We start from the raw sequence: 57,671 nt of genomic DNA on the forward strand, positions 1-57,671 counted from the left end.
ACGCGTGCAAATAAATACGAAGAGAGGTCTAAACATGTCGGGGTTTGTTCGGAGGAAAAAGGAACGTCCTTGTGGGGGGGGTCGATAACCAGCTTTACACTCAGACCACCGCCGCTACCATGGGTTCGCCATGTCGACATTAGATGAAGAAGATCGCCGCGAATACTACCGTATCGAGGACACGATCGCACTGGAAATTCAGCCCCTGTCTGCTCCCGAAGCCGCAGGCCAGGAAGTGTTGCAGGATGCTTCCCCTCTATTCAACCTGCTCAGCGAACTGCACCTCAGCGAATTCGAATCGCAACACCTGTTGCGACAGATCAGCGAACGCGACCGGACCATCGCCGCATTCCTGAAATCCCAGAACAAACGCATCGATCTGCTGAGCCAGGTAGTCGCCCTGACCGTGCTCGGGCAGATCGGCGAACCGCAGCCAGTGACCCTATCCGAGGGAGGCATCGACTTTCAGCATCCGACGCCCATCGCCACCGGCGCGCATCTGTCGATCAAACTGGTGCTGATGCCGCAAGCCCTTGGCCTGCTGCTGCGTGCCCGCGTCACCCATTGCGACCGCAAGGGCGAAGGCTACGATGTCGGCACCGAGTTCGAATACTTGTCCGATGCCCAGCGACAATTGCTGGCCCGTTATATCTTGCAGCGACAGGCACAAGAACGACGCCTGGCTCGTGAACAAAACGAATCAGGCATTTAATTTAAGGAAAAACCGTGACCCTTATCTACGGCCATCGCGGCGCCAAGGGCGAAGCACCGGAAAACACCCTGACCAGCTTTCAGCAATGCCTCAAGCACGGCGTGCGCCGTTGTGAGCTGGACTTGCATCTGTCCAAGGACGGCGAGTTGATGGTGATCCACGACCCGACCCTCAAACGCACCACCGAGCGCCGCGGCAAAGTAGTCGAGCATACCGCCGCGGAACTGGTGACTTACGACGCACGCAAGGGCGGCCCGGGCTGGATCAAACCTTGCCCGATCCCAAAGCTGGAAGAACTGTTCGGGAAATGCGACTTCGAGCACTGGCAACTGGAAGTCAAAAGCGCATCACGCACCCGTGCCGCGACCACCGTGCTGGCGATTCGCGAAATGGCGCAGCGTTTCGGCATCCTGGACAAGGTCACGATTACCTCGAGTTCACGCGAAGTATTGAAAGCCGCGCTGGACCTGGTGCCGGACATCTCTCGCGGCCTGGTGGCCGAATACGCCTGGCTCGACCCGTTGAAGGTCGCGCAAAACTATGGCTGTGAGATTCTGGCGCTGAACTGGACCCTGTGTACGCCGGAACGCCTGCAGAAGGCGCAGCGCCAGGGGCTGCATGTGTCGGTGTGGACAGTCAACGAGCCTGCGCTGATGCGCAGACTCGCCGACTTCGGCGTTGACAGCCTGATTACAGACTTTCCCGGTTTGGCCACTGCCACGCTCGAGAATTGCTGAAATCGGTCTCCCCGGCCGGCTCAGGCCACCGGCCGGAGCCGCTCAAAAAAGCCGGTTGAGGCCATCGTACGCCGCTACCCGATAGGCTTCAGCCATGGTCGGGTAGTTGAACGTCGTGTTGACGAAGTACTTCAGGGTGTTCAGCTCACCCGGCTGACTCATGATCGCCTGGCCGATGTGCACGATCTCCGACGCCTGATAACCGAAGCAGTGTACGCCCAGCACTTCCAGGGTATCGCGGTGGAACAGGATCTTCAGCATGCCTTGCGGCTCGCCGGCAATCTGCGCACGCGCCATCCCCTTGAAGAACGCCTTGCCCACTTCGTACGGCACCTTGGCCTGAGTCAGCTCCTGCTCGTTCTTGCCGATCGAGCTGATCTCCGGAATGGTGTAGATGCCGGTGGGCACATCGTTGACGAAGCGCCAGCTGCCATTGTCGACGATGCTGCCAGCGGCCGAACGGCCCTGGTCGTGGGCGGCACTGGCCAGGCTCGGCCAACCGATCACGTCACCGGCGCCATAAATATTCGGCACGCAGGTGCGGTAGTTTTCGTCGACTTCGATCTGGCCACGGCTGTTGACCTTCACGCCGATATTTTCCAGCCCCAACTGATCGGTGTTGCCGGTACGGCCGTTGCACCAGAGCAAGGCATCGGCCTTGATCTTTTTGCCGGACTTCAGGTGCAGGATCACGCCGTTGTCCACGCCTTCGACGCGGTCGTAGTCTTCGTTGTGACGGACTGTGATGTTGTTGTTGCTGAAGTGATAGCTCAGCGCCTGGGAAATTTCCGAGTCGAGGAAGCTCAGCAACTGACCCCGGTTGTCCACCAGCTCGACCAGCACACCCAGGCCACTGAAGATCGAGGCGTATTCGCAACCGATCACGCCAGCGCCGTAAACGATGAGTTTGCGCGGGGTATGGCCGAGGCTGAGGATGGTGTCGCTATCGTAGATACGCGGGTGATGGAAATCGATGTCGGCCGGGCGATACGGGCGCGAACCGGTGGCGATGATGATGTGCTTGGCCACCAGTTTTTCGACCACGCCATTGGCGCAGACCACTTCGATGGTTTGCTCGTCAGCGAAGCTGCCGGTACCGAAGAACACGTCGACACGGTTACGGGCGTAGTAACCGGTGCGCGAGGCGACTTGTTTGGAGATGACTTTTTCGGCGCTTTTCAAAACGTCCGGGAACGAGAACCAGCGCGGCTCACCAATGGCCCGGAACATCGGGTTGGTGTTGAACTGCATGATCTGCCGGACCGAGTGACGCAAGGCCTTGGACGGGATGGTGCCCAGGTGGGTGCAGTTGCCGCCGACCTGGCGACGGCTATCGACCATCGCCACCTTGCGTCCTGCTTTGGCGGCATTCATTGCCGCGCCTTCTCCGGCCGGGCCGGAACCCAACACCACCACGTCGTAGTTGTAGACAGCCATGCATACTCCTCAGAACAGGCCGCGGCACCCTCGGCACCTGCGGCTAAATCACGCCGATCTGCGGCGTGAAGGAACAATTTGGGGCCAGTGCAGAACCCGGACACAGTCTATAGAAGCGTCAACGCCGGGCACATTACCCCTTGGTCGCGTCGTAGGCTAGTTTTGCCTGCACTACAACGTCATCAAAAACGCTTTTGATGCCGCAATCACTTGGTTTTCTCACCCGCCAGGCGCTCAAATGCCTGATTGGTGCGCGTGACGAAACCTGTATCGGCACGAATCACAAAAAATGCACCAACATCATGGGTTTCGGCATAGTCCCAACCCCGTTCAGGACCGAGAATCATCAACAGCGTCGATAGGCCATCGGCCATTAATGCTGAAGGATGAATGACCGTGACTGACGCCAGGGTATGCAGGACGGGTGCACCACTGCGGGCATCGAAGGTGTGGGAATAGCGCCGTCCGTTCTGCTCGAAATAATGACGGTAGTCACCGGAGGTCGACACGCCGTAGCCGTCGATAGTGATGACTTTTTGTGCGACCTGCTGATCGTCGCGGGGCTCTTCCAACGCAATGTGCCACGCTGAGCCGTCGAGTTTTTTGCCCGCGGCCTTGAGTTCACCAGTGACCTCCGCCAGGTAATTGTGGATGCCCTGCTCTTCAAGCTTTGCGGCAATCGTATCGACCGCGTAACCGGCCGCGATGCTGTTGAAGTCGACTTCGACTGCCACGTCCTTGCACAACTGATCACCGTCGATGCGCAAGTGGCTGTGGCCCACGCGTTGCCGCACCTGGGCGAGCGCTTCGGCACTCGGCACTTTTTCTTCTCGCGCTTGCGGCCCGAACCCCCAAAGGTTGAGCAGCGGCTCCACCGTCAGGTCGAAGGAGCCTTCGCTTAGCGAAGACAGTCGCTCGCCGACGCGGACCAGTTCGAGGATTGGCGCGGGCATTGTCTGGCAGCGGTTAGCGGGCAAATTATTGAAGCGTTCAATGTCGGAGTCGCTGCGATAGGTCGACATTTGCTGATCGATTTCAGCGAGGATTTTTTCGACCTGGATGCGGACTTCTGCCGGAGCGGGAAGATGGGCATAGCGCACGTACTTGATCGAATAGCTGCTGCCCATGGTCGGGCCGCCGAAACTTTCCATCGAATCGCCATCGCCGCAGCCGGTTAAGGTACTTATCAGGACAACAACACTGCACCATCGCCATTTCAACAAACCCTGCCCCTCCCTGAAACCACGCCAAGACCGGCCATTATGCACCCCTCGCTCCTGCGCGATCACCCAAACAAAAACGCCCCGATCAAAGTCGGGGCGTTTTCATGTGCGGCTAAGGCTTAGCGCGGGAATGCTGGCGGGTTTACACCGGCCATGTCTTCCATCACGCGAACGACCTGGCAGCTGTAACCGAACTCGTTGTCGTACCAGACGTACAGAACAACGCGGTTGTCCTGAACGATGGTCGCTTCGGCGTCCACCACGCCTGCGTGGCGCGAGCCAACGAAGTCGGTGGAAACCACTTCCTGCGAATTGACGTAGTCGATTTGCTTGTGCAGATCGGAGTGCAGCGCCATGTAGCGCAGGTACTCGTTCATCTCTTCACGGGTAGCGGCTTTCTCAAGGTTCAGGTTGAGAATGGCCATCGACACGTTCGGCGTCGGAACACGGATCGCGTTACCGGTCAGTTTGCCGGCCAGTTCAGGCAGCGCCTTGGCGGCGGCGGTGGCAGCACCAGTCTCGGTGATGACCATGTTCAACGCGGCGCTACGGCCACGGCGATCACCCTTGTGGAAGTTGTCGATCAGGTTCTGGTCGTTGGTGTACGAGTGAACGGTTTCGACGTGACCGTTGATGATGCCGAACTTGTCATTCACAGCCTTCAGCACCGGCACGATGGCGTTGGTGGTGCAGGAAGCGGCGGACACGATCTTGTCGTCAGCGGTGATTTCACCGTGGTTGATGCCGTGAACGATGTTCTTCAGCTTGCCTTTACCCGGCGCGGTCAGAACAACACGATCGATACCCGGGCAGGCCAGGTGCTGGCCCAGGCCGTCGGCGTCACGCCATACACCCGTGTTGTCCACCAGCAGCGCATCTTTGATGCCGTACTGTGTGTAGTCCACTTCGGTCGGGTTCTTCGCGTAGATAACCTGGATCAGGTTGCCGTTGGCGGTGATGGTGTTATTGGCTTCATCAATGGTGATGGTGCCATTGAACGAACCATGTACCGAATCGCGGCGCAGCAGGCTGGCGCGTTTGACCAGATCGTTCTCGGCGCCCTTGCGGACAACGATGGCACGCAGACGCAAGCCGTCGCCACCACCGGTTTTCTCGATCAGGATGCGCGCCAGCAGACGACCGATACGACCGAAGCCGTACAGGACAACGTCGGTGCCGGTGCGACCGGAACCATTCTGCTTGCCGACCACATCGGCCAGCTCGTCACGGACGAACGCTTCGGCGCTACGGCCATTACCTTCGGTTTTGAATTTGACAGCCAGCTTGCCCAGGTCTACCGAAGCAGCGCCGAGCTTGAGCTCGCTCATTGCCTTGAGCAGCGGGAATGTTTCGTGGACGGACAATTCGCTGTCATCGGACTGGCGATGGCGAGCAAAGCGGTGAGCTTTGAGAATCGCGATGACAGACTGGTTGATCAGACTGCGGCCATAGATCGAGCTCACCACGTTGTTATTGCGGTAGAGCTGACCGATAAGCGGAATCATCGCTTCTGCGAGTGCTTCACGGTCGATCCATTCACCAAGACACTGGTCGGGCTTCTGAGTCACGGTAACCTTCCACATGTAGGGGCAGAAAAAAGGGGCTACATTATGCCGCCGAGTGTCTCCGGTAGCAATGCGCGCCTGTCGCACAGGCGTCAACAAAATACTGTTCAAAAAAATCACGCCCCGCGCCAGCCCAGTAAAACCGGGGCTTTCAGCGCTGTCAATTTTTCGACGATACTATTCCCGTGTCCGTAACCCTCCGTAACACACAGTGGTTTTGGCACTACATTTTCCGTATCAAAGCGCCAGTTTTTGTCATTACCACTACATTTCACCCAACCTGAGCATATAGACACAGTCTGCAACTGACAGCCGGCACCTGAGGCCGTTACAATTGTCGACTTTGTCGCAACGCTGGAGCTCAACCTTCCGTGCCCGTTCTGCGTCTACCGCTTCTCCCTGCCGCGGCAGGTAAACAGCATTGGGGCAACCTGCCCGGTGCCGCCCTGAGCCTGGCCATCGCCGAGGCTGCCAGCGCTGCCAAGCGCTTTACCCTGCTACTGACCGCCGACAGCCAGAGTGCCGAACGGCTGGAACAGGAGCTGAGTTTCTTCGCCCCGGATTTGCCTGTACTGCACTTCCCCGACTGGGAAACCCTGCCCTACGACCTGTTCTCGCCACATCAGGACATCATCTCTCAGCGCATTTCCAGCCTGTATCGGTTGCCGGAACTGGCGCATGGCGTGCTGGTCGTGCCGATCACCACGGCCCTGCACCGTTTGGCGCCGACCAGATTCCTGCTTGGCAGCAGCCTGGTACTGGATGTCGGCCAGAAACTCGATGTCGAGCAAATGCGCACCCGGCTTGAGGCCAGCGGTTATCGTTACGTCGATACAGTTTATGAGCATGGCGAGTTCGCCGTGCGCGGCTCGCTGATCGACCTGTTCCCGATGGGCAGCAAACTGCCCTTCCGCATCGATCTGTTCGACGACGAAATCGAAACCCTGCGTACCTTCGATCCGGAAAACCAGCGCTCCATCGACAAGGTGGACACCGTTCGCCTGCTGCCGGCGCGAGAGTTCCCGCTGCAAAAGGACGCGGTCACCCGCTTCAAGGCGCGCTTTCGCGAACGTTTCGATGTCGACTTCCGTCGCTGCCCGATCTTTCAGGATTTGAGCAGCGGGATTACACCGGCGGGTATCGAGTACTACTTGCCGCTGTTCTTCGACGAAACCTCCACCCTTTTCGACTATCTGCCCCAGGACACGCAAGTGTTTTCTTTGCCTGGCATCGAACAGGCGGCGGAGAATTTCTGGAACGACGTGCGCAATCGTTACGAAGAGCGCCGCGTCGACCCATCCCGACCTTTGCTGCCACCGGCCGAGCTGTTTTTGCCCGTGGAAGATTGCTTTGCCCGTCTGAAGAGCTGGCCCCGGGTGGTTGCCAGTCAACAGGACGTAGAACCCGGTGTCGGTCGCGAGCGCTTCCCGGCTCAACCACTGCCGAACCTGGCCATCGAAGCCAAGGCCACTCAGCCATTGGCGGCGCTGGCCGGTTTCCTCGACGAGTTCCCTGGCCGCGTGCTGTTTACCGCCGAGTCTGCGGGCCGTCGTGAAGTGCTGCTGGAACTGCTGGAACGCCTGAAGCTGCGGCCGAAAACCGTCGAGAGCTGGCCAGACTTTGTTGCGAGCAAGGAGCGCTTGGCGATCACCATCGCACCGCTCGACGAAGGTCTGTTGCTGGACGATCCAGCCCTGGCCCTGGTCGCTGAAAGCCCGTTATTCGGTCAGCGCGTGATGCAGCGTCGCCGTCGCGAGAAACGCGCTGACGCCAACAACGATGCAGTGATCAAAAACCTCACCGAACTGCGCGAAGGCGCGCCGGTGGTGCACATCGATCATGGTGTTGGCCGTTATCTGGGGCTGACGATCCTGGAAATCGACCATCAAGCCGCCGAATTCCTGACCCTTGAATATGCCGAGAACGCCAAGCTGTACGTCCCGGTAGCCAACCTGCATCTGATCGCCCGTTACACTGGCAGCGACGATGCCCTGGCGCCGCTGCACCGCCTTGGCTCCGAGACCTGGCAGAAAGCCAAGCGCAAAGCCGCCGAACAGGTGCGCGACGTGGCCGCCGAGTTGCTCGATATCTATGCCCGCCGCGCCGCTCGCGAAGGTTATGCCTTCGCCGACCCGAAAGCCGATTACGCGACCTTCAGCGCCGGCTTCCCGTTCGAAGAAACCCCGGACCAGCAAACCACTATCGAAGCGGTGCGCGCCGACATGCTCGCGCCGAAGCCGATGGATCGCCTGGTCTGCGGCGACGTCGGTTTCGGCAAGACCGAAGTGGCGATGCGCGCAGCGTTCATCGCCGTGCATGGCGGTCGTCAGGTGGCGATTCTGGTGCCGACCACCCTGCTCGCCCAGCAACACTACAACAGCTTCCGCGACCGCTTCGCCGACTGGCCGGTGAGCGTGGAAGTGATGAGCCGCTTCAAATCGGCCAAGGAAGTCAACGCCGCCGTCGCGGACTTGGCCGAAGGCAAGATCGACATCGTCATCGGCACACACAAGCTGCTGCAGGACGACGTCAAAATCAAAAACCTCGGCCTGGTGATCATCGACGAAGAGCACCGTTTCGGTGTCCGTCAGAAAGAACAGCTCAAAGCGCTGCGCAGCGAAGTCGATATCCTGACGCTGACCGCCACGCCGATTCCACGCACGCTGAACATGGCGGTGTCGGGCATGCGCGACCTGTCGATCATCGCCACGCCACCGGCCCGTCGCCTGTCGGTACGCACGTTCGTCATGGAGCAGAACAAGAGCACGGTAAAAGAAGCCCTGCTGCGTGAGCTGCTGCGTGGCGGTCAGGTTTACTACCTGCACAACGACGTGAAAACCATCGAGAAATGCGCCGCCGACCTCGCCGAACTGGTGCCGGAAGCACGGATCGGCATCGGCCACGGGCAGATGCGTGAACGCGATCTAGAACAAGTGATGAGCGACTTCTACCACAAGCGCTTCAACGTGCTGATCGCCTCGACTATCATCGAGACCGGCATTGACGTGCCGAGCGCCAACACCATTATCATCGAGCGCGCCGACAAGTTCGGCCTGGCGCAGCTGCACCAATTGCGCGGCCGGGTCGGTCGCAGCCACCACCAGGCGTATGCTTATCTGCTGACACCGCCGCGCCAGCAAATCACTCCCGACGCGGAAAAGCGCCTGGAAGCGATCGCCAACACCCAGGATCTCGGCGCGGGCTTCGTGCTCGCGACCAACGACCTGGAGATCCGTGGTGCCGGCGAACTGTTGGGCGATGGTCAGAGCGGGCAGATCCAGGCCGTCGGTTTCACGCTGTACATGGAAATGCTCGAGCGCGCCGTGAAGTCGATCCGCAAGGGCGAACAGCCGAACCTCGATCAACCGCTGGGTGGCGGTCCGGAAGTCAATCTGCGTGTACCGGCGCTGATTCCCGAGGATTACCTGCCGGATGTTCACGCGCGACTGATCCTCTACAAACGCATCGCCTCGGCCACCGATGAGGAAGGCCTCAAGGATCTGCAAGTGGAGATGATCGACCGTTTCGGCCTGCTGCCGGAACCGACCAAGAACCTGGTGCGGATCACGGCGTTGAAATTGCAGGCTGAACAGCTGGGCATCAAGAAAGTCGACGGCGGCCCGCAAGGCGGCCGTATCGAGTTCGCGGCGCAGACTCCGGTCGACCCGCTGACGCTGATCAAACTGATCCAGAGCCAGCCCAAACGCTACAGATTCGAAGGCGCCACGATGTTCAAATTCCAGGTCCCGATGGAGCGCCCGGAAGAACGTTTTAACACTGTAGAGGCGCTATTCGAGCGCCTCATTCCGACCACTGCTTGAAGGACGCCGCATGCGCCTGTTTCGCTCACTGACCTTGTTGATGTCGTTGTTTTCGCCGTTCGCCTCGACGGCGTTTGCCGATGATCTGTATCAGGTTGAAATGATTCTGGTGCGGCAAAACGCCGTGCCCGCCATCGTCAGCCACGCCGCGCCGGAAGACTGGGCTGCCGGCGCTCAACGCATCAGCCCCGACAGCTTTCGCACACCCAGCCTGAACGCCGAAGTGGAAAAACTCAGCGCCAGCAACAACTACACGGTGTTGCTGCACAAGGCCTGGCAACAGCACTTGGGCGAAGAAGCCAGCAAAGTGGCGATCAGCGAGGGCAAGGAACAGTTCGGCCAGTTCCCGATCGAGGGCACGTTGAACCTGAAACTGGGGCGCTTCACTGACGTCGACGCCGACTTCTGGGTCAATCAGATTGATGCCAACGGCCTGGTCACCGCCAGCGAACGCCTGAAGCAGGAAAGCCACACCAAAAACGGCCAGCTGAACTTCCTCGACAACGGCCACCTGGGCCTGCTGATCAAGATCACCTCGCTGACAGCCCCTGCGCCTCGGCCAGTCCCCGATGTAATTCCGGACTGATATGCCCCCGCCCCTGAGCAAACCCCTGGCAACATCCTGGGTCAGCCGATTCAAGGAACAAAGCCTGGAACGTGGCCGCCGCTACGCGCTGGAAAACCGCGTCAGGATCGTCCAGGTCGGCGATGCCACCATCACCGCCAGTTGCGAAGGCTCTGGCGGTAACGTTTACCGTCAGATCATTCGCCTGCGCGAGTCGGCCAAAGGCACGTTGCTGATGATCGACGCCACCTGCACCTGTCCGGTCCACAACAACTGCAAACATTGCGCGGCGGTGTTGCTGCAAGTGCAGGAAACCCTTGCGTACCCGGCGGCGGCGAAAGACGCCGAATTGCTGGAAAAACTTCAGGCTGTACTGGAAAACCGTAGCCCGAAAGCGCCGCCGCAAGTGTTGGTGGACAACGTGCAACCGGTACCGCGCCTGTGGCTGGCGAGCATCGAATTCAGCGCCTTTGAACCGCGCAACGGCAAAATGCAGCGTTACATCCAGCATCGTGCGGCGCTGTCTTTCAGTTATCTGGACGAATACGTCAGCGGACAGAAAAACACTGACATTCTGATTCGTCAGGAGACGCAGACGCTGCGGATAAAACGTCACCCGGAAGTCGAACAAGCCTACAGGGAACAGCTGCGAATTCTCGGCTTCAAGGTCGCCACCCGACAAAGCAAGGCTTTGCCGGAAAGTGCCGGCGAACTCTACGAGATGGTCAACGACAGCGCCTGGCTGACTTTCACCCTCAACGAGCTGCCCAAGCTGCGCACCCAAGGGTGGGAGCTGCAGATCGACGAAGATTTCGGCTTCGACCTGACCGCCGTGGATGACTGGTATGCCACCGTCGAGGAGGCTCCGGAGCGTGACTGGTTTGATCTGGAACTGGGGATCATCGTCAACGGCGAACGGCTGAGCCTGTTACCGATCCTGTTGAACCTGATGCGCTCCCATACCGAGCTTCTCAACCCGGAACGCCTCGCCCGACGCCGCGACGACGAATTGATTCTGGTGAACATCCCGCAGCGTCGCAGCACCGACCAAGGCCCACTGCAGGTCGCCCTGCCCTTCGGCCGCCTAAAACCGGTGCTGGCGACACTCGGCGAGTTTTATCTGCAAGAGCCCGGCGACACCACGCTACGCCTGAGCAAGGCCGACGCCACGCGCCTGAACCCGCTGGAAGGCATGCCGTTACTTTGGGAAGGTGGCGAACAAATCCGCACCTTTGCCCAGCGCCTGCGTGACATCAAGGACCACACCGCAGTGGCGCCCGAAGGGTTGAATGCCACTTTGCGCCCGTATCAGCTGGAAGGTCTGAGCTGGATGCAGTCGTTAAGGCAACTGGAAGTCGGCGGGATTCTCGCGGACGACATGGGCCTGGGCAAAACCCTACAGACCTTGGCGCATATTCTGAGCGAAAAGAATGCCGGGCGCCTCGATCGACCGTGCATGGTAGTCATGCCCACCAGCCTGATTCCCAACTGGCTCGACGAAGCCGCGCACTTCACGCCTCAGCTCAAAGTACTGGCGCTGTACGGCGCCAATCGCAAGAAGCATTTCGGCGATCTGGCCGACTATGATCTGATTCTGACCACTTATGCACTGCTGCCCAAGGACGTCGAACGCCTCGCCGCACAGCCGTTGCACGTCTTGGTGCTCGATGAAGCGCAGTACATCAAGAACCCCAACAGCAAGGCTGCCCATGCGGCTCGCGAGCTGAATGCTCGCCAGCGCCTGTGCCTGAGTGGCACGCCGCTGGAAAATCATCTGGGCGAGCTGTGGTCGCTGTTTCACTTCTTGCTGCCCGGCTGGCTCGGTGACGTGAAAAGCTTCAACCGCGATTACCGCGTACCGATAGAAAAGCGTGCCAGCGAGGTAAGACTTCAGCACCTCAATGGTCGGATAAAACCATTCCTGTTGCGCAGAACCAAGGAACAGGTGGCCACCGAACTGCCGCCGAAAACCGAGATCGTCCATTGGGTCGAGCTCAACGAAGCCCAGCGCGACGTGTACGAAACCATGCGCCTGGCCATGGACAAGAAAGTCCGCGACGAAATCACCCGCAAGGGCGTGGCGCGCAGCCAGATCATCATTCTTGAGGCATTGCTGAAGCTGCGTCAGGTGTGCTGCGATTTACGCCTGGTCAACGATGCCGCCCTGCCCGCGCGCGGCAGTACTTCCGGCAAGCTTGATAGCCTGATGGAAATGCTTGAGGAATTGTTCGAGGAGGGGCGACGGATTCTGCTGTTTTCACAGTTCACCTCCATGCTGTCGCTGATCGAGGATGAGCTGAAAAGACGTGACGTAGGGTATGCGATCCTGACCGGCCAGACCCGCGACCGACGCACGCCAGTGAAGGAATTCCAGAGCGGCAAGCGTCAGATCTTTCTGATCAGCTTGAAGGCCGGCGGTGTGGGGTTGAACCTGACCGAAGCCGATACGGTGATCCACTACGATCCCTGGTGGAACCCGGCGACGGAAAACCAGGCGACGGATCGTGCGTATCGCATTGGTCAGGAGAAACCTGTCTTCGTTTACAAGATGATCGCCAGGGGCACGGTGGAAGAGAAGATTCAGCATCTGCAGAAAGAAAAATCCGATCTGGCCGCAGGTGTACTGGATGGGCGCAAAACCGGCGACTGGAAGTTGCAGAGCGATGATATCGAGGCGCTGTTTGCGCCGTTGCCGGAGAAAATTGATAAGTAGCGGTGATCGGTAGATTGCCTTTGCGGGCAAGCCTCGCTCCTACAGGAAATTACGGTATCCGTAGGAGATCAGGCTTACCCGCGAAGGTAAACCGTCACGACGAAAAGCCCTTAATCAATCAATTGAGCTTCTTTGAGCGCGCCGATGGCCGCCAGCCAGCGTGGGTCTTGACGGTATTCGGTGCTGGCATACGCCCGCCCGCGCATCCGCGCAATACGCGCCGACGGTTTCACCTTCAAGCGCTGGGCGGCGCTCAAGGCCAGCTCGGCAGCGGCGCGATCGTTGCACACCAGGCCCATGTCGCAACCGGCAGTCAGCGCCGCTTCGATGCGACTGGCGGCATCGCCGACCACGTGGGCGCCGGCCATCGACAGGTCGTCACTGAAGATCACGCCATCGAACTGCAACTCGCCACGCAGGATGTCCTGCAACCAGCGACGGGAGAAACCTGCAGGCTGGGAATCGACTTGTGGATAAATAACGTGGGCCGGCATGACGGCGGCCAGTTGCTTGCTCAATCGCGCGAACGGCACCAGGTCGTTGGCGCGGATTTCCTCGAGGCTGCGCTCGTCGCTGGGAATCGCGACATGGGAATCGGCTTCGGCCCAGCCATGCCCAGGGAAATGCTTGCCCGTGGCGGCCATTCCAGCGCTGTTCATGCCGCGGATAAATGCACCGGCGAGCAAAGCAGCGCGCTCGGGATTGCCTTCGAACGAACGGGTGCCGACCACTGCACTGCGCTGGTAATCCAGGTCCAGGACCGGGGCAAAACTCAAATCGAGACCGACCGCCAGCACTTCGGTGGCCATGATCCAGCCGCACTGCTCGGCCAGGTCTTCGGCATTCGGGTTATCGGCAATTGCACGCATGGCTGGCAACCGCACGAAGCCCTGACGCAGCCGCTGAACCCGACCGCCTTCTTGATCCACCGCCAGCAAAAGATCAGGGCGAATGGCGCGGATCGAAGCGCTCAACTCGCGCACCTGGCGCGGGTGTTCGATGTTGCGGGCGAAAATGATCAGGCCACCCACTTCGGGTTGGCGCAACAATTGGCGATCTTCAGCCGTCAGCCAGGTACCGGCGACGTCCACCATCAACGAGCCTTGCAGGCCAGCAGTCATAGAGATTCCTTGATTACGATAAACCCGGCTCCACGCATTCGCCGCCATGGGCTGCGCCCGGCAGGTCGGCGATATCAATGAGGAGCGGGTTCAGAACGAGAGTCGTCATGGGCGGCTAGCTTAGCGGATGTCAGCTGCCGCGCCCACCCGTGTGCGGTTAAACCTTGGCGGCGGCCGGAGTCGATTTGCTGCGTGGACGCAACTGCGCGGTGGCCATGGCAATGTCGGTGACGCCGGTTTCAGCCCGCATGCCAGCGGCCAGGAACGGCACCATCAGACGCATGACTTGTTCGATGGAAGTGTTGACGCCGAAATCGGTCTCGGCAATCGCACGCAAAGCCTTGATCCCCGACATGCTGAACGCCGCGGCACCCAGCATGAAGTGCACGCGCCAGAACAGCTCGATCGGGGGAATGCGTGGCGCTGCCTCATTGACCAGCATCATGTAGCGGCGGAACACTTTGCCGTACATGTCTTCCAGATAACGACGCAAGTGCCCTTGGCTCTGGCTGAAAGCCAGCCCCAGCAAACGCATGAAGATAGACAGGTCGTTGCCGCTGCGTGGCTGGACCACCAGCGCTTGCTCGACAAGAATCTCCAGCAACTCTTCAAGGGACGGCTTGTTCTCTGGCTTGGCCTGACGGCGCTCCAGCTCTTTATCGAGACTGAGGCAGAATGGCCCGAGAAAACGCGAGAAGACGGCCTGAATCAGCGCTTTCTTCGATCCGAAGTGATAGTTCACCGCCGCCAGATTGACACCGGCCTTGCTGGTGATCAGACGCAACGAGGTTTCAGCAAAACCTTTTTCCGCGAACAACTGCTCGGCAGCATCGAGAATGCGTTCAACGGTTTCCGACTGGGCCATGGCTACTCCGCCTGACAAACACTTGTTTGAAACATACGTTTCAGCCCTGGCCTTGTCAAGTATGGCGGTTCGTTTTGGGAATGGTCGGTCAGGTATTTAACCATACAACAGCGCCGCTTCAATCAGCGAGCGAAATGACCGTCCAGCGGCCGACAAAAAAAGGGGCATTGCCAAGACCGGTTCACTGTATATAATCCCAGTCACTGTATAAAAAGACAGAGCGATCAATATGCTAAAGCTGACGCCACGCCAAGCAGAGATTCTGGCCTTCATCAAACGTTGCCTCGAAGACAACGGCTACCCGCCGACCCGCGCGGAAATCGCTCAGGAACTGGGTTTCAAGTCGCCCAATGCGGCAGAAGAACACCTCAAGGCGCTGGCCCGTAAGGGGGCGATCGAGATGACTCCGGGCGCCTCCCGCGGCATCCGCATTCCCGGCTTCGAAGCCAAGGCCGACGAGTCCAGCTTGCCGATTATCGGCCGGGTGGCTGCCGGTGCGCCGATCCTCGCCCAGCAGCACATCGAGGAATCCTGCAACATCAACCCCTCGTTCTTCCATCCCCGCGCTGACTATCTGCTACGGGTCAATGGCATGAGCATGAAGGACATCGGCATTTTCGACGGTGACCTGCTGGCCGTCCATACCACTCGCGAAGCCCGCAACGGCCAGATCGTTGTGGCGCGAATCGGTGACGAAGTGACCGTCAAGCGCTTCAAGCGAGACGGCAGCAAGGTCTGGTTGATTGCCGAAAACCCTGAATTCGCCCCTATCGAAGTCAACCTGAAAGATCAGGAACTGGTCATCGAAGGCTTGAGTGTCGGCGTGATTCGCCGCTAAAGGAGGCTTTATGCAGTTCCCACATACTTCACAGCAAGCCCAACTGCCGTTGTTCGAGGCGTTCATGGCGCAGCCATTGGCGCCGATCCTGAAAGACGTGGTCGAATCGCCCTGGAGTGCCGAGCCTGAAGTTTTCAGCGAGCTGTCACTGCGCGGCGCGGCCGGGAACTGCCTGAACCTTCTGGCGCCCATTCTCCGGGAACTGAGCCAGGATCAGGATGCACGCTGGCTGACACTGATTGCCCCACCCGCCAGTCTTACACAAGCCTGGTTACGAGACGCCGGCCTGAACCGTGAGCGCATATTGCTCCTGCAACCGCGTGGCACGCAGAGCGCTCAGCAACTGACCTGTGAAGCCTTGCGACTTGGACGCAGCCATACAGTCGTCAGCTGGCTTAACCTGCTGAACACAACGTCGCGACAACAGTTGATCAACGCTGCCCGCATCGGAGATGCGCAAAGTCTGAATATTCGATTGGGTTAACTGACAAACACGATGCGCTGAACAACGCGGGGCTTCTCCAGGGATAGAGAAGCCGATCTATAGAAGTATTCGAAGAATCCGACGGGCGGGATCAATGGAGAACCCGTGGCCCCTCTTCTTTATCAAATTCGCCTTCAACCAGGCGACCTGCCATCTGAACACCGACACTCAACATCGCCTTGGCGACTTCAACATGCTGGCCTTGCAGGAAAACCTTGGCATCCTCGGAGAAATCCAAAGTAACCAGAGAACCTTCGTCCTCGGCCCTGCGCAGCTCGATTCGGCCGTCTGGTAACTCGACAATTTCTAGAAAGGACGTTGGCATAAAGGTCTGTTCTCCACGAAAGGCGGGGATTATATAGGCATCAGCCAAGCTTCGCTCGGGATCTTGACCAAATGCCATCATGAAGAGAAATTTCTGACATCACTCTTCCTTGAGCAGACTCATCCTTGAACACTCACTCTTTCAGCACTCGTTCAACCCTTCGCGAAACCGAATCGCCAGACCTTTAAGGTTCTGACGCCAGCTCTCCAACTCTTCCCGACTCAACTCTTGCGGCGCCTCTTCTTCATCCAGGTTAACGGCCAGAATAAGTGGCTGGGTTACATCGCCCTTGGGCTTATGCGGCGCGCGAGGCGGCTGAAACAGTGCAGCATGTGCCGACAGGAGCTTCGCCAACCAGGTTTCCGGGTTTTGCGCCAGTTCGACCATCTCGGCCATTTCCGGTATAGCGATGGTTTCGAGCACTTCGCGAGTCAGCAGCATCTCTGCCCGCGGCGCATTGGCCTGGGGCAGGCGATAGAAACCGGCGATTTCATGGCACAACCCCAACAGCGCGCCGTACAAGTGAAACAACGCCGATTCGCGCCCGGCCTGAATCAGCGCAAGGGAATTCATCGCCCGCCCCTCTTCGGCTTTGGCCAGCGCTTCGAGCGATAAGCCGGCAAAATAAATCTTCTGGTTGGTACGGGTATAGAGTTCGTGGGCCATGACGGCAGCCTCCACAACGAAATAATTGCTTCACGCAGGTCAGACAGTGTCGTGGATCACCTGAGCTTCCCGCAAGCCCAAAACAAAAGGCCGCATGAAAACCCGAGGGTTGTCATGCGGCCTTTTGCGTACAGGCTTTTAAGCTTTGGCTGATGGACGCTTGTCTTCAACCGTCCACTTGCCGCCGTCGTAATACGCCTTCCAGCCCGTCGGTTTTCCGTCGACCTCAGTCTGCACGTACTGTTCTTTGGTCTTGCGGCTGTAACGAATGACCGAAGGGAGGCCATCCGGGTCTTTCTTCGGCGCTTCGCAGAGGAAGTGGTACTTCGGATCGATCTCATCCTTGTGCGGCACGATCTCCATCACCAACGGGGCACGGGTCTCGCGGTTTTTCGGGAACTGGCTGGCCGCCAGGAACAAACCGGAAGCACCGTCGCGCAGGATATAGGTGTCGTTGACCTTCTCGCACTTGAGTTCAGGCATCTTCACCGGATCCATCTTCGGCGGTGCCGCGTCGCCGCTTTTCAGCAGCTTGCGGGTGTTCTTGCAGGTGGCGTTGGTGCAACCGAAGAACTTGCCGAAGCGACCGGTCTTGAGCTGCATCTCGCTACCGCACTTGTCGCACTCCAGGCTTGGCCCTTCGTAGCCTTTGATGCGATAGGTGCCCTCTTCGATTTCATAGCCAGAGCAATCCGGGTTGTTACCGCAGATGTGCAGCTTGCGCTTTTCGTCGAGCAGGTAAGCGTCCATGGCCGTGCTGCAGATCGGGCAGCGATGCTTGCCACGCAGGACCAGCGATTCGGACTCACCCTCGTCGTCCGCGGCGATTTCATCGCCCGGCACCAGATTGACGGTGGCCTTGCAGCGCTCTTTCGGCGGCAGGCTATAGCCCGAGCAACCGAGGAACACGCCCGTCGAAGCAGTACGAATCTGCATCGGACGACCGCACAACACGCATGGAATGTCAGTCATCACCGGCTGGTTGGCGCGCATGCCGCCTTCGGCACTTTCGGCTACTTCGAGTTTCTTCTTGAAGTCGCCGTAGAACTCGTCGAGCACGTTTTTCCAGTCGCGCTCGCCCTGAGCCACGTCATCGAGGTTCTCTTCCATGCCGGCGGTGAAGCCGTAGTCCATGAGATTGGAGAAGCTCTCGGCCAGACGCTCAGTGACGATGTCGCCCATCTTTTCCGAATAGAAACGACGGTTGTGCAGCGCCACGTAACCGCGGTCCTGGATGGTCGAAATGATCGCCGCATAGGTCGAAGGACGACCGATGCCGCGCTTTTCCATTTCTTTAACCAGGCTCGCTTCCGAGTAACGCGCCGGCGGCTTGGTGAAGTGCTGGGTCGGATCAAGCTTGATCAGCTTCATCGCGTCGCCTTGGGCCATGTCCGGCAGCACATCATCATCGCCTGGTTTGGCAATTTGCGGCATGACGCGGGTGTAACCGTCGAACTTCAGGATGCGGCCCTTGGCGCGCAGCTCGAAGTCGCCGGCACCAACGGTAACCGTGGTCGACAGGTATTGTGCCGGCAGCATTTGGCAAGCGAGGAACTGGCGCCAGATCAGCTCGTAGAGCCGCTCAGCATCACGCTCCATGCCCGACAGCTTGCTTGGCTCGGTATTGGCGTCGGACGGACGAATCGCTTCGTGAGCCTCTTGTGCGCCTTCCTTGCTGCTGTAGACGTTCGGGTTCTCCGGCAGGTACTTCTTGCCGAATTCGCCTTCAATATAAGTACGCGCCATCGTCACGGCATCGGCCGAGAGGTTGGTGGAGTCGGTACGCATATACGTGATGTAGCCGGCTTCGTACAAACGCTGGGCCATCATCATGGTTTTCTTCACACCGAAGCCCAGGCGATTGCTCGCCGCCTGTTGCAGGGTGGAGGTGATGAACGGTGCCGACGGCTTGCTGCTGGTCGGTTTGTCTTCGCGCTTGACGATGCTGAAGCTGGAAGCCTTGAGCTTTTCCAGTGCGGCCATGGCCTGGGCTTCGTTGAGCGGCTTGAAGGCTTCGCCTTTCTCACGAGCCACATCGAAACGCACGGTCGCGCCCTTGGCGGTGCCGAGGTCAGCATGGACTTCCCAGTACTCTTCCGGGTTGAACGCGCGGATTTCACGCTCACGCTCGACCACCAGTTTAACGGCAACCGATTGCACGCGACCGGCAGACAAGCCACGGGCGACCTTGGCCCACAGCAGCGGCGAAACCATGTAACCCACCACGCGGTCGAGGAAGCGACGCGCCTGTTGGGCGTTTACTCGATCGATGTCCAGCTCGCCCGGTTCGGAAAAGGCTTCCTGGATCGCTTTTTTGGTGATTTCGTTGAACACCACGCGCTTGTAGCGGCTGTCATCACCACCGATGGCTTCGCGCAGGTGCCAGGCAATGGCTTCCCCCTCGCGATCCAAGTCGGTTGCGAGATAGATGGTGTCAGCATCTTTGGCGAGCCGGCGCAGCTCTTCGATGACCTTTTCCTTGCCCGGGAGGATCTCGTACTTGGCTTTCCAGCCATGATCGGGATCGACGCCCATGCGCGAGACCAGCTGCTTGCGCGCTTTCTCTTTCGGCGTGAGCACCGGACCTTCACCTGCGGCGGCCTTGCCGCGCTTGGCGGCAGGCTCTTTGCTGGCGCTAGCCGAACCGCTGGTGGGCAGGTCTCGGATATGGCCGATACTCGACTTCACCACGTATTGGTTACCCAGATACTTGTTGATGGTCTTGGCCTTAGCCGGGGATTCCACAATGACCAGCGATTTGCCCATGGATCAGAAAATTCCTGAATTCTAGAAGTGAAAGGCGGTTGGCGCCTGACGCGGCACCGCTATATATAGTGGCTACAAGGTGAGGTCAAGCGCAGGGTTCTGCGCGCACGCTCCTTATGGCTGCGGAAAAACGCTCGGTTCGGCTTGCACCAAAGCAAAGCGTGGCACCTGTTCGCCGTCAACCTCGACCGACTCCAGGAACATGCTCAAGGGGCGCACCCAAAAGCCATAATCGCCATACAGGGCTTGGTAGAAGACCACTTCCTCTTCGGTCTCCGAATGCCGCGCAACACCGAATACGCGGTACTGCGGGCCTTTGTAATGTTCGTAGAGCCCAGGTTGTATCGGCATGTTTTGGCCCTCACTGAAATTTTTTCAAAATAAAAACAAAATAAATCCGGAAAAACAAAAACCGGGGCACTTGGCCCCGGCTTCCATCAGCGAAACGCTTAGACGCGTTCGAAGACGGTGGAGATGCCTTGGCCGAGACCAATGCACATGGTAGCCACCCCGAAGGTGCCGCCATTCTGCTTCATTACGTTCAGCAAGGTGCCAGAGATACGGGCACCGGAGCAACCGAACGGGTGACCCAGGGCGATCGCGCCGCCGTGCAGGTTAACCTTCTCGTTCATCTTGTCGAGCACTTTCAAATCTTTCAGCACTGGTAGCGCCTGTGCGGCGAAAGCTTCGTTGAGCTCGAAGAAGTCGATATCGTTGATACCAAGACCCGCGCGCTTCAGTGCTTTTTGCGTTGCCGGTACTGGACCATAGCCCATGATCGCCGGATCCACACCTGCCACTGCCATCGAACGAATCACTGCCATCGGCTGGATACCCAGGTCTTGGGCACGCTGCGCCGACATGACGATCATGCACGAAGCACCGTCGGTGATCTGCGACGAAGTACCCGCTGTCACGGTGCCGCCCTTCGGATTAAACGCTGGCTTCAGCGCTGCCAGGCTTTCCAGGGTGGTTTCCGGACGAATGGTTTCGTCGTAGTCGAACAGTTTCAGGAAACCGTTCTCGTCGTAGCCCTGCATCGGGATGATTTCGTCCTTGAACTTGCCTTCCAGAGTCGCCTTGTGGGCGAGCTGGTGAGAGCGCACGCCAAAGACGTCCTGTTGTTCGCGGGTAATGCCGTGCATTTTGCCCAGCATTTCTGCGGTCAGGCCCATCATGCCCGAGGCTTTCGCCGCGTACAGTGACATATGCGGGTTAGGATCGACACCGTGCATCATGCTCACATGGCCCATATGCTCGACGCCACCCACCACGAACACGTCACCATTACCGGTCATGATCGCTTGTGCAGCGGTGTGCAGAGCACTCATGGACGAGCCACACAGACGGCTGACGGTCTGGCCGGCGGCGGTGTGCGGGATCTGCGTCATCAGGGACGCCATGCGGGCGATGTTCCAGCCCTGCTCCAGGGTCTGGTTCACACAGCCCCAGATCACGTCTTCAACTTCGCTCGGGTCGACCTTGACGTTGCGTTCCAGCAATTTGCTGATCAGGTGCGCCGACATGTCTTCGGCGCGGGTGTTGCGGTGCATGCCGCCCTTGGAGCGGCCCATCGGCGTACGACCGAAGTCGACAATCACGACGTCTCTAGGATTCAAGCTCATATACGTTCACTCTCGCTCTAGTGTGGGCGCTTAACCGAAGAAGCTCTGACCGTTTTTGGCCATTTCACGCAGCTTCGCGGTCGGGTGGTACAGCGCGCCCAAATCAGCGTACTGGTCAGCCAGGGCAACGAACTCTGCAACACCGATCGAGTCGATGTAGCGCAGCGCACCGCCACGGAATGGAGGGAAACCAATACCGTAGACCAGACCCATGTCGGCTTCGGCGGCAGTTTCGACGATGCCGTCTTCCAGGCAACGCACGGTTTCCAGGCACAGCGGAATCATCATCCAGTTGATGATGTCTTCGTCAGTGACCTCGCGCTGTTCGAACACGATTGGCTTGAGCACTTCCAGCACCGAAGGATCGGCGACTTTCTTTTGCTTGCCGCGCTTGTCGGTCTCGTAGGCGTAGAAACCCTTGCCATTCTTCTGGCCCAGGCGCTTGGCTTCATAGAGCACGTCGACGGCCGAACGGCGATCGTCCTTCATGCGATCCGGGAAGCCTTCCGCCATGACGTCGCGACCGTGGTGACCGGTGTCGATGCCGACCACGTCCATCAGGTAGGCCGGGCCCATCGGCCAGCCGAATTTTTCCATGATCTTGTCGATGCGCACGAAGTCCACGCCGGCGCTGACCAGCTTGGCGAAACCGCCGAAATAGGGGAACAGCACGCGGTTGACCAGGAAGCCTGGGCAGTCATTGACGACGATCGGGTTCTTGCCCATTTTCTTGGCGTAGGCAACGGTAGTGGCAACGGCCGCTTCGCTGGACTTCTCGCCACGGATCACTTCAACCAGCGGCATCATGTGCACCGGGTTGAAGAAGTGCATGCCAACGAAGTTTTCCGGACGCTTGAGGGCTTTGGCCAGCAAGGTGATGGAAATGGTCGAGGTGTTGGACGCCAGGATGGTGTCCTCTTTGACCTTGTCTTCAACTTCGGCCAGAACGGCTTGCTTGACCTTCGGGTTCTCGACAACGGCTTCGACGACCAGGTCGACGTGGCCGAAATCGCCGTAGGACAAGGTCGGACGAATGCCATTGAGCACTTCGGCCATTTTCGCCGGTGTCATGCGACCTTTATCAACGCGCCCCACCAGCAGCTTGGCGGCTTCGGCCAAACCTTGCTCGATGCCATGCTCGTTGATGTCTTTCATCAGGATCGGCGTACCTTTGGAGGCCGACTGATAAGCGATACCGCCCCCCATGATGCCGGCGCCCAATACGGCGGCCTGCTTCACGTCCTTAGCGATTTCGTCGTAGGCCTTGGCCTTTTTCTTCAGCTCCTGATCGTTCAGGAACAGACCGATCAAGCTCTGCGCGGCAGAAGTCTTGGCCAGTTTGACGAAACCGGCGGCTTCGACTTCCAGCGCCTTGTCGCGACCGAAGTTCGCGGCTTTCTGAATGGTCTTGATCGCTTCGACCGGTGCCGGGTAGTTCGGGCCTGCCTGACCGGCCACGAAACCTTTGGCGGTTTCGAACGACATCATCTGTTCGATGGCGTTGAGCTTGAGTTTTTCGAGTTTCGGCTGACGCTTGGCCTTGTAGTCAAATTCGCCACAGATGGCGCCCTTGAGCAGGTTCAGAGCCGCTTCCTGCAATTTTTCCGGGGCGACCACGGCGTCGACGGCACCGACTTTCAACGCGTCTTCAGCGCGGTTTTCCTTGCCGGCGGCAATCCACTCGATAGCGTTGTCGGCACCGATAATGCGCGGCAAACGCACAGTACCGCCGAAGCCTGGGTAGATGCCCAGCTTGACTTCCGGCAGACCGATTTTGGCGGTATCGGCCATGACACGGAAATCTGCCGCCAGGCACATCTCCAGACCGCCGCCCAGTGCGATGCCATTGATCGCGGCAACCGTCGGGACGTTGAGGTCTTCGAAATCGCTGAAAATCTTGTTGGCTTCGAGGTTACCAGCAACAAGCTCTGCATCCGGCAGCTTGAAGTTGTCGACGAATTCGGTGATGTCGGCGCCGACGATGAATACGTCCTTGCCACTGCTGACGATCACACCCTTGATCGAAGCATCTGCCTTGATGGTGTCTACAGCCTGACGCAGTTCGTTCAGGGTAAGACGGTTGAACTTGTTGACGGACTCACCCTTGAGATCGAATTTCAATTCGACGATGCCACTTTCAAGAGCCTTAACCGTGATGGCTTTACCTTCGTAAATCATCAACTGATCTCCACGATATGGAAGCTGAACAGTACACGTCGGACGCAGGCGACTGGCTCGGCAAGGACGCTTATCGTCGATGCTAACGCCAACTCACCCGGCACACCCGCCAACGCGATAGTCGGGATTCTGTAGGAGCGCTCTGTAATACAAACGCTCAATTCATACGCCCGTTTGATTTGGGTGTGTCACCTTCACGGAATTTCCGGCAATTGTCAATCGCCCAAAATACTGGTTGAAACGCGACTTTCCGGTCACTTCCGTACCACGAAGCCCTGCAACACGCTTACGCATGTGAGGCCATTCATAGAATCAATCGTTAGAAAATTCGCCCTAATTAGCGCAGCCTGTGTTTAACAAGCTACGCTGGCGGGGTCCTGAAGAAAAAAATTTGAACGCTTTGGACGAATGCCCAGCGTAAGATCAGTTCACAAAGAATTACCGGCCTGCCTGGCCAACCTCAGCCCGATGATGATGTCGGGCTTTTTATTGCCTCCGTAGCAGCTGTCGAGCTTGCGAGACTGCGTTCGGCGACGAAGTCGTCGTAAACCCTGAGCGCACGATCAGCCTGATGGACCCACGGTGCCCGATTGACGACTGCTTCGCAGACGGACGCAGCCTCGCAGGCTCGACAGCTGCTACGGATCGAGTTTCAGGCGAGAGCTTTGAGCGTGGTATCAATCTGTTGCAGAATTTCGGCTTCGCCCTTCTCGCCCCAATACAGGGCAATCATTTGCTTGTCCGCTTCGATCTTGTAGACATTGGCAGGCAATTTTTCGAAATGATTCAGCAGCCTTCCATCCTCACAGACTTCTTGCCACTGATTGACCCACACGCCCGGCGCCTTCTGCCAATAACTCCAGCACGCCGGTCGCGTGCCACGGCGCGGCCGATGGTATTGGGCGCAAGGGCTCGGCGGCTCCTCGCTCAGCCAGTGAGGCCATTGCTGGGGCGCCAGCTGCATGGACAGGCCAATACGCCGCGCCTCCATGCGCAGGGCCATGCGCCCGCTCTGAGCACGAGAGGGTCGCAACCAGACCAGCGGACTCAGCACCACCAGCAGGATTGACACCACTATCCAGACCGTCATATGTGTACTCCCGATTCTTGATGAGCCCATTGAGTCACTTTGAAACCAATGCGCTTGAAACCAGCCATACTTACCAATATTGCAATCCTCAGGAGGAGCACCTCATGCCCTACCACCATATTCTGGTCGCTGTAGACCTGACCGAAGAGTGCGATCCTGTCATCCATCGAGCCCGCGAGCTCTCGGTGAGCAATGGCGCCAAGCTGTCGCTGGTGCATATTGTCGAACCGATGGCGATGGCCTTTGGCGGCGACGTGCCGATGGACCTTTCCCAGTTGCAACAGCAACAGTTCGATCAGGCCAAGGAGCGTCTTGATCGGCTGATCGTGAAATACCCGGAACTCTCCAAGGAATACAGCCACTTGACCTACGGCCAGCCGCGCCAGGAGATTCACCACCTCGCCAAGGAGCAAGCGTGCGACCTGATCGTGGTGGGCAGTCATGGCCGACACGGTCTGGCGCTGTTGCTCGGCTCCACCGCCAATGACGTACTGCATGGCGCGCCTTGCGATGTGCTGGCGGTGCGCCTGATCAAAAGCTGATAACACAACACCCCTGTAGGAGCTGCTTCGGCAGCTCCTACGAAAAGCCCGGCGTTCATCACTGAACGCCGGGCTTTTTTAACACCGGATCAATCAGGCATCCAGCTCGGCCCAGCGCTCGACCATCGCGTCGAGTTCAGCCTGCAACTGCTCCAGTTGAGCGATCACCGCCGCAGTCTCGGCAGCAGGACGCAGGTAGAAGCCGGCATCCGCCATCTGCGCTTCAACCACCACGATCTGCTGTTCCATGGCTTCGATCTGACTCGGCAACATTTCCAGCTCACGCTGCAACTTGTAGCTGAGCTTCTTCTTTGCCACCGGCGCCTCTACTGCCGCAGCGACAGGCACTGGTTCAGCAGTGACGACAGCCGAGTTCAGGTCGGCCTTGCCGGATTTGCTCTCGGTCACGCCCAGCAGGCGCGGCGAACCGCCCTGACGCAGCCAGTCCTGATAACCACCGACGTACTCGCGAACCTTACCCTCGCCTTCGAAGACCAGGGTGCTGGTGACCACATTGTCGAGGAATGCCCGGTCGTGGCTGACCATCAGCACGGTGCCGTTGAAGGTCAACAAGACCTCCTCCAGCAATTCGAGGGTTTCCACGTCCAGGTCATTGGTCGGTTCGTCGAGGACCAGCAGGTTCGCCGGTTTGCTGAACAGTTTGGCCAGCAACAGACGGGCACGCTCACCACCGGACAACGCCTTGACTGGCGTGCGGGCACGCTGGGGGCTGAACAGGAAGTCGCCGAGATAACTCAGCACATGGCGGCTCTGACCATCGATATCGATGAAATCGCGACCTTCGGCCACGTTGTCGATCACGGTCTTTTCCAGATCCAGCTGATGGCGCAACTGGTCGAAGTAGGCCACGTCGATGCGGGTTCCCTCTTCCACCGTGCCGCTGGTCGGCTGCAGACCGCTGAGCATCAGTTTCAGCAATGTGGTCTTGCCGGTACCGTTGGCGCCGAGCAGACCGATACGGTCGCCGCGCTGCAGCACCATCGAGAAATCCTTGATCAGGAACGGACCGCCCGGGTGAGCGAAACTCACGTTCTCGAGGACCATGACCTGCTTGCCGGATTTTTCGGCGGTATCCAGCTGAATGTTGGCCTTGCCGGTGCGTTCACGACGTTCGCTACGTTCAACGCGCAAGGCTTTCAGGGCGCGGACACGGCCTTCGTTACGGGTACGGCGAGCCTTGATGCCTTGGCGGATCCAGACTTCTTCCTGGGCCAGCTTCTTGTCGAACAGCGCGTTGGCGGTTTCTTCAGCGGCCAGGGTCGCCTCTTTGTGCACGAGGAAACTGGCGTAGTCGCCGTTCCAGTCGATCAGGCCACCGCGATCAAGTTCCAGAATGCGGGTTGCCAGGTTCTGCAGGAATGAACGGTCGTGCGTGATGAACAACACGGCGCCCTGGAAATCCTTCAGCGCTTCTTCGAGCCAGGCGATCGCACCGATGTCCAGGTGGTTGGTCGGTTCGTCGAGCAGCAGCAGATCCGGCTCGGAAACCAGAGCCTGAGCCAGCAGAACGCGGCGACGCCAGCCGCCGGACAGTTCGGCGAGGGTCTTGTCGGCCGGCAATTGCAAGCGGCTCAGGGTGCTGTCGACCAATTGCTGCAAACGCCAGCCGTCGCGGGCTTCGAGGTCATGCTGGACGTGCATCAGTTTGTCCAGGTCGGCGTCGGTGACGATGTTCTGGCTCAGGTGGTGATATTGGGCGAGCAACTCGCCGACGCCGTCCAGGCCCTCGGCAACCACGTCGAACACGGTCCGCTCGTCGGCTACCGGCAATTCTTGCGGCAATTCGCCAATTTTCAGGCCAGGTGCGCGCCAAACAGAGCCGTCATCGGGCCTCTGGTCGCCCTTGACGAGCTTCATCATGCTGGACTTTCCAGTGCCGTTGCGGCCAATGATGCACACCCGCTCACCACGGGCGATCTGCCAGGACACCTTGTCCAACAACGGCGTAGCGCCGAAAGCAAGGGACACATCGCTGAATTTGAGCAGGGTCATGAGCTTCTCCAAAAACCGGGCGCGCATTCTACCTGACTTGAGAGCGCAGAAGGCCGGCAATTTCGATGTCGAAGCACTCTGCACAACAATTGTTGCGAACTTGCACCGACAGCTCGGCAAAGCTTTCACCCCTTGCTGGCAAAAGGCTAAGCTAGAGATTATTAGTGCAGAAATTTACCTGCACTTGTCATGATTTCTCTGCCCGGACGTCACATGCGCAGTCGCCTTTTCAGTTTTTTTTCATGTTTGCTTCTTACAGCCGCTGCCGTTCAATCCGCTCAGGCGGTGGACTTGTCTACCCAACGCCAGTATTACGATGAAGCCAAGCGCGCCTTGGCCAAAGGCGATTCCAGTCCTTATTTCCGTTACAGACAGGCCCTGAGCGATTATCCGCTGGAGCCCTATCTGGCTTATGACGAACTGACCGCGCGGCTGAAAACCGCAAGCAATGCTGAAATCGAGAAGTTCCTCGCCGAACACGGCGACCTGCCCCAGGCCAACTGGATGAAATTACGCTGGTTGCGCTGGCTGGCCGAACGCGGCGATTGGGCGACTTTCGTCAAGTATTACGATCCCAAGCTCAATTTCACCGAGCTGGACTGCCTTAACGCGCAGTATCAGATCAGCCATAACCGCAAGGTCGAAGGCTATGCCAACGCCGAAAAGCTCTGGCTGAGCGGCAAAACCCAGCCCGAAGCTTGCGACAGTTTGTTCGGCATGTGGGCCGCCGAGGGTCAACTGACCGAACAGAAACGCTGGGAACGCGCCAAGCTCGCCGCCCAGGCGCGCAATTATGCGCTGGCCAACAGACTGATCAATGGCCTGACGACCCTCGCCCCACGCGGTCGCCTGCTGGTGGATGTGGCGCAGAAACCCGAGCTGCTCAATCAGCCGTCGCGCTTCACCCCAGCCGATGAACCGATGTCCGACATCGTCAGCCTCGGCCTGCGCCGCCTGGCTCGTCAGGATCCGGACAAGGCCATGGCGCTGCTCGACGGTTACGCCAACAGCATGCATTTTTCCCGTGACGAAAAAGTCGCGATTGCGCGGGAAATCGGCCTGACTCTGGCTCGGCGTTTCGACAGCCGCGCACTGGATGTAATGACCAAATACGACCCGGAACTGCGCGACAACACTGTTTCCGAATGGCGCTTGCGCCTGCTATTGCGCCTGGCCCGTTGGGACGATGCGTATGAGTTGACCCGCCGTTTACCTCAAGACCTGGCCACCACCAACCGCTGGCGTTACTGGCAGGCTCGCAGTCTGGAACTGGCCCAGCCACAGAATCCGGAAGTACAGACGCTTTACAAGAACCTGGCTCGCGAGCGCGATTTCTACGGTTTCCTGGCAGCCGATCGCTCGCAATCATCCTATACGCTGAATAACAAACCGCTGGTACTCAGCCAAGCGCTGATCAACAAGGTGCGCAATACTCCCGGCATACGACGCGCCCTGGAATTCCATGCCCGCGGGCAGATCGTCGACGGTCGTCGCGAGTGGTATCACGTCAGCCGGCACTTCAGCCGTGACGAAATGGTCGCCCAGGCGAAACTGGCTTATGACCTGAAATGGTATTTCCCGGCGATCCGCACCATCAGTCAGGCGAAATACTGGGACGACCTGGATATTCGCTTCCCGATGGCCCACCGCGAAACCCTGGTCCGTGAAGCCAAGGTCCGTGGCCTGCACTCGAGCTGGGTATTCGCCATCACTCGCCAGGAAAGCGCCTTCATGGCCGACGCGCGCTCCGGCGTCGGTGCCAGCGGTCTGATGCAACTGATGCCCGGCACCGCCAAGGAAACCGCACGCAAGTTCAGCATTCCCCTCGCATCGCCGCAGCAAGTGTTCGATCCAGACAAGAACATCCAGCTCGGCGCCGCTTACCTGAGCCAGGTCCACAGCCAGTTCAACGGCAACCGCGTCCTCGCTTCCGCCGCCTACAACGCCGGTCCCGGCCGCGTACGACAATGGTTGCGTGGTGCCGATCACCTGAGCTTCGATGTATGGGTGGAAAGCATCCCCTTCGACGAAACCCGCCAGTATGTGCAAAACGTGCTGTCGTACTCGGTGATCTATGGCCAGAAGCTCAACTCACCGCAACCACTGGTGGATTGGCATGAGCGGTATTTCGACGATCAATAAGCGGTAATGCCGGATATGCCGGATATGTAGGAGCTAGCTCCTACACAGATCTTGATCGTGCCGCGATCTGCTTGCCGAGTTCGGTCAAGCGATACCGTTGAGCCGGACTATTGGGCGACTCGGGGTTTGTCATTTCTATCAAATCAGCAGCTAACGCCGGTTTAAGATAGTTAGCCCGGAAGGTCGCCTTGTGAGCCAATCCGACCTCTTGCATCAACTCATTGACCTTTAACGGGCCGGTTCCATGGAGAGCCGAAAGGAGTTTCGCTACTTGGTCGGTTACTTGGTCGGTTACTTGGTCGGTTACTGGTTCGCTCCGGGCTGCCTCTTCAAGTGCAAGGCTCAGCGCTTGCAACATGAACTCGACAAAAGGTGTTGATTCGGCCAATTGGTCGGCTGCCGATAATGCGGCGTAATAATCGTCCTGCTGCTCTCGAATTACCGCTTCGACCGGCAGATAAGCCAGCACCGGTCGCCATTGACTGAGTATCAAGGTCTGCCAAAGGCGACCCATACGCCCATTACCGTCGGCGAAAGGATGGATGAACTCAAACTCGTAGTGAAAAACACAGCTAGCGATCAATGGATGCCAGTCCGAAGCTGCGAGCCATGCCAGCAAATCATCCATCAAAAGCCCAACGCGACTCGGTGGCGGCGCCATATGAACCAATTTCTCGCCACGGTAGATGCCGACCCCGGCTTGACGAAACCGTCCACCGTCGTCAATCAATCCCTGCATCAACATCTGATGCGCCTGGAGCAGGTTGGACCGGCTGCTCGGCAGCCACTGCAGCATCGATTCATAGGCTGCAAAGGCGTTACGTACTTCCTGGATTTCTCGTGGCAGACCAAGCACACGCTGCCCGGCCAGAACGGCAGTCACCTGTTCAATGCTCAGGGTGTTGTTCTCGATCGCCAAAGAAGCCTGAATCGTACGAATTCGATTACTACGGCGTAGTTGAGGCGTTTGCCGACGATCATCCATCGCCGAAAGCCGACCAATCTGCTCACTGATTTCGGCGATCAACGCCAATATTCTTGTGGTCAGGGTCAACGGTGGTTGATAACGGCTCATATCCTCATCCAGGCTCGCAACTGAGGCCGACATAATGCCCGAACGCGACCATATTTATTTAAACCTCCTGACCATTTCGATCTTTGATGGAATCGAAAAGATCGTCCGGCCCCGCAGCGCCTAAGCTCGCAGATCGGTTTCAACCTTGCCGTCACTGAACTGCAACGCCGCCAGCCGTGCATACAGCGCATTACTCGCAATCAACTCTTGATGCGTCCCCACCGCCACCACTTTCCCCTGATCCATCACCGCGATCCTGTCAGCGTTTTTCACCGTGGCCAGCCGGTGGGCGATGACCAGCGTGGTGCGATTTTTCATCAGGCTGGGCAGGGCTTGCTGGATCAGGTGCTCGCTCTGGGCGTCGAGGGCGCTGGTGGCTTCGTCCAGCAGCAGGATCGGCGCATCTACCAGCAGCGCTCGGGCAATGGCGAGGCGCTGGCGTTGCCCGCCGGATAAACCGAGCCCCGCGTCGCCGAGGTGAGTCTGGTAGCCGTTGGGCATTTGCTCGATGAAATCGTGGGCGTAGGCGATTTTCGCGGCCTCCTGAACTTGGGCCAAAGTCGCCGTCGGGCGACCGTAGCGGATGTTCTCTTCGATGCTGCCGAAGAACAGCGCCGGGGTTTGCGAGACGAGGGCGAAGCAGCGACGCAGGTCCAGAGGATCAAGCTGGGGCAGAGGCACACCGTCCAGCAGGATGCGTCCTTCGACGGGGTCGTAAAAGCGTAATAGCAGGTCATACACGGTCGACTTGCCAGCGCCGGACGGTCCGACCAATGCCAGGGTTTCGCCGGCGTTGATCGTCAGATTCAAACCATCAACAGCAAAACTTTCCGGACGCGAGGGGTAGGAAAAGCGCACATCTTGCAGCACCAGATTGCCCTTCACCCGCTCGGGCAACGTCACCACTCCCTGGGTCGGTGGCTGGATGATGTTTTGCGAACGCAATAACTCGGAAATCCGTTCCGCCGCCCCTGCTGCACGCTGCAGTTCGCCGATCACTTCACTCAGCGTGCCAAAGGCACCGCCGACGATCAGGCTGTAAAAGACAAACGCTGCCAGCTCACCCGCGGAAATCCGCCCGGCGATGACATCCATGCCGCCAACCCAGAGCATCACCCCCACCGCGCCCAACACCAGCAGAATCACCAAGGTAATCAACCAGGCGCGCTGGAAAATACGCTTGCGGGCGGTGTTGAAGGCCTCTTCCACCGTTGTGGCAAAACGTTGCTCGTCCTGAACCTGATGGTTGTAGGCCTGCACAGTTTTGATCTGACTCAGGGTTTCGGAAACATAGCTGCCGATGTCGGCAATCCGGTCCTGGCTCTGACGCGAAAGCGTGCGCACCCGTCGACCAAAAATCAGGATCGGTGCGACCACCAGCGGCAACGCGACCACCACGATGCTGGTGAGTTTGGGGTTGGTGATGAACAGCAAGACAATCCCGCCGATCACCATCAACCCGTTACGCAGAAATAACGACAGCGAAGAGCCAATGACCGATTGCAGCAGCGTGGTATCGGCGGTCAGCCGTGACTGGATCTCGGAACTGCGGTTGTCTTCATAGAATCCCGGATGCAGGTAGACCAGATGATTGAATACCCGTCGGCGGATGTCAGCGACAACGCGTTCGCCGATCCAGGACACCAGGTAAAACCGTACAAAGGTGCCCATCGCCAGACCGACCACCAGCAGCATGAACACGCCGATGGAGCGGTTGAGCAAATGCGGCGACTGGGTCATGAAACCCTGATCCACCAGCAGGCGAATCCCCTGCCCCATGGACAAGGTGATGCCGGCAGTGACGATCAACGCCAGCAAAGCGCCCAAGGCCGGCCAGCGATAAGGTACGAGGAAACGGCTGGCCAGACGAATGGCGCGGCGGTGACGGGAAGAAAGCATGAGGATCATCCGAAGGTGCGACCAGTAGGCTTTGACCCAACCAGCCTACACCGAGCAATAGGATTGAACGCTGTAAATCATAATGAGTCAGGTTAATTATGACCGCCAAGACTAGTGGCTAGAGATTATTGGTCTAAAGTCCGGGTGGAAAGGTCCGGGTATTTCTGATGGACTGAAGATGCCGCCCTGAGATCGCAGGAAGTTGTCATAGCCCGGTCACCTGGCGGTTTTACAGTAAGCACAAACCTGATGAGGAGACAGGCCATGTCCTTGCAAAACAGCAGCGATGACAAGATTCCAGTGATCCGCACGCAGCCAGACCAGTCTTTGGGTTGCTCGATTATTGATAAGGATGGGCGCGAAGTACCGATCACTGAAAACATGATCCAGGACGCTTGCCGCGAACTGGAGAAGCGATTGGTCAAGCCTGCCGAACAAGAGTGATATAGCCACCGTCTTCTTGACCCGGCTCGTTCAGCCGGGTTTTTTATGGGTGCCTTTTGAGGGTGCTGCGCGCCCTATCGCGGGCAAGCCCGCTCCCACAGGATTACCGTGATTTCAAAATTGACGCATGACCTGTGGGAGCGTGGCTTGCCCGCGATAAGGCCAACGCGGTACTCAGACAGCCGAAGCCCCCAACGCCGCCACGATCTGCTGCAACGCCGGCGAATCCCCCTCGATCCGCACCTTCAACCCATCGATCTCACGCCGTAGCGGGTAATGTTTGCGCAGTGCATCAAACGCTGCACGCTGCTCATTCACATTACCGACCAGGCTGCGACGGAAATTCGCATCGTCACGGCGCGGGTCGTACACGCCACGGCACAACATTGCCAGCGCCCAGGCCGCATCGCTGTCCCCGTTCAGCGACACGGCCGACAACCACGGCGCTGGCAGCAAGTCGCTCAGGTGGATCTGTTCCGGTTGCCCGAGGAATGCGCAAAGGGCCTGATAGATCTGCGCCGTCCCGCGCTGTCTGCCGTCGAGGCTGTAACCGGCAATGTGTGGCGTCGCCAGCACACACAACTCGGCCAGAGCCACATCGACCTGGGGCTCAGCCTCCCAGACATCCAGCACCGCTTGCAGGTCTTCACGCACCAACAACACCTGACGCAGAGCGGCGTTGTCGATGACCGGGCCACGGCTGGCGTTGATCAGCCAGGTGCCCGGCTTGAGCTGGCTCAAACGGTTTTTATCAAACAGATGCCAGGTCGATTGAGGACCTTGCCTGGTCAGTGGAGTATGCAAACTGATGACGTCGCATTGCTCGATGACCTGCTCGAGGCTGACGTAATCGCCCCCTTCGGCGGCTTGCCGTGGTGGATCGCAGACCCGCACGTTCCAGCCCAGACCTTGCAGAACCTTGACCAGCCGCCCGCCCACTTCGCCGGCGCCGACTACACCATAGGTGCGTTGAGCCAGGTCGGCACCTTCGATTTCGGCCAGGGTCAGCAGGCTGCCCAGCACGTAATCGACCACACCCCGGGCATTGCAGCCTGGCGCGCTGGACCAGCTAATGCCGGCCTGTTGAAAGTAATCCAGATCCAGGTGATCGGTGCCGATGGTGCAGGTGCCGACGAAGCGCACCTTGCTGCCTTCGAGCAATGCGCGGTTGACGTTGGTCACTGAGCGCACCAACAGCACATCGGCCTGCTCGACGGTGGCGCGGTCGATAGCACGTCCCGGTACCCGGCGGATTTCACCGAAACCTGCGAAGAAGGCATCGAGTAGCGGGATATTTTCGTCGGCAACAATCAGCATGGCAGGCTCCTTTGGCGGACCGGCAGTTTAGGCGTAGATGACACCAAACGACTAGCACCGATCCCCCGTAGGAGCTGCCGAAGGCTGCGATCTTTTGATCTTCTCTTTTGGCGTGAAGGGTTTGGTTAGCTTTATTTAAAGACAAGATCAAAAGATCGCAGCCTTCGGCAGCTCCTACACAGAGGGGGCGCGGTATTGAGAGATTACAAATCCGCAACACAGGACTTTTCCTGACCACTGCGTCAAGGCGTAGAATGCGCCGCCTTGCGCATCAAAATCTTCTGGACGTTTCGCCTTGAATTCCGTGACTGACCGCCCCGCCGCTGTTCCCCTCAACCGCCCGGCCCGGGTTCGCCTGGAGCTGAAAAACCTCCTCGGCCTGGCGCTGCCGATCATGATCGCGCAACTGGCGACCACCGCCATGGGCTTCGTCGATGCGGTGATGGCAGGGCGTGTCGGGCCACGAGACCTGGCGGCCGTCGCGCTGGGCAACTCAATCTGGGTGCCGGTGTTTCTGCTGATGACCGGCACACTGCTGGCCACCACCCCAAAAGTCGCCCAACGCTTCGGCGCCGGCACCCACAGCGAGATCGGCCCGATCGTGCGTCAGGCCTTGTGGCTGGCGCTGGTGGTGGGGTTGATGGCGACCGGCATACTGTTCAGCGCCGAACCGATCCTGCACATCATGAAGGTCGACCCCGAGTTGATCGGCCCGTGCATGCAGTACCTGCACGGCATCGCCAGCGGCTTGCCTGCCGTCGCGTTCTATCACGTGCTGCGCTGTTTCAGTGATGGCCTGGGACGTACTCGCCCAGCCATGGTCCTTGGCCTTTGCGGGTTGGCGCTGAATATTCCACTCAATTACATCTTCATCTACGGCCACTTCGGTGTGCCGGCCATGGGCGGTGTCGGCTGCGGCTGGGCCACGGCGATCGTGATGTGGGTGATGGCGCTGGGCATGGCCGGCTGGGAACGCTGGGCGCCGGCCTATCAATCGAGTGAGTTGTTCAGCCGTTTCGACTGGCCGCAGTGGTCGGTGATCAAGCGTTTGCTGGGCATCGGCCTGCCGATCGGCATTGCGGTGTTCGCCGAATCGAGCATCTTCGCCGTGATTGCCCTGCTGATTGGCAGCCTCGGCGCCACCGTGGTCGCCGGGCATCAGATCGCGCTGAACTTCAGCTCGCTGGTGTTCATGATTCCCTACTCCCTGGGCATGGCCGTGACCGTGCGTGTCGGCCAGGCACTGGGCCGTGAGGAACCACGGGAAGCCCGCTTCGCCGCCGGCGTCGGCATGGCCACCGCACTGGCTTATGCATGCTTGTCGGCGAGCCTGATGCTGTTGCTGCGTGAACCTATCGCTGCGATTTACACCGCCGACCCAACGGTGATTCAGGTGGCCGCGATGCTGATCGTGTATTCGGCGCTGTTCCAGTTTTCCGATGCGATCCAGGTGACCGCGGCGGGCGCATTGCGCGGTTATCAGGACACGCGGGTGACGATGATCCTGACGCTATTCGCGTATTGGGGGATTGGTTTGCCGGTGGGTTACGCCCTGGGCCTGACCGACTGGCTCGGCGCGCCGAGTGGCCCGAGCGGGCTGTGGCAGGGTTTGATCGTCGGCTTGAGTTGCGCAGCGCTGATGCTGTCGATCCGCCTGACGCGCAGTGCACGCAAGCGGATCCGCATCAGTCGTTCGGCGGGTTAAGCGAGTTTCTTGCGGATCCAGTAGAGGTAGGTGCCTGCCTCTTCGTGCTGCCCGACCAGTTCGTGGTCGAGAAACACGCAAAACTTGGGAATGTCGCGACGGGTCGACGGGTCGGTGGCAATCACCTTCAGCAGGCCGCCAGGCACCAGGTCACGGATGTGCTGGTGCAGCATCATCACCGGTTCCGGGCAATTGAGGCCGGTGGCGTCGAGGGTGCCGTCGACCGGCGTATCGATCATTTCACTCATGGTTTACTCCTCAAACTTGCCGGCATTGTCGCGCATTGCCGGGTGTTCGGTCATCTATGGCTAACACCGCTGATCGTTCCCACGCTCTGCGTGGGGACGATCAGTGTTCAAGATCAGCGGGATTTCGGTTTCTTCACGTCCAATCGGCGCAGGTGGCAGGTCACTTCTTCGCGATCGTGATACAGCTGTTTGCAGCCGATCTCGACCCGAATGCCGCGCGCCTTGAACCCGTCGGCAATACGCTCGAGCAAGCGCTTCACTTCAGCATATCGCTGCTTCATCGGCAGCTTGAGATTGACCACCGCTTCGCGGCAATGCCCCTCGCCAATCCATTCTTCCAGCATCGCCGCGTTGCGTGCCGGTTTCTCGACAATGTCACAGACCATCCAGTCGACCGGTTGCTTGGGTTTGAAGGTGAAACCGTCAGCCATCAAATGCTGCACCAGACCGGTGTCCATCAAACTTTCGGCCATCGGGCCGTTGTCGATGGCGGTCACCAGCATGCCGCGATTGACCAGTTGCCAGGTCCAGCCACCGGGTGCGGCACCGAGATCGACGCCGGTCATGTCGCTATGCAGACGCTCGTCCCACTGGTCGCGGGGAATGAAATGGTGCCAGGCTTCTTCCAGCTTGAGGGTCGAACGGCTCGGCGCTTCACGGGGGAATTTCAGGCGTGGAATGCCCATTGGCCACATCGCCGAATTGTTCGATTCCGCCAGGCCCATGAACACTTCGCGGCCGCTCTTGAAGGTCAGCAACAGCCGCGGTTTGTTGGCGTCTTCCACCAGTTTGCCGGCGGCCATCAGCGCCTTGCGCAGGTGGCCTTCGAATTTCTTGCAGAAGTTCGACAGCTCTTTGCCATCGTTGGTGTCGACCATTTCCAGCCACAGGCTGCCGCACAGCGGGAAGTCCGCCATGTGCGCGAGGATCACGCTGATGCGGTCGGTTTCCGGCAGATCAATGAAGATCCCGCGAGCCCACTGGCGAGGGAAGATCAGATCGGCGAAACGCTGGCCCTGCATCAGGCGCTCCGCGCCGTCTTCTTCGGTGCAGATGAATTCGGCATAGGCGCTGGCAGTCTTGGCCTTGGCATAACCGGCCACGTTCAGCCGCGCGGCATGTTCGGAGATCTCGGAACAGACTTCGCTTTCGAAACCTGGCCGGCAATGCATAAAAAGGGTGTTCATTCTTACTCCTGGGCAGTTGGCGAAGAATTCGGCCACTGCGCGATGCCCCGACTTGCGTTGAAGCAAAGCCTGTCACGAAAACCGGCGCATGATAGCCGAGATCGGAACCTTGGACTTGTCCTAAGGGTCCAGTAATTAGCCTTAATGTCTAAACGGGGCTAGGTTAAAAGCTCTGCCCGCCCCTCAATCCGTAGCCGTGCGGATTTAAAGGAGTCATTTCAATGCCGTCCCTCGATAGCCTGAAAACCCTTGAAACCTTACAAGTCGACGACAAGACCTATCACTATTTCAGCCTGCCCGAAGCCGCCAAGAGCCTGGGTGATCTGGACAAGCTGCCGATGTCGCTGAAAGTGTTGCTGGAAAACCTGCTGCGCTGGGAGGACGAGAAAACCGTTACCAGCGCCGACCTCAAGGCGATTGCCGCCTGGCTCAAGGAGCGCCGCTCCGATCGCGAAATCCAGTACCGGCCCGCGCGGGTATTGATGCAGGACTTTACCGGCGTTCCCGCCGTGGTCGACCTGGCTGCCATGCGCGCGGCGATGGCCAAGGCCGGTGGCGACCCGCAGCGAATCAATCCGCTGTCGCCGGTGGACCTGGTGATCGACCATTCGGTGATGGTCGATAAGTTCGCCAGCTCAAGCGCCTTCGGACAAAACGTCGACATCGAAATGCAGCGCAACCACGAGCGTTATGCCTTTCTGCGCTGGGGCCAGAGCGCCTTTAACAATTTCAGCGTGGTGCCACCGGGCACCGGCATTTGCCACCAGGTCAACCTCGAGTACCTGGGCCGCACGGTCTGGACCAAGGACGAGGACGGACGCACCTATGCCTTCCCGGACACGTTGGTCGGCACCGACTCCCACACCACCATGATCAACGGTCTGGGCGTGCTCGGCTGGGGCGTGGGCGGGATCGAAGCGGAAGCAGCAATGCTCGGCCAGCCGGTGTCGATGCTGATTCCGGAAGTGATCGGTTTCAAACTCACCGGCAAGCTCAAGGAAGGCATTACCGCCACTGACCTGGTGCTGACCGTCACCCAGATGCTGCGAAAGAAAGGTGTGGTGGGGAAATTCGTCGAGTTCTACGGCGACGGCCTCGCCGACCTGCCGCTCGCCGACCGCGCGACCATCGCCAACATGGCCCCGGAATATGGCGCCACCTGCGGCTTCTTCCCGGTGGATGAAGTGACGCTGGAGTACTTGCGCCTGTCCGGTCGCACACCGGAAACCGTGAAACTGGTGGAGGCGTACAGCAAGATCCAGGGCCTGTGGCGCCTGCCCGGCAAAGAGCCTGCGTTCACCGACAGCCTGGCCCTGGACATGGAAAGCGTCGAGGCCAGCCTCGCCGGGCCGAAACGCCCACAGGACCGCGTTTCGTTGCCGAATGTCGCGCAAGCGTTCACTGACTTTCTTGGCCTGCAATTCAAACCCTCCAGCAAGGAAGAAGGTCGTCTCGAAAGTGAGGGTGGCGGTGGCGTCGCGGTGGGCAACGCCGATCTGGTCGGCGAAACGGACTACGACCATGAAGGCCGCACGTATCGGCTGAAAAACGGCGCGGTGGTGATTGCCGCGATCACCTCCTGCACCAACACCTCCAACCCCAGCGTGATGATGGCGGCCGGGCTGGTGGCAAAGAAAGCCGTGGAGAAAGGCCTGAAACGCAAGCCGTGGGTCAAGAGCTCACTGGCTCCCGGTTCGAAAGTGGTCACCGACTACTACAAGGCAGCAGGCTTGACCCATTACCTTGATGAGCTCGGTTTTGCGCTGGTCGGTTATGGCTGCACCACCTGCATCGGCAACTCCGGGCCGTTACCGGAGCCGATCGAAAAAGCCATTCAGAAAGCCGACCTGACCGTCGCCTCGGTACTCTCGGGCAATCGCAACTTTGAAGGGCGCGTGCATCCGCTGGTAAAAACCAACTGGCTGGCCTCCCCTCCCTTGGTCGTCGCCTATGCATTGGCCGGTACGGTGCGCATTGATATCAGCAGCGAGCCATTGGGTCACGACAAGGACGGCCACCCGGTTTACCTGCGAGACATCTGGCCAAGCACTAAAGAAATCGCCGATGCGGTGACCCAAGTGAATACCGCGATGTTCCACAAGGAGTATGCCGAAGTGTTTGCCGGCGACAAGCAGTGGCAGGCGATCGAAGTACCGCAGGCGGCGACTTATGTCTGGGACAACGATTCGACGTATATCCAGCATCCGCCATTCTTCGATGACATCGGCGGCCCTGCGCCAGTGGTCAAGGACATCGAAGGGGCGAAAGTCCTCGCCTTGCTCGGCGATTCGGTGACCACCGACCACATCTCCCCGGCCGGTAACATCAAGGCTGACAGCCCTGCCGGCCATTACCTGCGCGAGCAAGGGGTGGAGCCGCGGGACTTCAACTCTTACGGCTCGCGTCGCGGCAACCATCAAGTGATGATGCGCGGTACCTTCGCCAATATCCGGATTCGCAACGAGATGCTCGGTGGCGAAGAAGGCGGCAATACGATTTATATTCCGACCGGAGAAAAGCTGCCGATCTACGACGCAGCCATGCGTTATCAGGCCTCAGGCACGCCGCTGGTGGTGATCGCCGGGCAAGAATATGGCACCGGTTCGAGCCGTGACTGGGCGGCCAAGGGCACCAATCTGCTGGGCGTGAAAGCAGTCATCGCCGAGAGCTTCGAGCGAATTCACCGTTCCAACCTGGTGGGCATGGGCGTATTGCCGCTGCAGTTCAAACTGGATCAGAACCGCAAGAGCCTGAACCTCACCGGCAAGGAAACCGTGGACATTCTTGGCCTGACCGGCGTCGAACTGACTCCGCGGATGAACCTGACGCTCGTCGTCACCCGAGAAGACACCAGTAAGGAAAAGATTGAAGTGTTGTGCCGGATCGATACCCTCAACGAGGTGGAGTACTTCAAGGCCGGGGGGATTCTGCATTACGTGTTGCGGCAATTGATTGCCGCGTAACAGCCTGCTGACAAAAACACCGCCTTCGGGCTAATGCCAATCAGTTAAGGACAAATCGGACCTGTAGGAGCCAGGCTTGCCGGCGAAAGCGCACTTAAGGGCGCCTTCGCCGGCAAGCCTGGCTCCTACGAAAAGCGGTTTGCTCGCGTAACTGACTGGCATTGGCCTTCGGGCGGTGTTTTTGTTTATGCGGTGTACGTCTCTATAATCGCCGCGCGCCCATTAGTGTCGTGTCGATCACAGATCGAATGTGCGGGCTGTGGCGAGGGGGCTTGCCCCCGTTTGAGTGCGTAGCGCTCACAAGATCTTTGGCCTATCAGAGATTTGGGGACTGCTTCGCAGCCCAACGGGGGCAAGCCCCCTCGCCACAGGGCTCCCACAGGACTCAGGCAATCCGCAGAATCTCTGAAACAAGGACTTAACATGATCGCACTGCCATGGACCTATCTGGCACTTCTCTGCATGGGCTATGGCCTGGCGTTGATCTATGGTCATCTCGGCTGGCTGGCCTCGATCTCTTTCGCATTGCTGCTGTTCGCCGGTTTCGCCGTTCGCCAGCAACAGATTCTCATTGGCCGCTACCTCGGCCATGGCCTGTTCATCTTCCTGGCGGTAGCGCTGGCCATGCATTGGCTTCCCGGTTTCTTCAACGGTCGCGCGATTGATCCTCAGCGTTTCACCGACGATGCCGTGCCGTTTGCGATGTACCTGAATCAGGACAAACCGCTGATCGGTTTCTGGCTGTTGCTGGTTTGCCCGTGGATTGTCGGCCGGCGCTCGTTACGGCTGTCCGTTTATGCCACCGCCCTCGCCCTGACCGTAAGCGCCGTGCTGGCCTTGGGCGGCGCGTTGTTGCTGGGCGTGATCAGTTGGGCACCAAAGTGGCCGGATCAAGCCTGGTTATGGGTGCTGAACAATCTGTTGCTGGTGACGCTGGTGGAAGAAGCGCTGTTTCGCGGTTACATCCAGGGCGGTCTGTGCCGGCAGTTCAAACACCTGCCCTATGGCGAAAATCTTGCCTTGTTGCTCGCCTCCCTGGTGTTCGGCCTCGTTCATCTGGGCGCTGGCTGGCACTGGGTGTTGCTGTCAGGCCTGGCGGGGATCGGCTATGGCCTGGCCTATCGTTTTGGCGGGTTAGGCGCGGCAATCGCTACCCACTTCGGTTTGAATCTGCTGCATTTCGGGCTGTTCACTTATCCGATGCTCGCTGGCTGACGCAATGGTCATTTTGCGACGCATCACTGATAACTGAAAAAAACACCTCAATAAATACCTGGCGATGCCGACAACCTCTCAAAGCCTTGCGGATTGAAAAAGCCATGCGTAACAACCAGCCCATTACCCAACGCGAACGGACATTCCCGGCTCAGCAACGGTTGATCTCCACCACCGATGCCAAGGGTGTGATCACCTACTGCAACGACGCTTTCGTCGAAATCAGCGGGTTTTCTCGTGAGGAATTGATCCGTGCGCCGCATAACCTGGTCCGTCACCCCGACGTCCCGTCTGCGGTGTTCGCGCATATGTGGGGCACACTGAAACAAGGCTTGCCATGGATGGGCATTGTCAAGAATCGCTGCAAGACCGGTGACCACTATTGGGTTAACGCCTATGTCACACCGGTGTTTGACGGCAATCAGGTGATCGGTTACGAGTCGGTGCGGGTCAAACCCTCCGCCGAACAGATCCGCCGCGCCGAAGCGCTCTATCAACGCATCAACCAGGGTAAGTCAGCCGTTCCTCAAACCGATAAATGGCTGCCGGTGCTTCAGGACTGGCTGCCGTTCATTCTGGTCAGCCAGTTGAGTTTCATGATCGGCGCTACCCTGACGTCCCAATGGGGCTTCGCCCTCGCGGCTGGCCTTTCGGTGCCGCTGGGCTTGATGGGCTTGAGCTGGCAACAGCGCGGTATCAAGCGTTTGCTGCGCCTGGCCGAACAGACCACCTCCGACCCGCTGATCGCGCAGATGTACACCGACAGCCGTGGTGCCCAGGCACGCCTGGAGATGTCGATCCTTAGCCAGGAAGCACGCCTGAAAACTTGCCTGACTCGTCTTCAGGACACCGCCGAACACTTGACCGAGCAAGCGAAACAGTCCGACACCCTGGCCCACAACAGCTCCACCGGCCTGGAACGTCAACGCGTCGAAACCGAGCAAGTGGCAACCGCTGTCAACCAGATGGCGGCCACCACTCAGGAAGTCGCCAGCCATGTGCAGCGCACCGCCGACGCCACCCAGCAAGCCAATCGCCTGACCGGCCGAGGTCGCGACATCGCCGGGGAAACCCGCGAAGCCATTCAGCGCTTGTCGGTGGTGGTCGGTGAAACCGGCCTGACGGTCACGCAACTGGCCAAGGACAGCGACGAAATCGGCGGCGTGGTCGATGTGATCAAAGGCATCGCCGACCAGACCAATCTGCTGGCCTTGAACGCGGCGATTGAAGCCGCGCGTGCCGGCGAGATGGGCCGTGGTTTTGCGGTGGTGGCCGACGAAGTGCGTCAACTGGCGCAACGCACCAGCGAATCCACCGGGCAGATCCACGCCCTGATCGCCAAGCTGCAGCAAACCGCCAGCACCGCGGTGCAAACCATGGAAGCCGGACACCGTCAGGCCGAAGAAGGTGTGGCGCGGGTATTGGAAGCGGATCAGGCGCTGGTGGGCATCAGCGAAGCGGTGGCCAACATCACCGACATGACCACGCAAATCGCTGCCGCCACCGAAGAGCAAAGCGCCGTCGCCGAAGAAATCAGCCGCAACATCAGCAACATCTCGCAACTGGCTGACCAGACCTCGGAACAGGCACAGCACTCGGCGCTGTTGAGCGAAGAACTGACCAAGACCGCGAATACCCAGTACTCGTTGGTGGAGCGGTTTAATCGCTGATTTATGCTGGAAGACAAAAACCCGGACGGTGAAAACTTCCGGGTTTTTTGTTGCCTGGCAGATCGCTCGCGGGCAAGCCTCGCTCCTACAGGTAATCAGTGCCCGAATGTCGACGCAGATGTAGGAGCGAGGCTTGCCCGCGAAGAGGCCCTGACTGCAGGCGAAAATCTCACTGAAGAAACGCAGCCACCTTCCCCGCCGCAGCCGCCAAATGCTGCTCATGCGTAAACCCCGAAGCCTTCAACGGTTTCAAATCATGGTCCGCCACCGCCAGCCAGAACACCTCGATACTCGGCGCCAACGTGTAAGCCTCGACGGCCTCACGATTACCCAGCGCATCCCGCTCACCCTGCACAATCAACGTGCGCGTCTTTAATCCTGCCAGATGCTCGACCCGCGGTTTCTCCGGTTTACCCACCGCATAAAACGGATACCCCAGGCACACCAGCGCATCCGCGCCCAACTCATCGGCCAACAAACTCGCCATTCGTCCGCCCATGGATTTGCCGCCAATGGCCAGGCGCCCAGCGACATGGCGTCGCACCACGGCATACACCTCACGCCAGCATTCCTGCAATTTGGGTGCAGGGTTGGGCGGACGTTTACCGCCATCGATACGCCGCTGCGCCATGTAGGGAAATTCGAAGCGCAATACGTTGATCCCATGCGCGGCAAGGCGCTCAGCCATGTCGCTCATCCAGCCACTGTCCATCGGCGCCCCGGCACCGTGGGCAAAAATCAGCGTTGCCGAGGCTGGCGCCGTGGCGGCATTCCACAACCATCCATAATCACGCACACACTGCGCCCATTGATCCCCGTCAATACTGGCCTTGTGCTCTTTGTCCATGCTTGCCTCGCTTTTAGTCTGCCTATAACTCCAGGCGAAGGGAGCGTTGCCTCGCGCAAACGCCCTCACTTCGGCTGAACCGTGGATGGGGAACCATGAACACTTCTATCAGTACCGCCTACAACTACAAGGTGGTCCGCCAATTCGCCATTATGACGGTGGTGTGGGGCATCGTCGGCATGGGGCTCGGGGTTTTTCTCGCCGCCCAATTGGTCTGGCCTGAACTCAACTTCAACCTGCCGTGGACCAGTTTCGGCCGTTTGCGCCCGCTGCATACCAACGCGGTGATTTTCGCCTTCGGCGGCTGCGCCCTGTTCGCCAGTTCGTTCTACTCGGTACAACGCACCTGCCAGACCCGCCTGTTCGCGCCGAAGATCGCCGCGTTCTGCTTCTGGGGCTGGCAGCTGGTGATTCTCTTGGCGGCCATCAGCCTGCCACTGGGTTACACCAGTTCCAAGGAATACGCCGAACTGGAATGGCCGATCGACATCCTGATCACCATCGTCTGGGTGGCCTATGCCGTCGTGTTCTTCGGCACGATCATGCAGCGCAAGACCAAACACATCTATGTCGGTAACTGGTTCTTCGGTGGCTTCATCATCACCGTGGCGATCCTGCACATCGTCAACAACCTGGAATTGCCGGTGAGTTTCACCAAGTCCTACTCGCTGTACGCCGGTGCGACCGATGCCATGGTGCAGTGGTGGTACGGGCACAACGCCGTAGGCTTTTTCCTCACCGCCGGTTTCCTCGGGATGATGTACTACTTCGTGCCGAAACAAGCCGAGCGTCCGGTGTATTCCTATCGCTTGTCGATCGTGCACTTCTGGGCGCTGATCACCCTGTACATCTGGGCCGGCCCGCACCACTTGCACTACACCGCGCTGCCGGACTGGGCGCAGTCGCTGGGCATGGTGATGTCGCTGATCCTGTTGGCACCGAGCTGGGGCGGGATGATCAACGGCATGATGACGCTGTCGGGCGCCTGGCATAAGTTGCGCAGCGACCCGATCCTGCGCTTCCTCGTGGTGTCGCTGGCGTTCTACGGCATGTCGACCTTCGAAGGGCCGATGATGGCGATCAAAACCGTCAATGCCCTCTCCCACTACACCGACTGGACCATCGGTCACGTGCATGCCGGGGCGCTCGGCTGGGTGGCGATGATTTCCATCGGTGCGCTGTACCACATGCTCCCGAAAATCTTTGGCCGCACACAGATGCACAGCATCGGCCTGATCAACGCGCACTTCTGGCTCGCGACCATCGGCACCGTGCTGTATATCGCCTCGATGTGGGTCAACGGCATCGCCCAGGGCCTGATGTGGCGCGCAGTCAACGAGGACGGCACGCTGACCTACTCCTTCGTCGAAACCCTGGTGGCCAGCCACCCAGGCTTCGTCGTGCGACTGGTGGGCGGTGCGATCTTCCTCAGTGGCATGTTCCTGATGGCTTACAACACCTGGCGCACCGTGCTGGCCTCGCAGCCTGCCGAAGCCGCCGCTGCCGCGCAGATTGCCTGAGGAGTCCGCCATGAAACACGAAACAATCGAGAAAAACGTCGGCCTGCTGATGTTGCTGATGGTGCTCGCCGTGAGCATCGGCGGCCTGACCCAGATCGTCCCCCTGTTTTTTCAGGACGTGACCAATAAACCGGTGGAAGGCATGAAGCCCTACACCGCGCTGCAACTGGAAGGTCGCGACATTTACATCCGCGAAGGCTGCGTCGGTTGCCACTCGCAGATGATCCGCCCGTTCCGCGCCGAAACCGAGCGCTATGGCCACTACTCGGTCGCCGGTGAAAGCGTGTGGGATCACCCGTTCCTCTGGGGCTCCAAGCGCACCGGACCGGATCTGGCGCGCGTCGGCGGTCGTTACTCCGAAGACTGGCACCGCGCCCACTTGTACAACCCGCGCAACGTGGTGCCTGAATCGAAGATGCCGGCCTACCCGTGGCTGGTGGATAACAAGGTCGATAGCAGCCACACCGAAACCAAGATCCGCGCCATGCGCACCCTTGGCGTGCCGTACACCGACGAAGACATCGCAGGCTCGGTCGCCTCGCTCCAGGGCAAAACCGAAATGGACGCGCTGGTCGCCTACCTGCAAGTGCTCGGCACTGCCATCAAGAGCAAGAGGTGAGCCATGGCCATGCCCTTTGAAATAGTGAGCGAAATGAGCAGTGGAATGATCCGCGGCCTGGGCACGGTCGTGGTGTTCATGGCCTTCGTCGGCCTGACGCTGTGGGTGTTCAGCGGCAAGCGCAATCGGGAATTCGCCGAAGCACGCCTGCTGCCGTTCGCCGATGAGCCGCCATCCGCCACCACCAACACTCAAGAACCTGCAACAACAAGGAGTACCCGGCCATGACCACCTTCTGGAGTACGTGGATCTGCGTACTGACCATCGGCAGCCTGATCGGCCTGACCTGGCTGCTGATCGGCACCCGCAAGGGCGAAACCAAGGGCAGCGTCGACCAGACCATGGGCCACAGCTTCGACGGCATCGAGGAGTACGACAACCCGCTGCCGCAGTGGTGGTTCATGCTGTTCGCCGGCACCTTGGTGTTTGCCGTCGGTTATCTGGTGCTTTACCCGGGCCTGGGCAACTGGAAAGGCATCTTGCCCGGTTATGAGGACGGCTGGACCGGTGTCCACGAATGGGAAAAGGAGATGAACAAGGCCGACGCGAAGTTCGGGCCGATCTTCGCCAAATTCGCGGCCATGCCCATCGAAGAAGTAGCCAAGGACCCGCTAGCGCTGAAAATGGGTGGTCGCCTGTTTGCGTCCAATTGCTCGGTGTGCCACGGATCGGATGCCAAGGGCGCCTTCGGCTTCCCGAACCTGGCCGACAGCAACTGGCGCTGGGGCGGTGATGCCGAAATGATCAAAACGACCATCATGGGCGGTCGCATGGCTGCGATGCCGGCCTGGGGAGAAATCCTGGGCGATGCCGGAGTGAAAAACGTCGCCGCTTATGTGCGTCATGAACTGGCCGGTCTGCCCTTGCCGGAAGGCAGCACAGCGGATCTGCACGCCGGACAGCAAGCGTTCAGCACCACTTGCGTAGCCTGTCACGGAGCAAACGGCCAAGGCACTGAAGCCATGGGGGCGCCGAAGCTGACGCAACCGGCCGGATTTATCTACGGCACAAGCCTGGCGCAGCTTGAACAAACCATTCGTCATGGTCGCCAGGGCCATATGCCGGCGCAGAACGAACTGCTCGGCAACGACAAGGTGCAATTGCTCGCCGCTTATGTGTTCAATCTTTCGAGAAATGACGCGCAGTTGGCCGAGAAGTTTCAAGCAACAAGCAATAAGTAGAAGCAAAGCGAAAAAAGCTGCAAGCGACAAGATCCCTCTTGAAGCTTGCAGCTTGAAGCTCCCACTGCTTCCTTTTGTCGCACCCTCCCTTGGTCTTCCTTCCCGTTCGCCGGATTCAGGTCTAAGCTTTCCAGCGACGCGTACTGGTTAGCGCCGGTTCCAGGTCGATCCCAACCCGATATGTTCAACGAATTTGCTCGATGACAGGCCGCAAAGGCTGGTAGACACCGGCTAGCGTTCCCGTTGCGCGCTGTCACCCGATCGTGGTGTTTGAACATACCCGGTTACAACTGACCTGACCCCCTCGCCTCTTTCATCCGTTGCGACATTTTGCCCGAGGGCAATTTTGTCCTTACGCAGCGTATGGAAAGGCCGCAGAATCAGCTTTTGAAAGCATTGACCTACGTCATGGCGCGTTGCAATGACCCCTCGCTTTCTACATACTTGCGGCCGATTTTTACTCCTAATAAAACACCCAAACCGTGGAACCTTAGAATGAGCACAGCAATCAGTCCGACTGCTTATAACTATAAGGTAGTCCGCCAGTTCGCCATCATGACGGTGGTCTGGGGGATCCTTGGCATGGGGCTCGGTGTCTTCATCGCCTCGCAACTGGTCTGGCCGGAGTTGAACTTCGGTCTGGCATGGACGAGCTTTGGACGCCTGCGCCCGCTGCACACCAACCTGGTGATTTTCGCCTTCGGTGGTTGTGCCCTGTTTGCCACTTCCTATTACGTCGTGCAGCGAACCTGCCAAACGCGACTGATTTCCGACAGCCTCGCAGCCTTCACCTTCTGGGGTTGGCAAGCGGTGATCGTCGGCGCGATCATTACCTTGCCGATGGGTTTCACTACCACCAAGGAATACGCGGAACTGGAATGGCCTCTGGCTATTCTGCTGGCCATTGTCTGGGTCACCTACGCTTTGGTGTTCTTCGGCACCATCGTCAAGCGCAAGACCAAGCACATCTACGTCGGTAACTGGTTCTACGGTGCCTTCATCGTCGTGACCGCGATGCTGCACATCGTCAACCACGCCTCCCTGCCGGTCAGTTTCTTCAAATCCTACTCGGCTTACTCGGGTGCGACTGATGCGATGATCCAGTGGTGGTACGGCCACAACGCGGTCGGTTTCTTCCTGACCACCGGCTTCCTGGGGATGATGTACTACTTCGTTCCCAAGCAGGCCGAGCGTCCGATCTACTCCTATCGTCTGTCGATCGTGCACTTCTGGGCGCTGATTACCCTGTACATCTGGGCCGGTCCGCACCACCTGCACTACACCGCACTGCCGGACTGGGCTCAATCCCTGGGCATGGCCATGTCGATCATTTTGCTGGCACCTAGCTGGGGCGGCATGATCAACGGCATGATGACCCTGTCGGGCGCCTGGCATAAGCTGCGCACCGACCCGATCCTGCGCTTCCTCGTGGTATCGCTGGCGTTCTACGGCATGTCGACCTTCGAAGGCCCGATGATGGCCATCAAGACCGTCAACTCGCTGTCGCACTACACCGACTGGACCATCGGCCACGTACACGCCGGCGCGCTTGGCTGGGTAGCGATGATTTCGATCGGCGCGATCTACCACATGATCCCGAAACTGTTCGGTCGCACGCAGATGCACAGCGTTGGCCTGATCAACACGCACTTCTGGCTCGCGACCATCGGTACCGTTCTGTACATCGCCTCGATGTGGGTAAACGGCATCACCCAGGGCCTGATGTGGCGTGCAATCAACGACGACGGCACCCTCACCTACTCGTTCGTCGAAGCGCTGCAAGCCAGTCACCCTGGTTTCATCGTCCGCGCCCTGGGCGGTGCGTTCTTCGCCAGCGGCATGCTGTTCATGGCCTACAACGTATGGCGTACCGTACGTGCCTCGAACCCGGCTGAAGCCAAAGCTGCTGAACAGATTGCTGTAGTTGGAGCTCACTGATGAAGCATGAAGCAGTCGAGAAGAATATTGGCCTGCTGGCCTTCTTCATGGTTATCGCCGTCAGCATTGGCGGCCTGACCCAAATCGTTCCGCTGTTTTTCCAGGACGTCACCAACAAGCCGGTCGAGGGCATGAAGCCTCGCACTGCCCTTGAACTGGAAGGCCGCGACGTGTACATCGCCAACGGTTGTGTCGGCTGCCACTCGCAGATGATCCGCCCGTTCCGTGCTGAAACCGAACGTTACGGCCACTACTCGGTCGCCGGTGAAAGCGTTTGGGACCACCCGTTCCTGTGGGGTTCCAAGCGTACCGGTCCGGACCTGGCCCGTGTCGGCGGTCGTTATTCCGATGACTGGCAGCGTGCGCACTTGTACAACCCGCGCAACGTGGTGCCTGAGTCGAAAATGCCGGCCTACCCGTTCCTCGTGGAAAACAAGCTCGACGGCAAAGACACCGCCAAGAAAATGGAAGTCTTGCGCACGCTCGGCGTCCCTTACACCGACGAAGACATCGCCGGTGCCAAGGATGCCGTGAAGGGCAAAACCGAAATGGACGCGCTGGTGGCCTATCTGCAAGGCCTGGGCACCATCATCAAAAGCAAACGGTGATTTAGATGGATATCGGGATGATTCGTGGCCTGGGCACCGTTGTTGTGATGGTGGCCTTCATCGGTCTGGCGCTATGGGTGTTCAGCCCCAAGCGCAAGTCGGAGTTTGAAGACGCGACCTTGCTGCCTTTCGCGGATGATCCCGAAGCCATCAAGCACGTCGAGCAAGCTTCTAGGAGTAACAAAGAATGACTACGTTCTGGAGTCTGTACGTCACAGTCCTCAGTCTCGGCACCATTTTCGCCCTGACCTGGCTGCTGCTGTCCACCCGCAAGGGCCAGCGCAGCGAATCCACCGATGAAACGGTCGGCCACTCCTTCGACGGGATCGAGGAGTATGACAACCCCCTGCCGAAATGGTGGTTCATGCTGTTCGTGGGCACCATCATCTTCGCCCTCGGTTACTTGGTGCTGTACCCGGGCCTGGGGAACTGGAAAGGCCTGTTGCCGGGTTACAACTACCTCGATAACGAGAAGCAGACCCCGTTCGCCAACGGCCAGACTGGCTGGACCGGCGTTCACGAATGGGAAAAGGAAATGCTCAGGTCGGACGCCAAGTTCGGTCCGATCTTCGCCAAGTTCGCTTCCATGCCGATCGAAGAAGTCGCCCAGGATCCGCAAGCCCTGAAGATGGGCGGCCGCCTGTTCGCCTCCAACTGCTCGGTTTGCCACGGTTCCGACGCCAAAGGTGCCTATGGCTTCCCTAACCTGACCGACACTGACTGGCGTTGGGGCGGTGAAGCGGAAACCATCAAGACCAGCATCATGGGCGGTCGTCACGCCGTGATGCCGGCCTGGGCTGAAGTGATCGGCGAGCAAGGCGTTGCCGACGTTGCCGCGTTCGTGCTGACCAACCTCGATGGCCGCAAGCTGCCGGAAGGCGCCAAGGCCGACCCGGTTGCCGGGCAGAAGCTGTTCGCCGCCAACTGCGTGGCATGCCACGGTCCTGCCGGCAAAGGTACGCCAGCCATGGGCGCCCCTGACCTGACGCACCCGAGCGGCTTCATCTACGGTTCGAGCTTCGCTCAACTGCAGCAGACCATCCGTTACGGTCGCCAGGGCCAGATGCCTGCGCAGGAACAGCTGCAAGGCAACGACAAGGTTCACCTGCTGGCCGCTTACGTCTACAGCCTTTCCCAAGGCGAGAAAACCGCAGCCGCGAAGACCAAATAAGGTAAACGCGTGATGCAAAAACGGCCTCGTCATCTGACGGGGCCGTTTCGTTTCAGCCGCGATAAAACAGACTATCTAACCTGAACCGTCTGGATCTCCTTGCGGCTCGTCCAGTTGTTCTGGTTGACCTGAAACACCTTCAACGTTTTTCGATCCGCGGCAATATCAGCAATCAGGTAAGTCTGGCCGGATGCGCCACCGCTCAAGAATACCGGCACATCACCGAAGTACTCCTGCCTGTTCCATCCACTGTAGCGCCCAGGGTCGGTGTGCAAATGCCCGGCAAACACTGCCGTCACGTTGTAACGCTCGATCATCGCCTTGAACCGGGCAATCTGTTCGGCACTGCCCTTCCAATGATCCGGCTTGTGCATATTCAGAAGAATGATTTTTCCGCTCTCACGTGCCTGTTTCAGATTCTCTTCCAGCCAATCCAGAGATTCGAAAATGTGATAACCGGTGGGTGTTCCCCAATCCCAGGCGGTAAATGCGGCGGTATAGGTAGGTTCATTGTGTAATTGAACGATGTGCACATCCCCAAACACCTTGGAATAAGCCAGGCTACCGAAGACACCTTTTTTAATGGCGCCCTCACCCGACACTTGCATGTCCAGCATCGTCAATTTTCCAAAGTAACGATCCTTGAAATCAACAATACTGCCAGCCGCACAGTTATTCAGAAAACAATCATCGACATTGTTTTCATAGTCGTGATTTCCCAGGCCATAGTCATAAACACCGCCCAATTGCGCATCCAGTATCGAGCGGGTCATTGAGCGCTGGGAGCCATGGCCAAAAGCAGTCATGTCGCCGTTGATCATGACGGGAACGCGCCTCGGGTCAGCCGAATGATTGCGCCTGAAACTCGCGACATCGGCATATTGGGTTTCAATCAGCCATTTTGAACGCTGCTCTTTGGCCGACGTTGTTTCACTCCAACCATAGTCGGAACTTTCAGTCCAAGGGTATTGAGGATCGGAAGTAAACACCAAATACTCAGGCAGGTTATTGTCTGCCGAATGCACGCAGAACGTGATGATGCATAACAACACGCCCAACAGCGCATTGACGTTTTTATAAAGAAACATAGAATTCCATCTCTATTGAAGTTAGACACAAGACAAACTGTCTTGCTGCGCAAGTTATGACAACTTAAACGTTAAAACAATATCGATCGCTTCAATATAAATAGTTCATGTTTCTACGCGAACCATACTCCGGAATCGCGCCAATGAAAGCGATGCCCTGATGGCAGCGACTGCACGGGTCCACGGCCTTACGGTGGTCACCCGCAACACCGGCGATTTTCAATCCAGTGGGGGTTGCCCTGATCAATTCAGGGGATGAATGACTTCGCCGCCCTGCAAAACCATCCATAATTCACAAGTCAATTGATTCAAGTCATTACACCATCAATTGATTTCTCCCAACGCGACCAAAGGTCGCACCCGCTCACCGGCGCTACAGGCGTATCATTGCGCCATTGCGACACCTCTTTTTGACCGCGGTCGGCACGTACTGACCGAGGCATTTTTCCACTGCCGTGGGATGCAATGATGAGCAATCAGATTCCGGTACACGACGTCACACCGCCTGCCAAGAACGCGAACAACAGCGTCGACCTCTACGCCTCTCGAGAGAAGATTTACACCCGCGCCTTTACCGGCCTGTACCGCAATTTGCGGATGATTGGCGGTGCCGGGCTGTTTCTGTTGTATTTCGGCACCGTATGGCTGAACTGGGGCGGTCATCAGGCCGTCTGGTGGAACCTGCCGGAGCGTAAATTTTTCATTTTTGGCGCGACATTCTGGCCTCAGGATTTCATCCTGCTCTCGGGCATTCTGATCATCAGTGCCTTCGGCCTGTTTTTCATTACCGTCTATGCCGGTCGGGTCTGGTGTGGCTATACCTGCCCGCAAAGCGTCTGGACGTGGATCTTCATGTGGTGCGAAAAAGTCACCGAAGGCGACCGCAACCAGCGTATCAAGCTCGACAAGGCACCGATGAGTGCCAACAAATTCTTGCGCAAGTTCAGCAAGCACACGATGTGGCTGCTGATCGGCTTCGTGACCGGCATGACCTTTGTCGGTTACTTTTCGCCGATTCGCGAGCTGGTGATCGACTTCTTCACCGGACAGGCGGATGGTTGGTCGTATTTCTGGGTTGGCTTCTTCACCCTCGCCACCTACGGCAACGCTGGCTGGTTGCGCGAGCAGGTGTGCATTTACATGTGCCCGTACGCACGCTTCCAGAGCGTGATGTTCGACAAGGACACACTGATCGTTTCCTACGACCCGCGCCGTGGCGAAAGCCGTGGCCCGCGCAAGAAAGGCATCGACTACAAGGCTCAGGGCCTGGGCGACTGCATCGATTGCACCATGTGCGTCCAGGTCTGCCCCACCGGTATCGATATTCGTGACGGCCTGCAAATCGAATGCATCGGCTGCGCGGCGTGCATCGACGCCTGCGACAGCATCATGGACAAAATGGATTACCCGCGCGGCCTGATCAGCTACACCACCGAACACAACCTGTCCGGGCAAAAAACCCATAAACTGCGTCCACGCCTGATTGGTTATGCCACGGTGCTGCTGGCAATGATTGCCTTGCTGGTGACTGCATTTTTCATGCGCTCGCTGGTTGGCTTCGATGTCAGCAAAGACCGCGTGCTGTACCGCGAGAACGCTGAAGGCCGGATCGAAAACGTCTACAGCCTGAAGATCATGAACAAGGACCAGCACGACCATACCTATGTGCTGGAAGCTACCGGCCTGCCGGACCTCAAGCTGCAAGGCAAGCGTGAGATCAAAGTCGCCGCCGGGGAGATTTTCAGCCAGCCGGTGGAACTGTCCAGCGCACCGGAACAACTGCCGTCGAGCACCAACGAGGTGACATTCATCCTCAAGGATGCCGACGACGCCAACGTCCACGTTGAAGCCAAGAGCCGATTCATCGGCCCACAAATTCGTTGAGAGAAGTGATCATGCCCGCAGCAACTGCCGCAAGTCCCTGGTACAAGCACCTTTGGCCGTGGATCATCATCGCCATCCTGGCTTGCTCGGTGACTTTGACCCTATCGATGGTGACCATCGCAGTGAATAACCCGGACAACCTGGTCAACGACAACTATTACGAGGCCGGCAAGGGCATCAACCGCTCACTGGACCGTGAACTGCTGGCCCAGACCCTGCAACTGCGTGCCAGCGTACATCTGGATGAGGTGACCGGCGAAGTCGACCTGCGCTTGAGCGGCAACAGCCAGCCCAAAAACCTTGAGCTGAACCTGATTTCACCCACTCAGCCGGAGAAAGATCGCAAGATCACCCTGGCCCGCAGTGAAACCGAACAGGGCCGTTACATTGGCCAGTTGAGCGACAAGATCGAAGGTCGTCGCTTCGTCGAACTGCTGGGTGTACAGGATGACAAGATCTGGCGCATGTTCGAAGAGGAACAGGTCAGCCATGCCAAGGATCTGTTGCTGGGCGACGAGCCGCTGCAGGGCGCGGAAGACCTGAAAAAATAAGCCTTACCCTGATCGTTCCCACGCTCTGCGTGGGAACGCAGCCAGGGACGCTCTGCGTCCCAGCCGAAGCGGACGCGGAGCGTCCGGAGAGGCATTCCCACGCAGAGCGTGGGAACGATCATCGGAACACGCCTCATGACCAATCCAACCCCCTGCTACCACTGCGCCCTGCCCGTCCCGGCCGGCAGCCGCTTCACCGCCGCCGTACTGGGGGATACCCGCGAGTTCTGCTGCCCGGGTTGCCAGGCAGTGGCCGAGGCCATCGTGGCCGGTGGGCTGGAAAGCTATTACCAGCATCGCAGCGAAGCTTCGGCCAACCCCGAAGCCTTGCCGGTGCAGTTGGTCGACGAACTGGCGCTGTACGACCGCGCCGACGTACAGCAACCGTTTGTCCGCCATGAAGGCGAACTCGCCGAAACCACCCTGCTGATAGAAGGCATCAGTTGCGCCGCCTGCGGCTGGTTGATCGAAAAACACCTGCGCACCTTGCCAGCGGTGGCCGAAGCACGCCTGAACCTGTCCAATCATCGCCTGCATGTGCGCTGGGCCGACGCGCAATTGCCGCTGAGCCAAGTGCTCAGCGAATTACGCCATATCGGTTACGCCGCCCACCCCTATCAGGCCGACCGCGCCAGCGAACAACTGGCCAGCGAAAACCGCCTGGCCTTGCGTCAACTCGGCGTCGCCGGGCTGCTGTGGTTCCAGGCGATGATGGCAACCATGGCCACCTGGCCGGAATTCAACATCGACCTCAGCCCCGAACTGCACACCATCCTGCGCTGGGTCGCATTGTTCCTGACCACGCCGATTGTGTTCTACAGCTGTGCGCCGTTTTTCAAAGGGGCAATGCGCGATCTGCGCACCCGCCACCTGACCATGGACGTATCGGTATCTCTGGCGATTGGCAGCGCCTACATCGCCGGGATCTGGACCTCGATCACCGGGGTCGGCGAGCTGTATTTCGATGCGGTGGGGATGTTTGCACTGTTCCTGCTGGCCGGACGTTACCTGGAACGTCGTGCCCGGGAACGCACCGCCGCCGCGACCGCACAGCTGGTCAATCTGTTGCCCGCCTCCTGCCTGCGGCTGAGTGCCGACGGCCAGAGCCAGCGGATTCTACTCAGCGAACTGCGTGTCGGCGACCAGGTGCTGGTGCATCCCGGTGCGATTCTACCGGCCGATGGCAAGATCCTCGACGGTCAGTCGAGCATCGACGAATCCCTGCTTACCGGCGAATACCTGCCACAACCACGAATCCCCGGCGATGCCGTCACCGCGGGCACCTTGAACGTTGAAGGTGCGCTGAGCGTGGAAGTCCTGGCGCTGGGTCAGGACACGCGACTGTCGGCCATCGTCCGCTTGCTGGAGCGCGCCCAGGCCGAAAAGCCACGATTGGCGGAAATCGCCGATCGCGCCGCGCAATGGTTTCTGCTGTTGTCGCTTGTCGCAGTGGCCGCCATTGGCCTGCTGTGGTGGGAACTGGATTCTTCGCGAGCCTTCTGGATTGTCCTGGCGATGCTGGTTGCGACATGCCCGTGCGCGTTGTCGCTGGCCACGCCAACCGCCCTCACCGCCGCCACCGGCACGCTGCACAAGCTGGGTCTGTTGTTGACACGCGGCCATGTGCTGGAAGGCCTGAATCAGATCGACACGGTTATTTTCGACAAGACCGGCACCCTCACCGAAGGTCGCCTGGCCCTGCGATCGATCCGGCCACTTGGCGCCTTGCCCAGCGATCAATGCCTGAGTCTCGCCGCCGCTTTGGAAAACCGTTCCGAGCACCCGATTGCCCGTGCTTTTGGCCGCGCACCGCTGGCCGCCGAAGAAGTTCACAGCACACCAGGCCTGGGCCTTGAGGGGTTGGTCGGCACACAACGCTTGCGCATTGGTCAACCGGGCTTTGTCTGCGAACTCAGCGGCGTTCAAACGCCAGTAATGCCCGATGAGCCTGGCCAATGGTTGTTGCTCGGCGACAGCGAGGGGCCACTGGCGTGGTTCGTACTCGACGACCGGTTGCGCGCCGACGCGCCTGCTCTGTTGGCGGCCTGCAAGGCTCGCGGCTGGCGCACGCTGCTGCTGTCCGGCGACAGCTCGCCGATGGTCGCCAGCGTCGCGGCCGAATTGGACATCGACGAGGCCCGAGGCGGCTTGCGTCCGGACGATAAATTGCAGGTGCTGCAACAACTGCACAAGGAAGGCCGCAAGGTGTTGATGCTCGGTGACGGGGTCAACGACGTACCGGTGCTCGCCGCCGCCGACATCAGCGTGGCAATGGGTTCGGCCACCGATCTGGCGAAAACCAGTGCCGATGCGGTGCTGCTGTCGAACCGCCTCGACGCGCTGGTGCAAGCCTTTAGTCTGGCCCGTCGCACCCGCCGGGTCATCATCGAGAACTTGCTGTGGGCGGCGCTGTACAATGGCCTCATGTTGCCGTTCGCCGCCCTCGGCTGGATCACTCCGGTTTGGGCGGCGGTTGGCATGTCGATCAGTTCGTTGACCGTGGTATTGAACGCCTTGCGCCTGACTCGCCTGCCGAGTGCGCCAGCTGCCGGCACCACGCCAGAAACCCGCCCGCTGCCGGCCTGAGCCCCGCGGGCATGGAGTCCAGATGCCAGCTCTCTACGTGATGATCCCGGCCGCGCTGCTGATCGTGGCCATCGCTATCTATATCTTCTTCTGGGCAGTCGACAGCGGTCAGTACGACGATCTCGACGGCCCGGCCCACAGCATCCTGTTCGACGATCAGGACCCGAACCACAAGGCAGCGGTCGACGAGGCAAGCAGCCATCCGGCCAAACCGGACGACAAGGCGCCGCCCCATGCTTGAGTTGGCGCCCCTGTTGGTGTCTGCGCTGATCCTCGGCTTGCTCGGCGGCGGGCATTGCCTGGGCATGTGCGGCGGCTTGATGGGCGCGTTGACCCTGGCGATCCCCAAGGAACAACGCAGCCGACGCTTTCGACTATTGCTGGCCTACAACCTGGGGCGCATTCTCAGCTACGCCGCCGCCGGCCTGCTGATCGGCCTGGCCGGTTGGGCCGTGGCCAATAGCCCGGCGGCGATGTTCATGCGTATCCTCGCCGGGTTGCTGCTGATCGCCATGGGCCTGTACCTG

At 59.1% G+C, this 57,671-nt stretch carries 47 protein-coding genes (1 of these 47 running past the window's edge); 27 read left to right on the top strand and 20 right to left on the bottom strand.

The window, feature by feature from the left end; translation table 11 throughout:
- The first annotated feature begins 130 nt into the window (after positions 1-130).
- A complete protein-coding gene (locus BZL43_RS21830) occupies positions 131-712 on the top strand; it encodes a PilZ domain-containing protein (protein WP_095634218.1) in 582 nt (193 codons plus the stop codon).
- 14 nt (positions 713-726) lie between these two features.
- A complete protein-coding gene (locus BZL43_RS21835) occupies positions 727-1,449 on the top strand; it encodes a glycerophosphodiester phosphodiesterase family protein (RefSeq protein WP_095634219.1) in 723 nt (240 codons plus the stop codon).
- Between the two features lie 42 nt (positions 1,450-1,491).
- On the opposite strand, the gene sthA is transcribed toward BZL43_RS21835, so the two are convergent.
- The 3 genes from sthA to BZL43_RS21850 form a co-directional block, all read right to left on the bottom strand.
- Positions 1,492-2,886: a Si-specific NAD(P)(+) transhydrogenase gene (gene sthA / locus BZL43_RS21840; RefSeq protein WP_030128406.1), complete on the bottom strand. Its 1,395-nt coding sequence runs from the start codon at positions 2,884-2,886 to the stop codon at positions 1,492-1,494.
- A gap of 206 nt (positions 2,887-3,092) precedes the next feature.
- Entirely contained in the window at positions 3,093-4,037 is a 945-nt protein-coding gene (locus BZL43_RS21845; protein ID WP_095634220.1) for an FAD:protein FMN transferase, read from the bottom strand.
- A gap of 191 nt (positions 4,038-4,228) precedes the next feature.
- On the bottom strand, positions 4,229-5,692 hold the full coding sequence (locus BZL43_RS21850; protein WP_095634221.1) for a glyceraldehyde-3-phosphate dehydrogenase: 1,464 nt from the start codon (positions 5,690-5,692) through the stop codon (positions 4,229-4,231).
- Between the two features lie 353 nt (positions 5,693-6,045).
- Here BZL43_RS21850 and mfd point away from each other — a divergent pair, with 353 nt between their 5' ends.
- Genes mfd through BZL43_RS21865 form a run of 3 tightly spaced genes read left to right on the top strand, consistent with a single transcriptional unit; the run spans position 6,046 to position 12,773 of the window.
- The gene (mfd, locus tag BZL43_RS21855; RefSeq protein ID WP_095634222.1) at positions 6,046-9,495 is read left to right on the top strand and encodes a transcription-repair coupling factor; all 3,450 of its coding nucleotides are present in this window, start codon (positions 6,046-6,048) and stop codon (positions 9,493-9,495) included.
- Between the two features lie 10 nt (positions 9,496-9,505).
- Positions 9,506-10,081, top strand: coding sequence for a CsiV family protein (locus tag BZL43_RS21860; RefSeq protein WP_095634223.1), 576 nt, complete (start codon positions 9,506-9,508; stop codon positions 10,079-10,081).
- Between the two features lies 1 nt (position 10,082).
- The gene (locus BZL43_RS21865) at positions 10,083-12,773 is read left to right on the top strand and encodes a DEAD/DEAH box helicase (RefSeq protein ID WP_095634224.1); all 2,691 of its coding nucleotides are present in this window, start codon (positions 10,083-10,085) and stop codon (positions 12,771-12,773) included.
- 110 nt (positions 12,774-12,883) lie between these two features.
- Here BZL43_RS21865 and nagZ read toward each other — a convergent pair whose 3' ends face one another.
- Both nagZ and BZL43_RS21875 read right to left on the bottom strand, forming a co-directional pair.
- Positions 12,884-13,882, bottom strand: coding sequence for a beta-N-acetylhexosaminidase (nagZ, locus tag BZL43_RS21870; protein WP_177409347.1), 999 nt, complete (start codon positions 13,880-13,882; stop codon positions 12,884-12,886).
- A gap of 169 nt (positions 13,883-14,051) precedes the next feature.
- Positions 14,052-14,759 (bottom strand): TetR/AcrR family transcriptional regulator, encoded by a 708-nt coding sequence (locus BZL43_RS21875; RefSeq protein WP_095634226.1) that lies wholly within the window; start codon positions 14,757-14,759, stop codon positions 14,052-14,054.
- A 229-nt stretch (positions 14,760-14,988) separates the two neighbouring features.
- On the opposite strand from BZL43_RS21875, the gene lexA reads away from it, so the two are divergent.
- Both lexA and sulA read left to right on the top strand, forming a co-directional pair.
- Entirely contained in the window at positions 14,989-15,597 is a 609-nt protein-coding gene (gene lexA / locus BZL43_RS21880) for a transcriptional repressor LexA (protein ID WP_095634227.1), read from the top strand.
- A gap of 10 nt (positions 15,598-15,607) precedes the next feature.
- Complete coding sequence (sulA, locus tag BZL43_RS21885) at positions 15,608-16,081, top strand: SOS-induced cell division inhibitor SulA (protein ID WP_095634228.1); 474 nt, start codon at positions 15,608-15,610, stop codon at positions 16,079-16,081.
- A gap of 91 nt (positions 16,082-16,172) precedes the next feature.
- Here the strand turns inward: sulA and BZL43_RS21890 are convergent, their stop codons facing one another.
- The 7 genes from BZL43_RS21890 to BZL43_RS21925 all read right to left on the bottom strand — a co-directional run bounded on the left by BZL43_RS21890 (position 16,173) and on the right by BZL43_RS21925 (position 24,731).
- Positions 16,173-16,406 (bottom strand): hypothetical protein, encoded by a 234-nt coding sequence (locus BZL43_RS21890; RefSeq protein ID WP_007907774.1) that lies wholly within the window; start codon positions 16,404-16,406, stop codon positions 16,173-16,175.
- Between the two features lie 141 nt (positions 16,407-16,547).
- Positions 16,548-17,072: a DUF6586 family protein gene (locus BZL43_RS21895; RefSeq protein ID WP_095634229.1), complete on the bottom strand. Its 525-nt coding sequence runs from the start codon at positions 17,070-17,072 to the stop codon at positions 16,548-16,550.
- Between the two features lie 138 nt (positions 17,073-17,210).
- Positions 17,211-19,838: a type I DNA topoisomerase gene (gene topA, locus BZL43_RS21900; protein ID WP_095634230.1), complete on the bottom strand. Its 2,628-nt coding sequence runs from the start codon at positions 19,836-19,838 to the stop codon at positions 17,211-17,213.
- A 114-nt stretch (positions 19,839-19,952) separates the two neighbouring features.
- Positions 19,953-20,189, bottom strand: coding sequence for a DUF1653 domain-containing protein (locus BZL43_RS21905; protein WP_095634231.1), 237 nt, complete (start codon positions 20,187-20,189; stop codon positions 19,953-19,955).
- Positions 20,190-20,287: 98 nt separating this feature from the next.
- Positions 20,288-21,463 (bottom strand): acetyl-CoA C-acyltransferase FadA, encoded by a 1,176-nt coding sequence (gene fadA / locus BZL43_RS21910; protein WP_095634232.1) that lies wholly within the window; start codon positions 21,461-21,463, stop codon positions 20,288-20,290.
- Positions 21,464-21,493: 30 nt separating this feature from the next.
- A complete protein-coding gene (gene fadB, locus BZL43_RS21915) occupies positions 21,494-23,641 on the bottom strand; it encodes a fatty acid oxidation complex subunit alpha FadB (RefSeq protein ID WP_095634233.1) in 2,148 nt (715 codons plus the stop codon).
- A 652-nt stretch (positions 23,642-24,293) separates the two neighbouring features.
- Positions 24,294-24,731: a hypothetical protein gene (locus BZL43_RS21925; protein ID WP_095634234.1), complete on the bottom strand. Its 438-nt coding sequence runs from the start codon at positions 24,729-24,731 to the stop codon at positions 24,294-24,296.
- A 104-nt stretch (positions 24,732-24,835) separates the two neighbouring features.
- On the opposite strand from BZL43_RS21925, the gene BZL43_RS21930 reads away from it, so the two are divergent.
- On the top strand, positions 24,836-25,273 hold the full coding sequence (locus BZL43_RS21930; RefSeq protein WP_095634235.1) for a universal stress protein: 438 nt from the start codon (positions 24,836-24,838) through the stop codon (positions 25,271-25,273).
- 93 nt (positions 25,274-25,366) lie between these two features.
- On the opposite strand, the gene BZL43_RS21935 is transcribed toward BZL43_RS21930, so the two are convergent.
- Complete coding sequence (locus tag BZL43_RS21935) at positions 25,367-27,286, bottom strand: ATP-binding cassette domain-containing protein (RefSeq protein ID WP_095634236.1); 1,920 nt, start codon at positions 27,284-27,286, stop codon at positions 25,367-25,369.
- Positions 27,287-27,499: 213 nt separating this feature from the next.
- Here BZL43_RS21935 and BZL43_RS21945 point away from each other — a divergent pair, with 213 nt between their 5' ends.
- Positions 27,500-29,428: a transglycosylase SLT domain-containing protein gene (locus BZL43_RS21945; RefSeq protein ID WP_095634238.1), complete on the top strand. Its 1,929-nt coding sequence runs from the start codon at positions 27,500-27,502 to the stop codon at positions 29,426-29,428.
- 40 nt (positions 29,429-29,468) lie between these two features.
- Here the strand turns inward: BZL43_RS21945 and BZL43_RS21950 are convergent, their stop codons facing one another.
- Positions 29,469-30,503, bottom strand: a complete 1,035-nt coding sequence (locus tag BZL43_RS21950; RefSeq protein WP_095634310.1) for a Fic family protein — start codon at positions 30,501-30,503, stop codon at positions 29,469-29,471.
- 120 nt (positions 30,504-30,623) lie between these two features.
- The gene (locus BZL43_RS21955; RefSeq protein WP_168185131.1) at positions 30,624-32,411 is read right to left on the bottom strand and encodes an ABC transporter transmembrane domain-containing protein; all 1,788 of its coding nucleotides are present in this window, start codon (positions 32,409-32,411) and stop codon (positions 30,624-30,626) included.
- 255 nt (positions 32,412-32,666) lie between these two features.
- On the opposite strand from BZL43_RS21955, the gene BZL43_RS21960 reads away from it, so the two are divergent.
- Positions 32,667-32,846 (top strand): PA1571 family protein, encoded by a 180-nt coding sequence (locus BZL43_RS21960; RefSeq protein WP_095634240.1) that lies wholly within the window; start codon positions 32,667-32,669, stop codon positions 32,844-32,846.
- Between the two features lie 174 nt (positions 32,847-33,020).
- Here BZL43_RS21960 and pdxB read toward each other — a convergent pair whose 3' ends face one another.
- Positions 33,021-34,163 carry a 4-phosphoerythronate dehydrogenase PdxB gene (gene pdxB, locus BZL43_RS21965; RefSeq protein ID WP_095634241.1) on the bottom strand — a complete coding sequence of 381 codons (1,143 nt, stop codon included), beginning with the start codon at positions 34,161-34,163 and terminating at the stop codon, positions 33,021-33,023.
- A gap of 295 nt (positions 34,164-34,458) precedes the next feature.
- On the opposite strand from pdxB, the gene BZL43_RS21970 reads away from it, so the two are divergent.
- Positions 34,459-35,868, top strand: a complete 1,410-nt coding sequence (locus BZL43_RS21970) for an MATE family efflux transporter (RefSeq protein ID WP_095634242.1) — start codon at positions 34,459-34,461, stop codon at positions 35,866-35,868.
- On the opposite strand, the gene tusA is transcribed toward BZL43_RS21970, so the two are convergent.
- Positions 35,865-36,116, bottom strand: coding sequence for a sulfurtransferase TusA (tusA, locus tag BZL43_RS21975; protein WP_095634243.1), 252 nt, complete (start codon positions 36,114-36,116; stop codon positions 35,865-35,867). The two genes, BZL43_RS21970 and tusA, sit on opposite strands and share 4 nt — an antisense overlap.
- A 113-nt stretch (positions 36,117-36,229) precedes the next feature.
- Positions 36,230-37,303, bottom strand: coding sequence for a 23S rRNA (cytidine(2498)-2'-O)-methyltransferase RlmM (gene rlmM, locus BZL43_RS21980; RefSeq protein ID WP_095634244.1), 1,074 nt, complete (start codon positions 37,301-37,303; stop codon positions 36,230-36,232).
- Between the two features lie 221 nt (positions 37,304-37,524).
- Here rlmM and acnA point away from each other — a divergent pair, with 221 nt between their 5' ends.
- The 3 genes from acnA (at position 37,525) to BZL43_RS21995 (ending at position 43,151) form a co-directional block, all read left to right on the top strand.
- On the top strand, positions 37,525-40,266 hold the full coding sequence (gene acnA, locus BZL43_RS21985) for an aconitate hydratase AcnA (RefSeq protein WP_095634245.1): 2,742 nt from the start codon (positions 37,525-37,527) through the stop codon (positions 40,264-40,266).
- Positions 40,267-40,689: 423 nt separating this feature from the next.
- Positions 40,690-41,481, top strand: a complete 792-nt coding sequence (locus tag BZL43_RS21990) for a CPBP family intramembrane glutamic endopeptidase (protein ID WP_095634246.1) — start codon at positions 40,690-40,692, stop codon at positions 41,479-41,481.
- A 104-nt stretch (positions 41,482-41,585) separates the two neighbouring features.
- Complete coding sequence (locus BZL43_RS21995) at positions 41,586-43,151, top strand: PAS domain-containing methyl-accepting chemotaxis protein (RefSeq protein ID WP_095634247.1); 1,566 nt, start codon at positions 41,586-41,588, stop codon at positions 43,149-43,151.
- A gap of 169 nt (positions 43,152-43,320) precedes the next feature.
- Here BZL43_RS21995 and BZL43_RS22000 read toward each other — a convergent pair whose 3' ends face one another.
- Positions 43,321-43,998, bottom strand: coding sequence for an alpha/beta family hydrolase (locus BZL43_RS22000; RefSeq protein ID WP_095634248.1), 678 nt, complete (start codon positions 43,996-43,998; stop codon positions 43,321-43,323).
- A 95-nt stretch (positions 43,999-44,093) separates the two neighbouring features.
- Between BZL43_RS22000 and ccoN (BZL43_RS22005) the strand changes: the two genes are divergently transcribed.
- From ccoN (BZL43_RS22005) to ccoP (BZL43_RS22040), 8 genes are all read left to right on the top strand, one after another.
- Entirely contained in the window at positions 44,094-45,518 is a 1,425-nt protein-coding gene (gene ccoN / locus BZL43_RS22005; RefSeq protein WP_095634249.1) for a cytochrome-c oxidase, cbb3-type subunit I, read from the top strand.
- 10 nt (positions 45,519-45,528) lie between these two features.
- Entirely contained in the window at positions 45,529-46,137 is a 609-nt protein-coding gene (gene ccoO, locus BZL43_RS22010) for a cytochrome-c oxidase, cbb3-type subunit II (RefSeq protein WP_095634250.1), read from the top strand.
- Between the two features lie 21 nt (positions 46,138-46,158).
- Positions 46,159-46,365, top strand: coding sequence for a cbb3-type cytochrome c oxidase subunit 3 (locus tag BZL43_RS22015; protein ID WP_095634311.1), 207 nt, complete (start codon positions 46,159-46,161; stop codon positions 46,363-46,365).
- The gene (gene ccoP / locus BZL43_RS22020; protein ID WP_095634251.1) at positions 46,362-47,318 is read left to right on the top strand and encodes a cytochrome-c oxidase, cbb3-type subunit III; all 957 of its coding nucleotides are present in this window, start codon (positions 46,362-46,364) and stop codon (positions 47,316-47,318) included. The genes BZL43_RS22015 and ccoP (BZL43_RS22020) overlap by 4 nt, the downstream gene beginning before the upstream one ends.
- A gap of 495 nt (positions 47,319-47,813) precedes the next feature.
- Entirely contained in the window at positions 47,814-49,256 is a 1,443-nt protein-coding gene (gene ccoN, locus BZL43_RS22025) for a cytochrome-c oxidase, cbb3-type subunit I (protein ID WP_095634252.1), read from the top strand.
- Positions 49,256-49,864, top strand: coding sequence for a cytochrome-c oxidase, cbb3-type subunit II (ccoO, locus tag BZL43_RS22030; RefSeq protein ID WP_009042961.1), 609 nt, complete (start codon positions 49,256-49,258; stop codon positions 49,862-49,864). Before ccoN (BZL43_RS22025) ends, ccoO (BZL43_RS22030) begins: the two co-directional genes overlap by 1 nt.
- Positions 49,865-49,869: 5 nt before the next feature.
- Complete coding sequence (locus BZL43_RS22035; RefSeq protein ID WP_003175465.1) at positions 49,870-50,055, top strand: CcoQ/FixQ family Cbb3-type cytochrome c oxidase assembly chaperone; 186 nt, start codon at positions 49,870-49,872, stop codon at positions 50,053-50,055.
- On the top strand, positions 50,052-51,035 hold the full coding sequence (ccoP, locus tag BZL43_RS22040; protein ID WP_095634253.1) for a cytochrome-c oxidase, cbb3-type subunit III: 984 nt from the start codon (positions 50,052-50,054) through the stop codon (positions 51,033-51,035). The genes BZL43_RS22035 and ccoP (BZL43_RS22040) overlap by 4 nt, the downstream gene beginning before the upstream one ends.
- 71 nt (positions 51,036-51,106) lie before the next feature.
- Here ccoP (BZL43_RS22040) and BZL43_RS22045 read toward each other — a convergent pair whose 3' ends face one another.
- Positions 51,107-52,123, bottom strand: a complete 1,017-nt coding sequence (locus BZL43_RS22045; protein ID WP_095634254.1) for a metallophosphoesterase — start codon at positions 52,121-52,123, stop codon at positions 51,107-51,109.
- Positions 52,124-52,591: 468 nt separating this feature from the next.
- Here BZL43_RS22045 and ccoG point away from each other — a divergent pair, with 468 nt between their 5' ends.
- The 5 genes from ccoG to BZL43_RS22075 form a co-directional block, all read left to right on the top strand.
- Complete coding sequence (ccoG, locus tag BZL43_RS22055) at positions 52,592-54,007, top strand: cytochrome c oxidase accessory protein CcoG (protein WP_095634255.1); 1,416 nt, start codon at positions 52,592-52,594, stop codon at positions 54,005-54,007.
- Between the two features lie 11 nt (positions 54,008-54,018).
- Positions 54,019-54,558: a FixH family protein gene (locus BZL43_RS22060; protein WP_095634256.1), complete on the top strand. Its 540-nt coding sequence runs from the start codon at positions 54,019-54,021 to the stop codon at positions 54,556-54,558.
- A gap of 135 nt (positions 54,559-54,693) precedes the next feature.
- Positions 54,694-57,144 carry a heavy metal translocating P-type ATPase gene (locus BZL43_RS22065; RefSeq protein WP_095634257.1) on the top strand — a complete coding sequence of 817 codons (2,451 nt, stop codon included), beginning with the start codon at positions 54,694-54,696 and terminating at the stop codon, positions 57,142-57,144.
- Positions 57,145-57,166: 22 nt separating this feature from the next.
- Positions 57,167-57,385 carry a cbb3-type cytochrome oxidase assembly protein CcoS gene (gene ccoS, locus BZL43_RS22070; protein ID WP_095634258.1) on the top strand — a complete coding sequence of 73 codons (219 nt, stop codon included), beginning with the start codon at positions 57,167-57,169 and terminating at the stop codon, positions 57,383-57,385.
- A protein-coding gene (locus BZL43_RS22075; RefSeq protein ID WP_007933361.1) for a sulfite exporter TauE/SafE family protein crosses the window boundary here: on the top strand, positions 57,378-57,671 show its 5' portion. 390 nt of this gene lie beyond the right edge of the window; 294 of the gene's 684 nt are visible here — the first part of the coding sequence; its start codon is at positions 57,378-57,380; its stop codon lies off the right edge, out of view. Before ccoS ends, BZL43_RS22075 begins: the two co-directional genes overlap by 8 nt.

This window comes from Pseudomonas sp. PICF141 (assembly GCF_002286815.1).
In the GTDB taxonomy this organism is placed as follows: Bacteria; Pseudomonadota; Gammaproteobacteria; order Pseudomonadales; family Pseudomonadaceae; genus Aquipseudomonas.

Bases quoted from the DNA above. Each gene is read 5' to 3' on its own strand.
- BZL43_RS21830 (WP_095634218.1), top strand. From the start codon at position 131: ATGTCGACATTAGATGAAGAAGATCGCCGCGAATACTACCGTATCGAG.
- sthA (WP_030128406.1), bottom strand. From the start codon at position 2,886: ATGGCTGTCTACAACTACGACGTGGTGGTGTTGGGTTCCGGCCCGGCC.
- BZL43_RS21845 (WP_095634220.1), bottom strand. From the start codon at position 4,037: ATGGAAAGTTTCGGCGGCCCGACCATGGGCAGCAGCTATTCGATCAAG.
- BZL43_RS21850 (WP_095634221.1), bottom strand. From the start codon at position 5,692: ATGTGGAAGGTTACCGTGACTCAGAAGCCCGACCAGTGTCTTGGTGAA.
- BZL43_RS21860 (WP_095634223.1), top strand. From the start codon at position 9,506: ATGCGCCTGTTTCGCTCACTGACCTTGTTGATGTCGTTGTTTTCGCCG.
- BZL43_RS21865 (WP_095634224.1), top strand. From the start codon at position 10,083: ATGCCCCCGCCCCTGAGCAAACCCCTGGCAACATCCTGGGTCAGCCGA.
- BZL43_RS21875 (WP_095634226.1), bottom strand. From the start codon at position 14,759: ATGGCCCAGTCGGAAACCGTTGAACGCATTCTCGATGCTGCCGAGCAG.
- lexA (WP_095634227.1), top strand. From the start codon at position 14,989: ATGCTAAAGCTGACGCCACGCCAAGCAGAGATTCTGGCCTTCATCAAA.
- sulA (WP_095634228.1), top strand. From the start codon at position 15,608: ATGCAGTTCCCACATACTTCACAGCAAGCCCAACTGCCGTTGTTCGAG.
- BZL43_RS21890 (WP_007907774.1), bottom strand. From the start codon at position 16,406: ATGCCAACGTCCTTTCTAGAAATTGTCGAGTTACCAGACGGCCGAATC.
- BZL43_RS21895 (WP_095634229.1), bottom strand. From the start codon at position 17,072: ATGGCCCACGAACTCTATACCCGTACCAACCAGAAGATTTATTTTGCC.
- topA (WP_095634230.1), bottom strand. From the start codon at position 19,838: ATGGGCAAATCGCTGGTCATTGTGGAATCCCCGGCTAAGGCCAAGACC.
- BZL43_RS21905 (WP_095634231.1), bottom strand. From the start codon at position 20,189: ATGCCGATACAACCTGGGCTCTACGAACATTACAAAGGCCCGCAGTAC.
- fadA (WP_095634232.1), bottom strand. From the start codon at position 21,463: ATGAGCTTGAATCCTAGAGACGTCGTGATTGTCGACTTCGGTCGTACG.
- fadB (WP_095634233.1), bottom strand. From the start codon at position 23,641: ATGATTTACGAAGGTAAAGCCATCACGGTTAAGGCTCTTGAAAGTGGC.
- BZL43_RS21925 (WP_095634234.1), bottom strand. From the start codon at position 24,731: ATGACGGTCTGGATAGTGGTGTCAATCCTGCTGGTGGTGCTGAGTCCG.
- BZL43_RS21930 (WP_095634235.1), top strand. From the start codon at position 24,836: ATGCCCTACCACCATATTCTGGTCGCTGTAGACCTGACCGAAGAGTGC.
- BZL43_RS21935 (WP_095634236.1), bottom strand. From the start codon at position 27,286: ATGACCCTGCTCAAATTCAGCGATGTGTCCCTTGCTTTCGGCGCTACG.
- BZL43_RS21945 (WP_095634238.1), top strand. From the start codon at position 27,500: ATGCGCAGTCGCCTTTTCAGTTTTTTTTCATGTTTGCTTCTTACAGCC.
- BZL43_RS21950 (WP_095634310.1), bottom strand. From the start codon at position 30,503: ATGAGCCGTTATCAACCACCGTTGACCCTGACCACAAGAATATTGGCG.
- BZL43_RS21955 (WP_168185131.1), bottom strand. From the start codon at position 32,411: ATGATCCTCATGCTTTCTTCCCGTCACCGCCGCGCCATTCGTCTGGCC.
- BZL43_RS21960 (WP_095634240.1), top strand. From the start codon at position 32,667: ATGTCCTTGCAAAACAGCAGCGATGACAAGATTCCAGTGATCCGCACG.
- pdxB (WP_095634241.1), bottom strand. From the start codon at position 34,163: ATGCTGATTGTTGCCGACGAAAATATCCCGCTACTCGATGCCTTCTTC.
- tusA (WP_095634243.1), bottom strand. From the start codon at position 36,116: ATGAGTGAAATGATCGATACGCCGGTCGACGGCACCCTCGACGCCACC.
- rlmM (WP_095634244.1), bottom strand. From the start codon at position 37,303: ATGAACACCCTTTTTATGCATTGCCGGCCAGGTTTCGAAAGCGAAGTC.
- acnA (WP_095634245.1), top strand. From the start codon at position 37,525: ATGCCGTCCCTCGATAGCCTGAAAACCCTTGAAACCTTACAAGTCGAC.
- BZL43_RS21990 (WP_095634246.1), top strand. From the start codon at position 40,690: ATGATCGCACTGCCATGGACCTATCTGGCACTTCTCTGCATGGGCTAT.
- BZL43_RS21995 (WP_095634247.1), top strand. From the start codon at position 41,586: ATGCGTAACAACCAGCCCATTACCCAACGCGAACGGACATTCCCGGCT.
- BZL43_RS22000 (WP_095634248.1), bottom strand. From the start codon at position 43,998: ATGGACAAAGAGCACAAGGCCAGTATTGACGGGGATCAATGGGCGCAG.
- ccoN (WP_095634249.1), top strand. From the start codon at position 44,094: ATGAACACTTCTATCAGTACCGCCTACAACTACAAGGTGGTCCGCCAA.
- ccoO (WP_095634250.1), top strand. From the start codon at position 45,529: ATGAAACACGAAACAATCGAGAAAAACGTCGGCCTGCTGATGTTGCTG.
- ccoP (WP_095634251.1), top strand. From the start codon at position 46,362: ATGACCACCTTCTGGAGTACGTGGATCTGCGTACTGACCATCGGCAGC.
- ccoN (WP_095634252.1), top strand. From the start codon at position 47,814: ATGAGCACAGCAATCAGTCCGACTGCTTATAACTATAAGGTAGTCCGC.
- ccoO (WP_009042961.1), top strand. From the start codon at position 49,256: ATGAAGCATGAAGCAGTCGAGAAGAATATTGGCCTGCTGGCCTTCTTC.
- BZL43_RS22035 (WP_003175465.1), top strand. From the start codon at position 49,870: ATGGATATCGGGATGATTCGTGGCCTGGGCACCGTTGTTGTGATGGTG.
- ccoP (WP_095634253.1), top strand. From the start codon at position 50,052: ATGACTACGTTCTGGAGTCTGTACGTCACAGTCCTCAGTCTCGGCACC.
- BZL43_RS22045 (WP_095634254.1), bottom strand. From the start codon at position 52,123: ATGTTTCTTTATAAAAACGTCAATGCGCTGTTGGGCGTGTTGTTATGC.
- ccoG (WP_095634255.1), top strand. From the start codon at position 52,592: ATGAGCAATCAGATTCCGGTACACGACGTCACACCGCCTGCCAAGAAC.
- BZL43_RS22060 (WP_095634256.1), top strand. From the start codon at position 54,019: ATGCCCGCAGCAACTGCCGCAAGTCCCTGGTACAAGCACCTTTGGCCG.
- BZL43_RS22065 (WP_095634257.1), top strand. From the start codon at position 54,694: ATGACCAATCCAACCCCCTGCTACCACTGCGCCCTGCCCGTCCCGGCC.
- ccoS (WP_095634258.1), top strand. From the start codon at position 57,167: ATGCCAGCTCTCTACGTGATGATCCCGGCCGCGCTGCTGATCGTGGCC.